Annotated in this window: 45 protein-coding genes (2 of these 45 cut by a window edge); 24 read left to right on the top strand and 21 right to left on the bottom strand. The window is 59.3% G+C overall.

The features are described from left to right. Window positions 1-655, top strand: the 3' portion of a protein-coding gene (locus EK23_RS14885; protein ID WP_045226164.1) for a bestrophin family protein. The gene continues 200 nt to the left of window position 1, outside the view; only the last 655 of its 855 coding nucleotides appear in the window; the start codon falls outside the window, past its left edge; its stop codon occupies window positions 653-655. Window positions 656-701: 46 nt separating this feature from the next. On the opposite strand, the gene EK23_RS14880 is transcribed toward EK23_RS14885, so the two are convergent. Further along, window positions 702-1355 carry a hypothetical protein gene (locus tag EK23_RS14880; protein WP_052808209.1) on the bottom strand — a complete coding sequence of 218 codons (654 nt, stop codon included), beginning with the start codon at window positions 1353-1355 and terminating at the stop codon, window positions 702-704. Window positions 1356-1621: 266 nt separating this feature from the next. Here EK23_RS14880 and EK23_RS23335 point away from each other — a divergent pair, with 266 nt between their 5' ends. Next, window positions 1622-1879, top strand: coding sequence for a hypothetical protein (locus EK23_RS23335; protein WP_145998678.1), 258 nt, complete (start codon window positions 1622-1624; stop codon window positions 1877-1879). 61 nt (window positions 1880-1940) lie between these two features. On the opposite strand, the gene EK23_RS21900 is transcribed toward EK23_RS23335, so the two are convergent. From EK23_RS21900 to surE, 14 genes are all read right to left on the bottom strand, one after another. Continuing rightward, the gene (locus tag EK23_RS21900) at window positions 1941-5252 is read right to left on the bottom strand and encodes a tetratricopeptide repeat protein (protein ID WP_052808208.1); all 3312 of its coding nucleotides are present in this window, start codon (window positions 5250-5252) and stop codon (window positions 1941-1943) included. A gap of 112 nt (window positions 5253-5364) precedes the next feature. Beyond that, window positions 5365-10914 carry a rhamnan synthesis F family protein gene (locus EK23_RS21895; protein WP_052808207.1) on the bottom strand — a complete coding sequence of 1850 codons (5550 nt, stop codon included), beginning with the start codon at window positions 10912-10914 and terminating at the stop codon, window positions 5365-5367. Then, window positions 10911-12164, bottom strand: coding sequence for a class I SAM-dependent methyltransferase (locus EK23_RS21890; RefSeq protein WP_052808206.1), 1254 nt, complete (start codon window positions 12162-12164; stop codon window positions 10911-10913). Before EK23_RS21890 ends, EK23_RS21895 begins: the two co-directional genes overlap by 4 nt. 19 nt (window positions 12165-12183) lie before the next feature. Further along, entirely contained in the window at window positions 12184-13173 is a 990-nt protein-coding gene (gene pseI / locus EK23_RS14860) for a pseudaminic acid synthase (protein WP_268748187.1), read from the bottom strand. Window positions 13174-13225: 52 nt separating this feature from the next. Then, window positions 13226-13822 (bottom strand): formyltransferase family protein, encoded by a 597-nt coding sequence (locus tag EK23_RS14855; protein ID WP_045226163.1) that lies wholly within the window; start codon window positions 13820-13822, stop codon window positions 13226-13228. Beyond that, on the bottom strand, window positions 13823-14851 hold the full coding sequence (gene pseG / locus EK23_RS14850; protein ID WP_045226162.1) for a UDP-2,4-diacetamido-2,4,6-trideoxy-beta-L-altropyranose hydrolase: 1029 nt from the start codon (window positions 14849-14851) through the stop codon (window positions 13823-13825). Further along, entirely contained in the window at window positions 14848-15549 is a 702-nt protein-coding gene (gene pseF, locus EK23_RS14845) for a pseudaminic acid cytidylyltransferase (protein ID WP_045226161.1), read from the bottom strand. The genes pseG and pseF overlap by 4 nt, the downstream gene beginning before the upstream one ends. Continuing rightward, window positions 15546-16688: a UDP-4-amino-4,6-dideoxy-N-acetyl-beta-L-altrosamine transaminase gene (pseC, locus tag EK23_RS14840; RefSeq protein ID WP_045226160.1), complete on the bottom strand. Its 1143-nt coding sequence runs from the start codon at window positions 16686-16688 to the stop codon at window positions 15546-15548. The genes pseF and pseC overlap by 4 nt, the downstream gene beginning before the upstream one ends. After that, window positions 16685-17728, bottom strand: a complete 1044-nt coding sequence (gene pseB, locus EK23_RS14835; protein WP_045226159.1) for a UDP-N-acetylglucosamine 4,6-dehydratase (inverting) — start codon at window positions 17726-17728, stop codon at window positions 16685-16687. Before pseB ends, pseC begins: the two co-directional genes overlap by 4 nt. Window positions 17729-18127: 399 nt before the next feature. After that, complete coding sequence (locus EK23_RS14830; protein ID WP_045226158.1) at window positions 18128-20806, bottom strand: bifunctional acetate--CoA ligase family protein/GNAT family N-acetyltransferase; 2679 nt, start codon at window positions 20804-20806, stop codon at window positions 18128-18130. 60 nt (window positions 20807-20866) lie between these two features. Further along, entirely contained in the window at window positions 20867-22063 is a 1197-nt protein-coding gene (locus tag EK23_RS14825) for an iron-containing alcohol dehydrogenase (protein WP_045226157.1), read from the bottom strand. A 13-nt stretch (window positions 22064-22076) separates the two neighbouring features. Beyond that, complete coding sequence (locus EK23_RS14820; RefSeq protein WP_200892167.1) at window positions 22077-22697, bottom strand: DedA family protein; 621 nt, start codon at window positions 22695-22697, stop codon at window positions 22077-22079. 131 nt (window positions 22698-22828) lie between these two features. Beyond that, a complete protein-coding gene (locus EK23_RS14815; RefSeq protein WP_045226156.1) occupies window positions 22829-23488 on the bottom strand; it encodes a protein-L-isoaspartate(D-aspartate) O-methyltransferase in 660 nt (219 codons plus the stop codon). Beyond that, on the bottom strand, window positions 23485-24240 hold the full coding sequence (gene surE / locus EK23_RS14810; RefSeq protein WP_045226155.1) for a 5'/3'-nucleotidase SurE: 756 nt from the start codon (window positions 24238-24240) through the stop codon (window positions 23485-23487). Before surE ends, EK23_RS14815 begins: the two co-directional genes overlap by 4 nt. Before the next feature lie 169 nt (window positions 24241-24409). Here surE and EK23_RS14805 point away from each other — a divergent pair, with 169 nt between their 5' ends. The 9 genes from EK23_RS14805 (at window position 24410) to EK23_RS14765 (ending at window position 33971) form a co-directional block, all read left to right on the top strand. Next, the gene (locus EK23_RS14805) at window positions 24410-25069 is read left to right on the top strand and encodes a hypothetical protein (RefSeq protein ID WP_145998676.1); all 660 of its coding nucleotides are present in this window, start codon (window positions 24410-24412) and stop codon (window positions 25067-25069) included. A gap of 91 nt (window positions 25070-25160) precedes the next feature. Continuing rightward, complete coding sequence (locus EK23_RS14800; RefSeq protein ID WP_235282083.1) at window positions 25161-26093, top strand: ZIP family metal transporter; 933 nt, start codon at window positions 25161-25163, stop codon at window positions 26091-26093. An 11-nt stretch (window positions 26094-26104) separates the two neighbouring features. Beyond that, window positions 26105-26788 (top strand): TMEM165/GDT1 family protein, encoded by a 684-nt coding sequence (locus EK23_RS14795; RefSeq protein ID WP_082054220.1) that lies wholly within the window; start codon window positions 26105-26107, stop codon window positions 26786-26788. 321 nt (window positions 26789-27109) lie between these two features. Continuing rightward, on the top strand, window positions 27110-28714 hold the full coding sequence (locus tag EK23_RS24235; RefSeq protein WP_045226153.1) for a flagellin N-terminal helical domain-containing protein: 1605 nt from the start codon (window positions 27110-27112) through the stop codon (window positions 28712-28714). Between the two features lie 257 nt (window positions 28715-28971). After that, window positions 28972-30585 (top strand): flagellin N-terminal helical domain-containing protein, encoded by a 1614-nt coding sequence (locus EK23_RS24230; RefSeq protein WP_045226152.1) that lies wholly within the window; start codon window positions 28972-28974, stop codon window positions 30583-30585. A 64-nt stretch (window positions 30586-30649) separates the two neighbouring features. Further along, the gene (locus EK23_RS22600) at window positions 30650-31084 is read left to right on the top strand and encodes a flagellar protein FlaG (RefSeq protein ID WP_082054219.1); all 435 of its coding nucleotides are present in this window, start codon (window positions 30650-30652) and stop codon (window positions 31082-31084) included. Window positions 31085-31124: 40 nt separating this feature from the next. Further along, window positions 31125-33152 carry a flagellar filament capping protein FliD gene (gene fliD / locus EK23_RS14775; protein ID WP_045226151.1) on the top strand — a complete coding sequence of 676 codons (2028 nt, stop codon included), beginning with the start codon at window positions 31125-31127 and terminating at the stop codon, window positions 33150-33152. Window positions 33153-33201: 49 nt separating this feature from the next. After that, window positions 33202-33636 (top strand): flagellar export chaperone FliS, encoded by a 435-nt coding sequence (gene fliS, locus EK23_RS14770; RefSeq protein WP_045226150.1) that lies wholly within the window; start codon window positions 33202-33204, stop codon window positions 33634-33636. A 2-nt stretch (window positions 33637-33638) separates the two neighbouring features. Continuing rightward, window positions 33639-33971: a flagellar protein FliT gene (locus tag EK23_RS14765; RefSeq protein WP_045226149.1), complete on the top strand. Its 333-nt coding sequence runs from the start codon at window positions 33639-33641 to the stop codon at window positions 33969-33971. Window positions 33972-34037: 66 nt separating this feature from the next. Here the strand turns inward: EK23_RS14765 and EK23_RS14760 are convergent, their stop codons facing one another. Then, the gene (locus EK23_RS14760; protein ID WP_045226148.1) at window positions 34038-34859 is read right to left on the bottom strand and encodes a cytochrome C assembly family protein; all 822 of its coding nucleotides are present in this window, start codon (window positions 34857-34859) and stop codon (window positions 34038-34040) included. A 155-nt stretch (window positions 34860-35014) separates the two neighbouring features. On the opposite strand from EK23_RS14760, the gene hslV reads away from it, so the two are divergent. The 6 genes from hslV to ubiB all read left to right on the top strand — a co-directional run bounded on the left by hslV (window position 35015) and on the right by ubiB (window position 40432). After that, entirely contained in the window at window positions 35015-35575 is a 561-nt protein-coding gene (gene hslV, locus EK23_RS14755; RefSeq protein ID WP_200892166.1) for an ATP-dependent protease subunit HslV, read from the top strand. Between the two features lie 2 nt (window positions 35576-35577). Then, entirely contained in the window at window positions 35578-36903 is a 1326-nt protein-coding gene (gene hslU, locus EK23_RS14750) for an ATP-dependent protease ATPase subunit HslU (protein WP_045226147.1), read from the top strand. After that, complete coding sequence (locus EK23_RS14745; protein WP_045226146.1) at window positions 36900-37268, top strand: gamma-butyrobetaine hydroxylase family protein; 369 nt, start codon at window positions 36900-36902, stop codon at window positions 37266-37268. The genes hslU and EK23_RS14745 overlap by 4 nt, the downstream gene beginning before the upstream one ends. A gap of 133 nt (window positions 37269-37401) precedes the next feature. Next, window positions 37402-38148, top strand: coding sequence for a bifunctional demethylmenaquinone methyltransferase/2-methoxy-6-polyprenyl-1,4-benzoquinol methylase UbiE (gene ubiE / locus EK23_RS14740; protein WP_045226145.1), 747 nt, complete (start codon window positions 37402-37404; stop codon window positions 38146-38148). Between the two features lie 2 nt (window positions 38149-38150). Further along, window positions 38151-38789, top strand: coding sequence for a ubiquinone biosynthesis accessory factor UbiJ (locus tag EK23_RS14735; protein ID WP_045226144.1), 639 nt, complete (start codon window positions 38151-38153; stop codon window positions 38787-38789). Beyond that, on the top strand, window positions 38786-40432 hold the full coding sequence (gene ubiB / locus EK23_RS14730) for a ubiquinone biosynthesis regulatory protein kinase UbiB (protein ID WP_045226143.1): 1647 nt from the start codon (window positions 38786-38788) through the stop codon (window positions 40430-40432). Before EK23_RS14735 ends, ubiB begins: the two co-directional genes overlap by 4 nt. Here ubiB and EK23_RS14725 read toward each other — a convergent pair. The 3 genes from EK23_RS14725 to EK23_RS21885 all read right to left on the bottom strand — a co-directional run bounded on the left by EK23_RS14725 (window position 40367) and on the right by EK23_RS21885 (window position 44765). Continuing rightward, window positions 40367-42001, bottom strand: coding sequence for a hypothetical protein (locus EK23_RS14725; protein WP_145998675.1), 1635 nt, complete (start codon window positions 41999-42001; stop codon window positions 40367-40369). The two genes, ubiB and EK23_RS14725, sit on opposite strands and share 66 nt — an antisense overlap. Window positions 42002-42144: 143 nt before the next feature. Continuing rightward, window positions 42145-42876 (bottom strand): hypothetical protein, encoded by a 732-nt coding sequence (locus EK23_RS14720; RefSeq protein ID WP_045226141.1) that lies wholly within the window; start codon window positions 42874-42876, stop codon window positions 42145-42147. Then, the gene (locus EK23_RS21885; RefSeq protein WP_052808204.1) at window positions 42873-44765 is read right to left on the bottom strand and encodes a vWA domain-containing protein; all 1893 of its coding nucleotides are present in this window, start codon (window positions 44763-44765) and stop codon (window positions 42873-42875) included. Before EK23_RS21885 ends, EK23_RS14720 begins: the two co-directional genes overlap by 4 nt. 113 nt (window positions 44766-44878) lie before the next feature. Between EK23_RS21885 and EK23_RS14710 the strand changes: the two genes are divergently transcribed. From EK23_RS14710 to recG, 6 genes are all read left to right on the top strand, one after another. Further along, window positions 44879-45436, top strand: coding sequence for a thioredoxin family protein (locus EK23_RS14710; RefSeq protein WP_045226140.1), 558 nt, complete (start codon window positions 44879-44881; stop codon window positions 45434-45436). A 69-nt stretch (window positions 45437-45505) separates the two neighbouring features. Beyond that, window positions 45506-46681, top strand: coding sequence for a phosphoglycerate kinase (locus EK23_RS14705; RefSeq protein ID WP_045226139.1), 1176 nt, complete (start codon window positions 45506-45508; stop codon window positions 46679-46681). 181 nt (window positions 46682-46862) lie between these two features. After that, window positions 46863-47147, top strand: a complete 285-nt coding sequence (gene rpoZ, locus EK23_RS14700) for a DNA-directed RNA polymerase subunit omega (RefSeq protein ID WP_045226138.1) — start codon at window positions 46863-46865, stop codon at window positions 47145-47147. A 154-nt stretch (window positions 47148-47301) separates the two neighbouring features. Continuing rightward, window positions 47302-49446, top strand: coding sequence for a RelA/SpoT family protein (locus EK23_RS14695; protein ID WP_045226196.1), 2145 nt, complete (start codon window positions 47302-47304; stop codon window positions 49444-49446). Then, entirely contained in the window at window positions 49443-49829 is a 387-nt protein-coding gene (locus EK23_RS14690) for a RidA family protein (RefSeq protein ID WP_045226137.1), read from the top strand. The genes EK23_RS14695 and EK23_RS14690 overlap by 4 nt, the downstream gene beginning before the upstream one ends. Before the next feature lie 18 nt (window positions 49830-49847). Further along, window positions 49848-51929 carry an ATP-dependent DNA helicase RecG gene (gene recG / locus EK23_RS14685; protein WP_045226136.1) on the top strand — a complete coding sequence of 694 codons (2082 nt, stop codon included), beginning with the start codon at window positions 49848-49850 and terminating at the stop codon, window positions 51927-51929. A gap of 429 nt (window positions 51930-52358) precedes the next feature. On the opposite strand, the gene EK23_RS23685 is transcribed toward recG, so the two are convergent. Beyond that, window positions 52359-52652 (bottom strand): hypothetical protein, encoded by a 294-nt coding sequence (locus EK23_RS23685; protein ID WP_158002518.1) that lies wholly within the window; start codon window positions 52650-52652, stop codon window positions 52359-52361. 112 nt (window positions 52653-52764) lie between these two features. On the opposite strand from EK23_RS23685, the gene EK23_RS14680 reads away from it, so the two are divergent. Next, on the top strand, window positions 52765-55389 hold the full coding sequence (locus EK23_RS14680) for a PKD domain-containing protein (RefSeq protein ID WP_158002517.1): 2625 nt from the start codon (window positions 52765-52767) through the stop codon (window positions 55387-55389). An 85-nt stretch (window positions 55390-55474) separates the two neighbouring features. Here the strand turns inward: EK23_RS14680 and EK23_RS14675 are convergent, their stop codons facing one another. Next, on the bottom strand, window positions 55475-57671 hold the 3' portion of the coding sequence (locus tag EK23_RS14675; RefSeq protein WP_045226134.1) for a serine/threonine protein kinase. 167 nt of this gene lie beyond the right edge of the window; the window shows 2197 of its 2364 coding nt (coding positions 168-2364); its start codon lies off the right edge, out of view; the stop codon is at window positions 55475-55477.

Genomic DNA, 57671 nt, shown 5'->3' with positions numbered 1-57671 from the left:
GCTGCTGGTTTTCCGGACCAACACCGCTTATGAGCGTTGGTGGGAGGGGCGACGTCACTGGGGCGCCCTAGTGAATGCCTCGCGCAACCTGGCGCTCAAGCTCGACGCGGCGCTTCCCGCTGAACATGCCTCTCGCAAGGTGTTTGCGGGCCTTATCAGTGATTATGCGGCGGTTCTGTGCGAGCATCTGCGGGACATTCCCATCAAGCGGCGCGACCCTCATATCAGCCACGCGCCCAACGCGGTGGCAGCCGCGTTGTTTCGGGAGTTCGACCGGCTGACGCACAGTGGCGATGTGTCCGCGCTGCAGGCGCTTACGATGAATCCGGAGCTGACCGCCTTTTCCGACATCTGCGGTGCGTGCGAACGGATACGCAAGACGCCGATTCCCTACGGCTACAGTCTTTTCATCAAGAAGTTCATCTTTGCCTATATCGTCACCATGCCGCTGTGCCTGGTGCATGATTTCGGCTATTGGGTCGTAGCCCTGACCACTTTCGAGTTTTATGTGCTGGTGAGCCTCGAAGTCATCGCGGAAGAGGTGGAGAACCCGTTTGGCCGTGACGCCAACGATCTGCCCACCAATGAGATTGCCGCCACCATAGCGGCCAATATGAGGGAAATTCTGGCTCCGGGAACGGACTTGGAGGCCTGAGCCGGGAGCAGGACGTCCTGGTGGACGCCCCGCTTCCGTCCACGAATTATTTCTTCTTCGGCGCAGTGACCTTGATGGACATGGCTTCCGTGTAGCGTGCCACCACGCTGTCGCCCTTGTGCACTTCGTTCAGGCGCTTAACCTCGGAGCCCGCCTTTACTTTGAATAGCTTGCCCTGTGGACCTTTCAGGGTGACTTCTCGGGTGTCGTAATTGATGTCTTCCACCGTAGCGACCAACTCCGTGGATTTTGCCGCGGTAATGCCGGGCTTGGCCCCTTTCGGCGCGCGCTCGGCGACGGTGGTGGTCTCCGCATCGGGGGCTACCCCGGGTCCGGTTACAAACAGTTCCATAGACTCGAGAAACTCGGCGGTCACGTCGTCTCCGACATGGATCTGCGGGAAGTTGCGCACTTCCGGTCCACACTTCACCTTTGCTGTGCGGCCGTCCTCGTATTTCAGGGTGACGATCCGTTTCTTCTTGTCGATATGCGTCACCTTGGCATTCAGCACTAGCAGTTCGGCTTCTGCGGCGCCAGGCTTTTCCTCCAACGCGGCGGGCATCGCTGGCGCTTCTGCCGGACTGGCCGCAGGCGCTGGCGCTTCCTCCTTGGCTTTGTCCTTCGCGCATCCGGCTAAGAGCAGGGTTGCGATGAGGGCTGCGACGGTCCGTCGTGCAAATTTCGGGGTGCCGAGATCCATTGTGTTCTCCTTTTTACTGTTATGATCGAGCGTCGAATCGGAAGATCTTAAGTGTCCGGGGTCAAGGGCCGGAGCTGCCTTGGACGGAGGTTTGTGAGGGTCCGTCACGGGAACCCGAGCCAGTTTGAACGCCCGGCCATCCAACCGGTCCAAGCTGGTGTCGCGATTCCAGGCCCAGTTTAGCGCGGCATGCTTCCAGGCACCACGCCGATCCGGGAAATATGCGTATAACCGAACCCTTGCTCGTGATTGGCCGGAGCCGTGCCATGACGAAGTACAGACAGATCGCGTTTATCCTGGCGCTAGCTGCGATTTTGGCCGGCTGCGCCGGTTCGCACTACTACGGGGGTGTCAGTTACAGTTATCCCTACGGGTATCGCGCGTACCCCTATTACAGCCCTTATCCGTATGCCTGGGGGCCGTACCCGCGCTACCGTCCCTATTATCGCCCGTGGCCGCGACCTTATTTCAGGCCCTACGGCGGCTGGCGCTATGGTGGCGGCTGGCACCGCGGTTGGCGTTGACGCCAACGTCCCGCCACTGTCCTTGGTCTTGCGGCGAATTGAGGCGCGCGTGGATGGTGCATCAAGGTGCTTGAATTCCCAGCGCGATCGCCAAGACTTTGCGAAGTTCATCGATCATGAGTCGGGTACGGGCTTTGTAGGCCATTACCGCCACCCGATCGACCGCAATGGCTTCGTTTTCCGCATAGCTTCGCCCGAGCACGTCGATCAGCAAAGCCCGAAAGCGGCCCGCCGCCTGGTTATGCTCGTCGTGAAACGAGAGTTCATCGCAGTAACAGAGGGCAGCGAGTAGCAGGTCGGGATGTCCAACGGCCGCGCGATGATGTCTCCGTAGCTGCGCGAGTATGTTCTCCGCTGCATCAAGTAACGCTGAATTGTCCAACTGCAGGGAGTTGCCGCCGGTACCGGATGCCATCGGGAATGCGTCAACCAGCCAGTCGCCGAAGTGCAGCACATTGCCGCGCCCGCGCCCATAAAGCAACACATCTTGCTCGTGCCGCGCGCCCCACAGGAAAAGCCTGTCAAGCAGGCATGCAATTTTGTCGTTTTGACTGTCGCGATCGCCGATTCCGAACAGGCCGATCGCCCGAGGCACATGATCCAAGAAGTTAAGAAGTCCCTCGGAGATCTGTGCGCTGTCCAAATCGCCCCCGGTTCCGACAATGGCAAGGTCGAAATTCGGGTCCGCTTGTTCGATCTTCCCGATATCAATGACGTTGAGTTCCGCGCCCGGCGGCAAGATGGAGTTGACCAGGCGCAGGCGCAGTGCAGCGGAGAAATGACTGGAACCCTCCGTCGCGATGAGTGCGATGCGCTTGCACGGCGGCGCGATTTGGCGGTCCGTGGACAGCAAGGCAATGGTACGTGAACCGACCGTTTCGGTGGAGCGGCAGTGCCAGCCCGTCTCTGTCAGGGTTTCGTTCAACTCCGAGGACGCGAGGCCGGTTACCAAGATCAGCGGTCGCCTGATTTCACGCAAGCGCTCCAGAAGCGCGATGAGACCCAGATGCGATGGTGAGTCATCGATTACCAGGACATGAGAGGCCACCTTGAGTGACTCGGCACCTGTCGCGAAACTTTCCTCTTCAAAGGAGATAAAGCTGCACTGAGGGGGAAGCCATGCTGCAAGTCCTTGACCGTCGCCGAACACGGCAATGGTGGCGCCCGCCGGGAAGTAGCGTGCCGCCCGTTCAAGCCAGCCCGTCGCAGGATTTTCATTTTTTCCACTTGTTGCGTTGTGCGCGCTTGCAAGGCCTTGTAATTCGCGAGCCACGTTGTCGATAACGGGTTCCCAGTCACCGGACTGGGTTTGACGAAACAAGCGCATGCTCGGATACCAGGGCGTATCTTCGCGTTCGGTGAGCCATCGCCAGTCCGCTGGAAGCGGCAGTAACGTCCAGACCGGCACGCCCAGTGCGCCGGCAAGATGAGCCACAGCGGTATCCACGCTGATCACCAGGTCAAGGCAGGAAATGAGGGCTGCCGTGTCGGCGAAATCGTCCAGTTGGTCGCTCAAATCAAGCAGTTCCATGCCTGGAGGTGGAGTCACAGCTTGTTCGGCTGCAGGCCCTTTTTGCAGACTGACGAAGTTGACGCCGGGAACGGTAGTGAGCGGGCCTAAGGCATCCAATCTCAGAGAACGGTTTCTATCGTTCTTGAACTCGGGGTTGCCAGACCAGACCAGTCCGACTTTGAGGCCAGTGAGTTGGTCCAGGCGTTGAGTCCAAGCACTTTGGTGCGAAGACTGTGCGGAGACGTAAGGAGTCTGAGACGGGATAGTGGATTCATCGTCTGTGAAGTACCGCGCCAGACTGAGAAGGGAGACATGGAGATCGGCATGTGGCAGGGGTTGGTCCGAGCCAATGAGTTGGTCAACCCCGGGCAGTGTCTCGAACAACTTAAAGAGAGGAGGATGGCAGCGTAGCAGTACTGTCCCGCCCAACGCTTTGACTTTGGGCAGATACCGCGCAAAGTGGATGGCATCGCCCAAGCCCTGTTCGGGATGGACGAGAAGCCGCCGCCCTCGAAACGACTGACCATCCCATTCCGGCTGTGGAAGCGGCAGCAGGCCATTCTCTGGCATCCGCCGTCGCCATTCGTATTCCCGGAAACCTTCGGAGAAGTGCCCTAAGTGCAGGAACATCAGACCGAGTTCATAGTGAGCAGTGGCTCTCTCAGGTTCAATGCGCAAGACGTCTTCCAGTAGCGCGGCAGCTTCTTCAAATCGCCCGAGTTCCCGCAGGGCAATGGCCCGGTTTTCCATGGCGGGCACGAAACCTGGGCGAAGTTGAAGGGCATGGTCATAGCTTGAAAGAGCCTGCTCAGGCTCGCCGGTCGCGCAGAGCGCAAGGCCCAGATTGTTGTGTGCCTCGGGCAGGTCGGATGCCAATTGAACGGCGCGGCGGCAATAGGGCAGGGCGTCTTCATGCCGTTTCAATTGCATCAGCTCGGACGCAAGATTGCAGTGCAGCGAACCATCTTCCGGGTATTTGGCGATCAGCTGACGCAGAATGGGTTCTGCCTCTCCATGACGCCGCTCGTTGATCAATCGCTCTGCCGTTGCGCGAAGTTCATCCCATTCGGCATTGACATCCGAAGCCGCATTTGAGTGGTCCGGAGGAGTCAAAAAAGTCCGCTGGCGCGGCTTGGCATCAGCCGATAGTTGCTCTCTGAGTCGCTGCAGTGCTGCGCCAAGGTCATTGGAAACCGCAGGCTGGGCGTGGCTATGCGTCGCCATAGTGTCGCGAGCCGGAACTTCCTTCAAGGACAAGCTCGGAACCTCGTTCCTTTGGCTTTCTAACTTCCCTGCGTTTGGCTGAGGAGCGGGGGAGGGTCGACTCGGTGGGCTTTGAAACTGACCGCTGAGCATCACAGAGCGGCGCGCCACGTTCAGGTTGTTCAAGGCGTCCCAGAAGTTTGGCTGAATTTTCAGCGCGGCTTCATAAGCCTCTACCGCTTCCTGCGGACGTCCAAGACTGAGCAGGGCGTTGCCCAGATTGCTGTAGGCGGACGCACTATTGGGATCAATCTTCAGTGCCTGACGGGAATAGCGGGCAGCCCCCTCAAAATTGCCCATCTCTCTGAGGACCATCCCCAGATTGATGTAGGCATTGAGGTAATCCGGCTTGATTCGTATGAGCTTCTCCATGAACTGCACGGCTTCGGTCCATCGTCCCAGTTTGATGGCGACGACGCCCAGCATGTTGATGGCATCGATATGGGTGGCGTTCTTCGCCACGATCTGCTTGCAGATAGCTTCGGCGGCGCGCCAGTTCGCAGACTCCGCATAATGGATTGCCTGCTGCATTTCCATGTAATGGTCCAAGACCACGGCAGGGGCTTTGGGCTTCTTACCAGATTTAGCTCTTTTCATGGCGTTCCTGTCCGTTGCGGATGCAGCGATTCGTCTCATCCAGCATAGACCGGATGCCGCCTTTCGTAATTTCCACGGGGGGCGTCTCGTGGGCGTAGGATTGGGAGCGCTGCTAGACCCCGAAGCTATAGGCCTTGGCCCATTCCTCCAAATGGTCTTCAAGCATCCAACCGTCAAGAACCCAGTGCTGTAACTCCTGGCCTTCCCGCTCGGCGGCATCAAGGTCGTTCACGCGCTCTCGAATCGCTTCGATCCAGGCAGACGGCTTGTTGCTGACACGCTTCACCGGTGCATCGCGGTAGGGCAGAACATCTGAGCAGACCACCGGCCACCCCAGAAAGCCGTATTCAAGCAGGCGCAGGTTGGACTTGCCTTCGTTGAACTTGTTGTTTTCGAGAGGCGCGATGGCTAAGTCGAGATTTAGACTGGCCAGTTTGGGCGGATAAGCATTGAAGGCACCGAAGGGATGGAATTCGCAGACTGAACCCAGCAGTTCGTCAGGACACATCCCGAAAAAAACCCAGTCGACTTCGGTCGCGGTCGCTTTCACCACTTCGGTGATCAGCGCCAGGTCTCCTCCATGTTGCATAGCTCCGGCCCAACCCACACGCGGCCTTTGTCCCTGGCGCGGACGGGAGGCCAAACCTTCCCATAGGAAGCGCGGAAGATAGTTCGGTAACAGCATGATATCGGCACACAGGTCCTTTGCCGACTGATAAATGGGCTGCGTCGAGGTCACTATACGGTCGGCCTGAGCCAAAATCTTCTTCAGGTTGCCCGGTGTGTGTCGCTTCTCGTATACCCCGCTGCCTTTCGGTACCGCTGTTACGAAGTCGTCCAAGTGCATAACCAGAGGGATTTCGGTGTATTTCTTCAACTGCCGCAGCATATCGAGATGATCTTCCAGCCCCAGGAAAACCGAGGTCGTGAAGATGTGTGGCGCGGCTCGAACGATCTCCGGCACCAAGAGGCTGCGGATCATGCCCATGCCTGGTGGGTAAACCAGGCTAGACTCCGTCGCCTGGGCCTGATTCAGGGCTTGCAGGGGAATTTTGACCCGGTATTCGCAGGGTGCGCCGTCAAGGGTCCAAGCGAGAATGCGGGTTTTTTGGGGTGGGATGCGTGGATCCCAGTTGACGACGAAGTCAGATTCGACCCGAAAGTCTCGGTGAATGAGGCTGAGGTGTCGGTTATAGGCGGGGTCTCGGGCCAGGTTGGGCAGCCACTTTTCAACCATCGCCTCGCGCTCGCGTTCAAACCGCTCTTGGGCCTTGAGCGCCTTGTGGGGCTGACGGGCCTCGGCCTGCTGGCTGGCGCTGCCATGATGTATCAGCATCACGTGCGGCGTCCAAAGCACTTTGTAACCCGCCTGGCCAACTTTCAGGCAAAGATCAATGTCATTATAGCAGACCTTGAATCGGTTTTCGTCGAGCCCTCCCACCTGCTCGTAGACACTGCGGCGGATTAGCAGACAGGCAGCCGTGACTGCTGACAAGTCCTGGTCAACCACCGCTCGTGCCATGTAACCTGGGTCATTTGGTCCGAGCAGACCCAGAAAGGGATGCTCCGCAATGCCGCCCAAGCCGAGCAATACGCCGGCATGCTGGACCTGCTTGCTCCCTGGAAACAGGAGCTTGGCCCCGACGATTCCAATCTCCGGGCGCTGGGCGTGATACATCATCAAGTCCAGCCAGGCGTCTTGTAGGACTTCAGTATCGTTGTTCAGGAGCAAAAAGTACTCGCCGGTGGCCTCCCTGGCCGCGAGATTGCAAATGGCAGAAAAGTTGAACGGCTTGGCGTATGTCAATACCCGGACCTCACCGGCATGGACCTTCAATGACTCGAAATACTTGCGGGTCTCCGCCTGCGTGCTTTGATTGTCGACAATTATGATCTCGTAGTCGGGATACTTGGTCATTGCCAGAATGCTGTCGACACAGGCACGCAGCAGATCGACTTGATCTTTTGTGGGAATAAGGATGGATACTTTAGGGTGGCCCTCAGGTAGGTATGTCACCCGCCAAGTACCCGGAATCATGCCGTCAGAGATGAAGCTCCTTATTTGATTACGTTCCAGATGTTGGAGCAGTGCTTGTCGGTGCGCTCCCGCTTCGGGTACGCGAAGGCAGTTTTCGGGCACATGGTAAAGTACGTCATCGATGTGCCCCAGCGCACTTTCTCCGAAACGGTCGAGAACGCGCAAAGCAAGGTCGTAAAGCATGGCGGCGTTCGAAACCGCGAGCCCGCCGACCTCCAAGAAAGATGTGCGGCGAATAGCCAGAAGTTCGCCAAGATAGTCGCAAGAGCGCAGCAGGTCCAAGTTAAAATCCGGACGCAGAAAGCCTTCCGCCACGCTGCGACCGGGAAATGTTACATCCGAATCGGTGTAATATAGGTGCGAATTTTTATTCAGCCGGCCGTACTGTGCCAGCATCCAGGGAAGGCGCATTTCGAACGCGACTCCGCAAGGGGCAATGATCAGCCATGTTTCATCGGCGCGGTCGGCCCGGGCCGTGATCGCGGCGTGAAGCTCGGCAGGGTCATCCACCTTTACCCACTCCAGGTTCTCCAATTCATCGAACATGGCATCGGGTGCAGCGCTGGTGCTGAAGATGCTCAGGCTCCAATCGGGCACAAAGAATGTTGCAAGAGAATCCAGCGTGTTGATCAGTAATGCCGGTGGCATCTCGCCCCCGAAAAGCATGAATCTGCAGCTGTCCAGGTCGTTGTCGGCGCTAGCACTATTCAGGGCTGCGTTATCGTGGCGCGTGCGCCATAGTTGGTAAGGCGAGCGCTCAACAGCTCTGCTTTCCCCATCACGTTCGAAGACCTTGCCCCCATCGCTCAGCAGCACATTCGAATTCGTTGTCAGTGTGGCGGCTAGGTAGAAAATGCGCTCGATTGCGTGTGCCGCGGTGCCGTCGAACTGCCCTTTCTCATCAGGAAAATCTGATGATTGGAGATTCAGATCGAGGAGGGGTTTCAATGCGTCGGTTCTTGCCCAGAACATCGAACCGGCCGGGAAGCGCTGATTAGTGAAGTCATACAGGGGTATTCCTAGCCTTGATGCAAGCTTGCTCACCAGGTCGATGTTTTTGGCCATCCGGAAGGCCAGCGGGCAGTCGAATGCCTCCCCAACGACAAATCCGTGCCCACTTGAAGCGTTGAGCCCCGCAATAATGTTATTGATCAGAACCGGATTACCGAGCAGACAGTTCAATTCGTCGTGGCGCCACTTGTCTCTCTCCAGAAAGATCGACGGGTCTATGCCGAGTTCGGAGCACTCCTGTTTGACACCGGGGGCATTCAATTGCTCGACGTGACCAGACCTTTTTGAGTGCAGCTTGCAGACGATTTCGAACCCGTCAGAAATAAGGCTTGGCAACAGGGAAAGAAAGGGCAGGATGTCACGTCCACGGTTTTCGTGTGGAAAGATCTGCGCATCCGGGAAGTCGAATGAGACCAATGCACTGGTACCTGAAAACTTTTCCGTAGGACACGTAACGAATAGGGTAAATGGCTGATCTATTTGTTTGATGGCATTCCGAAACTCCGGCCATAGGTCCTCGTAATACAGATGAAGGACCACGGCGATTTTGACGGGTGGGGCCACGGACAGGCCGGTGCGAGAATCGGTCGGCCTAGCGCGGACCAAGAACTGAAACGCCTGCAGTTCGAAAATGTCCTGCTCGCTCAGATCCTTAAGGACCAGCTTGCCGACGGTGAGGCTGCCCCCAGGCTTTACTTTGGGAAAATCCAATGTACGTGTAGCATCCACTTGCTCGATAACGTATCCGGTCTCCCTAAACAACTTCTCGATTTCGGCGAGCGTAAAAAAGCGGATGTGCGTGATGTCGAGCAGGCCTTCTTCCCGATAAGTCCAGTTGCCATGGGCCAGGTCTGCGAGCAGGCTCAGATGCCGGCTGTTGGGAATGCTGGCGATCACCTGCGCATCGACAGTCAGGTATGGCTTCAGTCGCTCCAAGACACCCCAAGGGTTATAAGTATGCTCGAGCACATCGGCGAGGATCACGGTGTCGATGGAACCTGGGTGTATGTCGTGATCGAGCAGATTGAGCTCTTCGATCCGCCCCGCGATGACCCGGTCCAGACGCTTACGTGCCAAGCCCAGGATGGACTCGTTCAATTCGATTCCAATGACGGTGGCCTCTGGAAATTGGCGCTTGATCGCTTCCCCAGTCACCCCGGCCGCGCAGCCGACGTCAAGAATCCGGTTGGGCGCGCGCTGAAACAGGGCGATGAGCTCGTGGCGGACGTGGTGGTGATATTCAGCTTGAATGTCTTCGACCGCTGAGCTGTGCGCATCCAGCGACTGCCAGACAAAGTGACGAGGGGCGGGCGGCATCGCGTCGGGGCCTTGACGGCAGGGCCTGGCCATTTCTAGCATCAGGCTAGCCACCCGCTCGCTCGCGGAACCGTCGAACCCGAGATTGTAGTAGCCGACCCGCGCATGGGCCTGCTGCAGTTGGTGCTCGCGAAACGCCGCGTCGGTGAGCAAACGCCGCAGGGCAGCGGCCAGTTGCGCGGGTTCGACCTCCAGGATGCCGGAGTCGGCATCGAACGAAGGGCCCAAGCGCAGACCATTAAGGTTCAGCAAGTTGATGGCCGGCACGCCGGCCATCATGGCCTCGACGCTAATGTTGGAGTCGCAGGCAATCAGAACATCGGCTGCGACCACCCATCTTGCGGTATCCGTGGTTTGATACCAGAAATCCTCCTCCTCCAGACCTTCGCGGCGGGCAAGCGCCAAGGCCTGCTCCCGACCGACCTGGACATAGTCGGCACCCGGCCGATCCTTGACGACAAGCTGCAGGGCCAGCCCCTCTGTATCAAGAAGAACCTTCACCGCGCGGAAAACCTGCCGCATCAACTCCGCTGGGATGCTCGTGTCGTGAATCACCGTCAGGTCGGCGGTCCATGTCGTCGCAAATACCACCACGGGTCGATCCGGAGACAATTCCGCCGAGGCCAGAAGTTCCTTGCGGACGTCCTCGCGCGCGGCGGCTAATTGGGGGTAGCCGTCCCAGGCAGGGTTGCCGGTGACGCGCAGGCGCTCATCCGGTATTCCCATGTCCTGGTATGGCTCCACACCGCGTTCGCCGAACACGGCCGTGATGTCGGCGTCGGCGTGACGGTGTACCGTGTATGGTGTGCTTAGGGCCAGTCCGTGGATCAGGTGCAGCGACGGAATGCCGCGCGCGCGTGCCCACGCCACGGCGCTTCTAGCGAACAGCATGTACTCTTCGTTTACGGCCAGCAGGTCGATTGCGTAGCAGGAAGATGCCTGTTCAAGAGCCTTGATCCATTGCAAGGCGGCGGGCAACTGCTCCTCCAGGGTTTCCAGGACCTTCTCCCTGGCTGCCAGCCCATTGAGCGGGTCCGTAACCGCCGACGGCTGCAAGGATTCCCGGCACTTCTGATAGCGTTGTTCAAATTCGCTGGCAAGACAGCCGTGATCCTCTGACGTGAGCAGGTCCTCCACCCGAACCAGCGCGGAACCGTGGCGATCGACCACGGACATCAATTCGGGGGTACAAAAGCCGTGGCCGGTTATCACGACGCGGCTGCAACGGGAAAGGTAACTGTCCAGCACGGACAGGTTTTTATCCCACAGGAAATAAAGAATGGCGGCAGGCTTCATAAGGCGTCAGCCTTTCGGACGTTGTAGCAAGCGACCAAGCGGTTCATCAACGCGTATTCGAAGCCGGGCGCCAGCGGGATGCCCGCGAAATCGAGCGCCGTTGCGGCCCCTGTCCCTGCCGGCCAGTTACGGCAGAAATCCATGAGCTGACGATCCGCCGCGTCCTGCCTACGCCAACTCTCCAGAGTGCTCAGCCATTCCCCGTCAATCAGGCCCTCCAGGTTCAGCGACGGCAATACTAGCCGCAAGGTCTCGAACGTCTGATATAGGAAAACGAGGTTCCGTGGGTGACGGAGGTGGCCGTTCAGCTCACGCCGCCAGTTTTCGTCTAGGGTCGGGATGCGGCTACGCAGAAAGGCCAGATCTATTTCACGGGTGGCGGCTTCGCGTTGAAAGTTGGACCATCGCTCAAACCACGCTTGGTTGCCATCCCTGTCTGGTTTGTTGTCGAAGGCGATCATAATACGCGGGGCTGCCAGTGGGGGCAGCAGGTTGACCAGGTTGGCGTCGATGAACGCGGCGAAGTTAAAGAGCGAGTCATCCGATTTGAGCAGGCCGAGGAAGCGCTTCCAGCTATGGGTCCTCTCCAAGGTTTTCTCCAGCCAGTAGTTTGGATAGCCCATGATGAAGAAACCGTAAGGGATGACGCTGACGATGGACAAGCCCAGGGAATCGGCCAGGTTGACGACGTCACGGCTAGAGAGGGCCATGTTGTAGCGGTCGAACTGGACGTTGTTCAGCTGCCTGTCTGCTTCCGGTTCGGAGATGCCATGTGCCGCGCAATAGTGGTCCTTGGAGAGGAGATCGAAAAAAAGTCGCCCACCGGGTTTGCAGACGCGCTGCCACTCGCGAAGGACTGAGTCCACGTGCGGGAAATGGACCAGTACGTTCAGTCCCATGACCGTATTGAAACGCCCAGCGCGAAAAGGTAGCGTGGCCACATCCGCCACTTTGAATTCCATCTTGAGGTCTCCAGCCAACAAGGCGCATTGCTTCAGCATGGCCTGAGAACTGTCAACGGCACTGACCTTGAAGCCCTGCCTGGCGAGGGGAATTGATGCCCGCCCAGTTCCGGTTCCTACATCCAGCAATTCTTCCCCCGCCGCCAAGGCAGAGCACAACCGGATTTCGATATGGTTCTTCAGCCGGTTGATCCCTGATTCGTCGCGCATGCGCTGGTCGTACCAGGCGACCATCTGCGGGTCCTTCCAGGCCTGCGTTTTCCACTGGATCAATTCATTCACTTGCATGTGACTGCCTCGTTGGAAACTAAATTAAATCCCAGCTTACGGGGGTACCCTTTGCGACATCGCTCCGGACCGGCCTCCCGATGATCACGTCGAGGTACTTGGTTGGCAACCCGAATCCTGGCCGTATCGCGCGGACATTCTCGGCAGACAAACGCTCGCCAGCAACCAAATCGCGGATGATGTAGAGGGAGCGGCGGAAAACCATGGATTGGCGTTCGGCATCGTGTGGGCCGTAATTGACTTCGCCTAGAGCTTTCCACGCCCGTTCGCTTTCGATCACCAGACTGGCCAATTCGCCTGGCTCCAGCGAAAACGCGGCGTCCACGCCACCGTCGGCGCGCGACAGCGTAAAGTGCTTTTCAATCACCGTGGCCCCGAGAGCCACAGCGGCCACGGCGGCACCGATGCCCATCGTGTGGTCGGACAACCCTACTTCGCAATTGAACATGTCGCGCATATGCGCAATGGTGCGCAGATGAGAGTTTTCCGGGCTGGCAGGGTAGGTGCTGGTGCATTTGAGTAGGATGAGTTCCCGGCATCCTGCGGCGCGAGCGGCCCTCACGGTCTCATCAAGCTCCGCCAGGTTGGCCATGCCGGTGGACAGGATGAGGGGTTTCCCGGTAGCCGCCGCCTTGCGGATAAGCGGCAGGTCAGTATTCTCGAACGAGGCAATCTTGTAAGCCGGTGCGCCGAGAGATTCCAGGAAATCGACGGCGCTCTCGTCGAATGGCGTGGAAAATGGAATGAGTCCCAGCGACCGTGCCCGGGCAAAGATCGGCGCGTGCCACTCCCAGGGAGTGTAGGCTTGGCGGTAAAGCTTATGCAGGGATTGGCCGCCCCATAGGGGATGCTCGATGTGGAACTCGCCTACATCTAAGTCCAGGGTCATCGTGTCGGCGGTATAGGTCTGAATTTTAAGGGCATGGGCACCCGCCCGGCTGGCTGCGTCGACGATGGCCAAAGCCCTTTCCAAGGACTGGTTGTGATTGCCGGACATTTCCGCAATCACCAGGGGCGGATTCGCGTACCCAAGCTCGCGACCGGACAATGAAATCGACGGTCTATGCAATTCCAGCCTCCTTCATGGCGCGATAGGCGGCTACCAATTCCGACACGGGCGTTTTCCATCCCTGTGTCAGCAGGTGGGCCACCGCTTCTCGGTCCTTGAGCCGGTGGCTGCTGCCTGCGCCGATTTGCTTCACGGGAACGGACTTGCCTGCGCGGATGACGGGCCAATGCTCACGAAACAATTCTTCCATCGCCTCGTTGAGGCACACATAACTGCTTGCCAGGGTCTCCTGAGCTTCCTGCATGGCGACCTCGCGCTGGGCGATAAGCGGGCCAGTGTCGAGCCCCGCATCGACGAAGTGAAGGCTGACACCCTTGGGGGTATCGTCCAGAAACGACCAGAGATTCGGGTCCGATCCCCGATTCCATGGCAAATAGGAAATGTGCAGATTGACAACTTGTTGCGGGAAGGCCGCGATCCAGTCCGGTCGGATCAGATGGCGGTAGCCATAACTGACGATAAAATCGTAATCAGGCCTGGACCGGGTGAGCGTCGGCAAGCGCTCCTCGGTCCGGCTAACTTCGTCGCCGAAGGTTTTCAAAAAACCCAGGAGGCTTAGACGCTCAGGGCCCAAGAGCAGAATACGCATTCAGATTTCCCCCATGGCTTGTACAACTCGTTTTGCCCCGAGGCCGTCGACCAGCGCCATGCCGGCCCGCGACATTGCGGTTCTTCCGGCGGAATCGTCGATCAGGTCGTGAACGGCGCGACTGAGCCCTTGCACGGTGAGGGTCTCAAGGCGCCCTAGGTGTCGGGCCACACCGATCCGATCCGCTTGTTCGGCGATGGCGTCCTGATTGTCGGCCAGGCTTACCGTCAGGGCGGGCAGTCCCATGCAGCAGCGTTCCCAGGTGCTGCTGCCCCCCGCGCCAATGGCCAGATCTGCCTGCGCCATCAGATGCGCCATGTCTTCCACGCCGTCGTGCAAAATGACGGAGGGCAGGCCCAGACATTCCTGTTCGAGAAGCGAGCGGTCGGATCGCGCCAGCACGACATCGATGGCGACCCCCGCTTTCCCGGGATAATGCAGCGCCGCCAGCGTCTTCTGCAGTGGCAAGGTGGTATCACCTCCGCCGAAGCAAACCAAGATCCGACGTACCCGAGAGTCGTCTGACCGGATATTGCGGGCGTCCACGAACTGTCGCCGCATTAAGGCGTACCGCGGTCCAAGCAGTTTCCGGCAGGTGGCCGGTGTGTGCTGGGCGTAAAGGTCGTGAATTCCGGATTTGAGATTCTGGTCGAGCAACAAATCGCATAAGTGTCGTCCGCCCAGATCGTCAATGGCGAGAACCCGTTTGGCATGTCGCCTCAGACAGTCTTCCCAGGCTGGGTCTAGTTCGTAATGGTCCACCACCAGCCAATCCCAATTGGTAGTTTCCAGTGCCGCCAGACAGGTGCGCGCATCAGCCGCTGCCGTCCAATCCGCATTGTTTGGTAACAGATACAGACGATGTCCGCCGGCGCGGATCGCCTTAGCGAGACTGCCGGGCAAGTCGCGGCAAATAAATGCCGTGTGGCTCGCGCCCTGGCGGTGCAGTTCCGCGGCGAGCGCCAGGCAACGCATCACATGGCCGCTGCCTATGGATGTCGAAGCATCGGCGCGGAATAGAACTCTCATTTCTGCCCAAGGCCCCTGGCTAGTATTTCGAATAGCACTTCGGCGCGCTGCCAGTCCTCCTCAGTGTCGATATCCTGGACCCGGTGCGAAGGTAACGCGAATCCCAGCGAAGCCGGGGAAAACAGCGCGGTATTATCGAGCCACGCTCCGGCGGTCCCCCAGTAGAATTGGCCGGCGTCGTGCCAAGCGGGCTCCAGGTCCTGGGAGCGGGTCTCCCGGAACTGAGGGTAAAGGGCATGGACGGCCCCGTCCCGGCTGAGGGATAGCGCCCGCTGGATCGGGAATTCGAACTGGGTTACCGAAAAAACGAACGACTTTCCAGATTCCACGAGCTTTCTGTAGGCTTCGGAAAGGTCCTGCGCGCGGACGAACGGCGCGGTAGCGTAGATGCAGCAGGCATGCTCGACCGGCTGACTGTGCTCCAAATGCCATTGGACGGCCTGTCTCACCACCGCGTGGGTACCGGTATGCGCATCGGCAAGACTGGGCGGCCTCATGAACGGTATCTCAGCCCCCCAGTGCTGGGCCACTTGCGCGATTTCCGTATCCTCGGTGGATACCATGACCCGATCGAAAAGGCCGGCGCTCAAGGCGGCCTCAATCGAATGTGCGATGATGGGGCGGCCGGCGAAAAGTCGGATATTCTTCCGCGGAATGCGTGCGCTGCCGCCACGTGCGGGAATCACGGCAAGCCTCATGACAAGGCATCCCGCAGCGCTTCCACCACTCGGATTTGGGCCGAATCAGCCAAATCCGGGTAAAGCGGCAGTGTAAGGGCTGCGGCATAGTAGGCCTCCGCGATTGGGAAGTCGCCGGGCTCGAATCCCAATTCCTGGTAATAGGGTTGCAGATGAACGGGGATATAGTGCACGTTGACGCCAATTCCGGCGGCCCGCATAGAATCATAAACAGCCCGGCGGCGGTAGGGTGTCTCAAGACGGATGACGTAGAGGTGCCAAGCTGATCGGTCATCGTAAATCGGAACCCGCACCGGCAAATCCGCAAGCAACTCGTTATAGCGCCGCACCAGCTGACGGCGAATCTCGAGAAAGCCGTCGAGCTTTCGCAATTGCGATGTGCCCAGCGCGGCCTGCATGTCCGTCATACGGTAGTTGTAGCCGAGCTCGGTCTGCTGATAGTACCAGTCGCCGTGGCTCTCACCATCCATTTCATTCGTTAAGCGGGTAATTCCGTGAGAGCGCAGACGCTCTATTCGGCGCATGAATTTGCCTTGGTTGCCCAAGACCATTCCACCCTCACCTGTTGTAATCATTTTCACAGGATGGAAACTGAATACGGTCAGATCCGAAAACGCGCAAGCGCCTACCGGCTGACTTTTGTACTGCGCGCCTAAGGCATGCGAGGCGTCCTCAATAATCTTGAACCCGTATCGCTCTGATAGTTCCCTAATGGAAGCCATATCACACGTTCTCCCGGCAAAGTGCACAGGCACCACGACTTTAGGAAGCCGCCCGCTATGCTTGGCCCGGTGCAATTTGGCCTCCAGCGCTTCCGCGCTCATGTTGAGCGTTTCGCCATCAATATCTACAAAATCTACTGCGGCGCCGCAGAAACGCGCACAGTTGGCCGAAGCGACGAAAGTGATGGGACTAGTCCAAAGAACATCTCCCGGCCCCAAATCCAGAGCGAGGCACGCCAAGTGCAAGGCCGCGGTTGCGCTGTTCACTGCCACGCCGGAGGCCGCTCCGCAGTAGTCGGCTACGGCCTGTTCGAAGCGGGGTATCGCAGGTCCCTGTGTCAGCCAGTCGGACCGCAACACATCGACCACTGCGGCGATATCTGAATCTCCGATATGCTGGCGGCCGTAAGGGATCATGCGCGTTTTCCGCGCCGGTCGGCGTGCCGGCGGTCGGGGTAGCAACCGCTTTTCGTGAGTAGGGAGCGAATCTCTTCAACCGAGAGAAACACCGGATTGCTGCCCGATGAATATTCGAAACCTTGTGGGACGGGGGAGCCGATCTCGTCGAGGGCATTATGGGCGTAGTCTGACTGAAGCCCGAAGAAGCGTATGGCGGGACGGATGACAAAATGGTCGGTGAATTCCACCGTGAGATGGCAATCATCCCGCGGGCACATCACTTCGTGAAGTTTTTCACCCGGACGGATGCCAATCACGGTTTGCGGGAGATGCGGCGCCATCGCTTTTGCCAGATCGGTAATTCGCGAGGATGGGAGCTTAGGTACGAAGATTTCCCCTCCCTGCATGCGCCGAAAGCTCTTAACCACGCACTGGATGCCTTCGTCCAAGCTGATCCAAAACCGTGTCATGGTAGGATCCGTGATAGGCAATTCTTTGGCTCCCTGGCCAATCAACTGCGCGAAGTAGGGCACGACCGAACCTCGTGAGCCTACGACATTGCCGTAGCGGACAACGGCAAATCGGGTCGATTGACTGCCCGCCACATTGTTGGCGGCCACAAACAGCTTGTCCGACGCCAATTTGGTTGCGCCGTATAGGTTGACGGGGTTGGCGGCTTTGTCGGTGGAGAGTGCGATTACTTTTTCGACGTTGTTGGCAAGCGCGGCGTGGATCACATTGTCTGCGCCATAGATATTGGTCTTGATGCACTCCATGGGGTTATATTCGGCGGCAGGCACCTGCTTCAAGGCTGCCGCGTGCACGACGTAATCCACACCTTTTGTGGCTTGTACCAATCGTTCACGATCGCGCACATCGCCTATGAAATAACGCATGCAGGGGCCGTCGAACACCTGTTGCATCTCGAACTGTTTGAGTTCGTCCCGGGAAAAGATCACTAATCGGGCAGGTTCGTAGTGTTCCAGAATCGTCCGGGCAAACCGCTGTCCAAAAGAGCCGGTTCCGCCTGTTACAAGAATTGACTTTCCGTTGAACATTACAGGCAGCGCTCCTTTTGTATTAGTAATTAAAATTTAGTGAAGGGCAAGTGGTTGGTCAAATGGAGCAGAAACTTCCAAGAGAGAAGGTGATTAAAAACTGTCATTTAACAGGGTGTTGAAAAACGACCCCCCACACACAATATGTAGGTCATATTTGTCATCGTGGCCTACTATTGACTGTAGGCGCATTGAGAATTTCAATACCCTGTTAAGTCGAAGACGCTGCTTGGCGGCAGTGGGAATTGAAAGTAGGTCCGGATCCGGTCGGGCCATGGGGTCAAGCGTTTCATTAACGTCAAAGCCTATCCGAACAGAGATTTTCGGTTATGGCTGGCTGGCCCTAGCCAGAGTGCGGTGCTCGGTAGGTTAAGTTGGAAGGTATGACTCCGCGAGGTATCATAAATGTTTGGTCACCAGCACGACGCCCGGTTCGTCGGGTTTGGAGCGGTGGGTAAAGCCTAATTTGGTCATCAGGTACAGCATCTTTACGTTGTTGGCCAATACTTCGCCGTGCAGCGAGTTGAAACCCTTCTCCCGCGCCGCGTCGATGACGCAACTCATGAGGCGGGTGCCGATGCCTTTGTTCTGCCACTCGTCCAACACTACCAGGGCTATTTCGCCACTTTCCCCGTCCGGGTTGGAGAAATAACGCGCCACGCCAAGTTCGACTTCTGAGGAGTCGCGCTTGATGGTGGCGATGAAGGCGAGTTCCCGGCTGTAGTCCAACTGGGTGAACCGGATCAGCATCTCCTGGCTGAGTTCCTGCAGGGATTCCATGAAGCGGAAATAGCGCGCCTCCGGCGACAGGTTGCGCACGAAGTCCTTTTCCATCTCAGCGTCCTCCGGGCGGATCGGTCGGATGGTGATGTCGGTGCCGTCGAAGAGTTGAAAGGAACTGACCAGATGGCTGGGGTAGGGGTGGATGGCCATGTGATCGTAAGGGCGCTGGCCGGGTGGTTTGTAATGGACCACGATGCGCGCATCGAGGGCCCAGGCGCCATCTTCGTCCACCATCAGCGGATTGATGTCCATCTCCTTGATCTGGGGCAGTTCGCATACCATTTCCGAAACGCGCAACAGCACGTGGGTGACGGCATCCAGGTTGGCCGGAGGCAGGTTGCGGAAGCGCTGCAGCATCCTTGAGACATGGGTCTGCCGGATCATGGAACGGGCGATGTGGTCGTTCAGGGGCGGGAGAGCTACCGCGCGGTCCTTGAGTATCTCCACGGCGGTGCCGCCGGCGCCGAAGGTGATGACGGGGCCAAAGGCCGGGTCGTCGATCACCCCCACCAGTACTTCGCGCCCGTGGGGACGGCGATACATCTTTTCGATGCTGACGCCCTCGACCCGCGCGTCGGGCTTGGCCTCGCGTACGTGGTCCAGCATCTCGGCAAAAATATGCCGCACCGCCTGGGCGCGGTTGATGTTGAGCCAGACGCCGCCCACGTCGGACTTATGGGTGATGTCGGGCGAGAGAATCTTCATGGCCACTGGGAAACCGAGGTATTCCGCCGCGGCCAGCGCTTCGTTGGGTGTGCGTGCGGTCATGGCCGGCAACATGGGCACGTTGAAAGCCCGCAGCAAGGCCTTGGTTTCCAGCGAACTGAGCAGAGTGCGGTCTTCCGCCAGGGCGCCTTCGATGATGAGTTGAGCGCCTTCCACATCCGGCGCATCGAGTTCCGCCAGAGGCCCTGGCGCTTGCATCAACAGTTCCTGGTTGCGACGGAATTCCGACAGATAGCCGAAAGCCTCCAGTGCGCTCTCGGGATTGATGAAGGTGGGGATGCGTTTGCGCGCGAAGGCTTCACGGCCTTTGCGTACCTGTTTTTCTCCCAGCCAGCAGCTGAGGATCGGCTTGCGCTGCGGATTGGCCGCCTTGATCACGGCATGAGCGGCATCGGTAGGTTCGGTCATGGCCTGCGGCGTCAACATCACCAGGACCCCATCCACCTGCTCGTCGGCCAGGCAGATCTCCGTCGCCGCGCGATAGCGCTCGGGCGTGGCGTCGCCCAAAATGTCCACGGGATTGTTGTGCGACCAGCTTTTGGGCAATGCCTGGTTCAGGCGGCCAATGGTGCTTTCGCTTAACTCTGCGAGCCGGATGCCCTGTTCCACGGCCCGGTCTGTGGCCATCACGCCGGGTCCACCCGCATTGGTGATGATGGCCAGGCGGTTTCCCGACACCCGTTGTGGTGTCGAGAGCAATTGCGCGGCGGCGAACAACTGCTCGATGGTGTTGGCGCGCACCACGCCGGCGCGCTCCAACGCGGCGTCGAAGACATCGTCCGAACCTACCAGGGAGCCGGTGTGGGACATGGCGGCGCGGGAGCCTTCCGCGTGCCGGCCTGCCTTGATCACGATCACCGGCTTGAGTCGCGCCGCGGCCCTGAGGCCGCTCATGAAGTTTCGTGCGTCCCGCACCCCCTCCACATACATGAGGATGCTGCGGGTTTGGGGGTCCATCGACAGATAATCGAGGATGTCGCCAAAGCCCACGTCCGCGGTGTCGCCTACCGAGACCATGGCGGAAAAGCCCACCTGATGGCCGCTGGCCCAGTCCAAGATGGCGGTGCACAGGGCGCCGGACTGTGAGATGAGCGCCAGGGAACCGCTCTGAGCCACGTTGTTGCTGAAGGTGGCATTGAGTCCGATGGCGGGCCGCATCAGCCCCAAACAGTTGGGGCCAAGAATTCGTATGTTGGCCCGACGTGCCTCGTCCAGTAGCGAACGCTCCAGTGCCTTCCCCGCCCCCGCCTGCTCTCCGAATCCGGCGGAAAGGATGATGGCGGCTTGCACGTGGTGCTCGCCGCAGGCATTGATGAGCCCCGGAACCGTGGCCGCAGGTGTTGCGACGACCGCCAGGTCCACGGTCTCGCCGATTTCATGGATCGAGTGATAACAAGGTTTGTCGCCGATCTGCTGGTATTTGGGGTTGACCGGATAGACTGGCCCTTTGAAGCCGGAAGCGATCAGATTGTGGTAGACGCGTCCACCCACCGATTCGGGCAGTTCGCTGGCGCCGAACACGGCGATGGACCTCGGGTTGAACAGGTGTTCCAGATAATGCCTACCCATTGTGGGTCTCCCTGGGCGAATTCGTATGTGAAGGCGAGCTTCAAGTATCGAGGTTGGGGGCTAGAGCCGGGCAGTCAGAATCTCGGCCAATTCCGCGTCGGTCAGTAGGAGTGGATTGGTCTGCATGCTGCTTCCCCTTGCGTTGGCAACAATGCGGTCGATGTCGCCTGCATGGATACCGAACTCGCCCAATCGCTTGAGACCGAGACGGCGGGTCCATTCCCTGAGCAGTTCGACCAGCGCCATTGCCGCGTGATGATCATCAGTATAGGCCTGGCTGTTCAGTAGCGCGCTGACCTGCGCATACTTCGCCAATGCCGGGCTGTCCTCGCCGCGCTCGCACAAGGCGCGCACATTGACCGCCGTCGCTTCCGCCAGCAATGTCCCGCAAGCAATGCCGTGGAGAATGGGAAAAAAGGCGCCCAGCGGTGCGGCGAGGCCGTGCACGCTGCCGAGCCCAGCTTGCGCCAGGGTAATGCCGGAAAGCAGCGACGCATAGGCGATGGCGGCCCTGCCTAAGCGAGCCGCATCGCCGTCACCGCCCGCCAGGGCGTCGAAGAAGCCGCGCCGGAACCACTCCATACCGCTCAGGGCGAGCGCATCGGTGAATGGGTTGGCCTTGGCGGAGACATAGGATTCCAGTAACTGGGTGAAGGCGTCCATGCCATCGGCCGCAATGAGGTCCGGCGGGCAGGTGGCCAGCAAATCCGGGTCGACGATGGCATATTCCGGCACTAGGGTGTCGTGGCGGAAGGATTTCTTGAAACCGGTCTCACCGTGGCGGCTCAGGACCGCGTTCTTAGTGGCTTCGCTGCCCGTTCCCGCGGTGGTAGGCACGGCGATGAAGGGCAGGGCGGGGCCCTGGTAGGGAATATCGCGGCCGACACCTTCCAGGTGATCCATCACCGAGTTTCCGAAAGGCAAAAGTCCCGCGATGGCCTTGCCAGCATCCAGCACGCTACCGCCGCCAATGGCCACCACCGAGGAGACGCCCGTGCCATGCCAGCGCGCTACAGCCTCGTCTACCAGGTCTGGGGACGGTTCGCCGCTTATCCGCATGTCTACCGTCGCGACGCCGAATCCGGTCAATTGGTCTTGCAGCCAGACCCAGTGGGTTGAATCACGGAAGGAGCGCGCGCCCGTGATCAGGAGGGTTCGGACACCAAACTGCCGGACCAGGGAGGGCAGGGCTTGCAACTGGCCCGCCCCGAACAGGATGCGAGGCAGACGGCCGATGGCAAAAGGCGAAAGGGTCATGCAGGAATCCGGGTTAGCCGGATACCTCCGAACGTGCAGCCTTGCGCCGATGCCACCAAATGTAACCGGCAACCAGGAGTGCGCTGAAGGCAATCACATCCAGAACCGCCTGATGAGAGTATTTCAGGATCAGTTCCTCGTTCTCACCGATGAAGTAGCCGATCCAGGCCAACACGGTGACCCAGATGGCAGACCCCAGCAGGGTGTATAGTGAGAAGCGCAGGTGATTCATGCCGGCCAGACCGGCGGGCAGTGAGATGAGGTGCCGCACCACCGGCAAAAGTCTGCCGATGAAGGTGGAGATTTCGCCGTGGCGTCGGAAATATGTCTCCACCTGTTCGAAGTGCTCCTCGGTGATCCAGACGTAGCGACCGTATTTGAGTAAGAGCGGTCGGCCCAGATAGCGGGCGGCAAAATAGTTGGCGTAGGCTCCCACCAGGCTGCCCAGGGTGCCGGACATTATCACCAGCCCCATGTGCATCTTGCCTTGCTGGGCCAGATAGCCCGCCGGCGGGATCACCACCTCGCTGGGTACGGGGATGACCGAGCTTTCCATGGCCATGAGCAGGAACACGCCCAGGTAGCCCATGGCGCCTATGGTGTTCACGAGCCAGTTGATGAGTTCATGCAGCACAGTAGTCTCCGGGAGTCTTGTGTCAGTTCAGAAAACGCGGAATAAATTCATCCTGGGTTGCTTCGGCAAAGGCAGTGATTTTGGCGGAGCGTGCCTGCACCGTGAGAACCGCGAATAGGCCCGCGGCTCCTTCAGGCCACGCCATCCAGCAGTGGGACGAAGATGACAGGCTCCAGGGTTTCCACCTCGTAGTCGTTCTCGCTGCGGGTGATGCGCTGCAGCACTTGAGCGCGCGCGTCACCGACCGGGAGCACCAGCACGCCGCCGGGTTTCAACTGTTCCAGCAGCGCCTTGGGCGGTTCTTCCGGAGCCGCAGTGACGATAATGCCGTCAAATGGCCCGTATTCCTCCCAGCCCCATGTGCCATCGGTGTGCTTCATGCGTACGTTGCGCAGGTGCAGGTCCTGCAGGCAGCGGCGTGCTCGTTGCTGCAGGGGATAGATGCGTTCCACGGAGTAGACCAGCTTGACCAGTTGGGCGAGGACGGCGGTCTGGTAGCCGGAACCGGTGCCCACCTCGAGGACCTTCTGCGGGGACCCATGCTCCAGCAGCAGTTCCGTCATGCGGGCGACAATGTATGGCTGGGAAATGGTCTGGTTGAAGCCGATGGGCAGGGGGGTGTCGTCATAGGCGCGGCTGGCGAAGGCTTCCTCCACGAAAATATGCCGTGGCGTTTCCAACATGGTGTCCAACACCAACTCATTGCGCACGCCCTGTTCGCGAATGCGGGCCACCATGCGCTCCCGGGTTCGCCGGGAGGTCATGCCGATTCCTTGGATGCGCTGATTCATGCGGCGATTCCGTCAGGCAGCCAGTCGGCCAGGCGCTCCAGGGTTTCGTAGCGGGTCAGATCGATCTGCAGCGGTGTGACCGAGACAAAATTGTGCCGCAGGGCGTGAAAATCTGTGCCGGGGCCGGCATCCTGCTCCGGGCCGGCTAAACCCACCCAGAAGATTTCGCGGCCGCGCGGGTCCGAGGAGCGGATGACGGGCTCCGCCTTGTGCCGTTGCCCAAGCCGGGTCGCCTGAAAACCCTTGATTTCCGCCATTGGTACATCCGGCACGTTGACGTTGAGGATTGTATCCGCCGGCAGGGGATGGCGCCGAATCTGCCCGAATAGCGTGACAGCCACCTGGGCGGCCGTGTCGAAATGGCAGGGCACCACGCCGGCGAGGGATATTGCGATGGCGGGAAGGCCCAGAAAGCGCCCTTCGGTGGCCGCAGCCACGGTGCCCGAATAGATGACATCGTCACCCATGTTGGCGCCGTGGTTGATTCCGGCGAAGACCATGTCGGGCTCCCGGTCCAGCAGGCCGGTTATCGCGAGGTGTACACAGTCCGTCGGGGTTCCGTCCACCTTGATGAATCCGGATTCCGTGGTCGTGGCGCGAAGTGGCCGGTCAAGGGTGAGGGAGTTGCTGGCTCCGCTGCGATTGCGCTCCGGTGCCACCACGGTGATGTCAGCCAGACCTTTGAGCGCATTAGCCAGGGCGATTAATCCCGGGGCGGAATAACCGTCATCGTTGCTCAGGAGTATGTGCATGTTCGCCTGAAAATCAGTCTGTGGCCGACATTCTAGCATTTCTGCACCCCGAAAAGAGGCCGTCCCAATGCAACAGTCAAGTGGCGCTTTCGGACTTTTTGCGAGGCTTCTTCGGTAATTGCATAATTCTTCGGGTGGGAAATTTGTACGCCTGCGTCAATGTGTCACAATGAAGTCGGATTCCCCATCGTCGACCTGCGGTCTTGATGCTGTGGCCGATTTGGTTGCGCGTATCGGGATGCGAAGGATAGCCTCGAGTCAATCAAAAAAGCAGGTGAAAGCCATGACTACTTGGGGTTTTGCAATCAAGGCCGCGTTGCGGCTATCCCTTCTACTTGCGTTGTCCACCGTTGCCCAGGCCGACTGGTCGACAGGCAGCTTGCACCGCTACAGTGATGGGCAGGAACTCTACTCCTATAGCTTGAATGTGACCGGTGAAAACCACACCTTTGAGTTTCAAAAGAACCCGGGGAACCAGGACGACAAATTGAAGGCCGCAGTGCATGTTTTGCAGACCGTTTATGACGACGGCTCGATCAACCCGAGGCACAGCAGCTTTTTTACCAAGGAAGGGGCGAAATGCTTTGTCTTTGACGGCAACTTCCACACGTACACTTCCTGCTTCCTGCCCAATGACTACTCTCCCGGAAACGAGGAAAGATTTTGGGGCTATGTCACCCGGGTTCCGAACGGGCTCTGGCTGCTGACATATAATCTGCTTCCGGCGTTGCTCATCCTTGGGGGCTCCGCATTTTTCATGCTACGCGAGAAGCCGGTGGCTTCGCCGGAAGGTCGAGGCGAGACCGATCATCCGGTCCTCCGAGGATAAGACAAACAACCTGAAAATCTGATCCGATTCGCCGTGTCATGTCCACAGACGGATCTGGCCAAGCCTTAAAACAATAAGACGGAGATCGTTGATGCACGTGAATGCGCTGGACACTCTGGAACTCATGGCGAAGAAGGTGCTGGCCTGGCCCTTCTATCACAAGTTCGAGAATCAAAGCCCTTTGATGCAACGCTTGATCGTGGTGGCGTCGCTGGCGATGTACACCACGGTCATCCTGGGCTTCCTCTACTACTTCGTCAATCCCATAGTCGCCTACGGTTCCCTTGCCAGCATCCTGGCGGGTTTGGCCACCGGTCTGGGATCCCTGCCTGCGCTCTTCTTCAATGAGGTCAAGCAACGGACGCTCTACATCATGCTGGGCGGCGCCGCCGGCGTCATGCTGGCGGCTACGGCCTTTTCCCTGGTAGTGCCGGGCATTCAGTATGGAAATGCCATCTGGCCGGGGAAAGGTATCTACATAGTGGCTTTGGGCATGCTGATCGGTGCCGTTTTTCTAGAAGTGGCGGACCGCATGCTGCCGCATCACGGCCCCTTTGAGGACCGTTCGGAATTGATCGGGTCGCTGCGCAAGATCTGGCTCTTCATCATCGCGATCACCGTGCATAACTTTCCGGAAGGCATGGCGGTGGGCGTCAGCTTCGGCTCTGGCGACTGGCATAATGGGGCTTCCTTAGCCATAGCCATCGCACTGCAGAACATCCCTGAAGGCTTGGCCGTCGCGTTGCCCCTTGTCGGCCTAGGATACAGCCGCAAGCAGGCGGTGCTGATAGGCACGCTCAGCGGTTTGGTTGAGCCCATCGGCGGATTCCTAGGGGTTGCCGCGGTGACGGTGTTCTCGTCCCTGTTGCCCTTTGGCATGGCCTTCGCCGCCGGCGCCATGCTTTTCGTGATCAGTGACGACATCATTCCGGAGACCCAGTCCAAGGGTAAGGAGCGTATGGCTACTTTCGCCGTGATGGTGGGTTTCGTCATTATGATGATACTGGACAACATGCTGAGTTGATCTAAGCCTCCATGAGTTGTCTGCTGCCGTCCCACTGGCAGGAGTGGGTCTCGGGCGCTGCCGGGGAAGACGCACTGCGTTGGTTGAGCGTTTCGGGCAGTTCCTTTGCCCTTATCGCCGCTGCCGAGATCGGTGACAAGAGCCAGTTGGTCTGCATGACTCTGGCAGGGCGCTACCGAGCGACGCCCATCGTGGCCGGCGCATCGGCCGCGTTTGCGCTTCTAAATCTATTGGCGGTTCTGTTTGGCGCGGCGCTCGCGCGCTGGATTCCTGCGGATGTCCTGGGCCTCTCGGTCATCATTCTGTTCACCGCTTTCGGACTCAAGGCGCTGCTTGCCAGTGACGATGAGGACGAAGGCGATGGCGTGGAGAAGAGTGGCCACGGCATTTTCGTGACGACGTTTCTGCTGATTTTTGCCGCCGAGTTCGGTGACAAGACGCAGCTTGCGGTCGCGGGTTTGGGGGCCACCTTACCGCCGCTGCCCATCTGGGTTGGCGCGACTTTGGCCCTCGTGGGTACTTCGGCGGCCGGTGTGTGGGCAGGAAAGGCGTTCCTGCGCCATCTGCCGGTACACTGGCTGCATCGGCTCAGCGGCCTATTTTTCCTTGGTTTTGCGGCCTTCGCCGCTTGGGAGTGGGTGCCCGAGCATATGGACACCTTGGTCGGCCGTATCCTGTCGATCTTCCAGCGCTAAGTCGCTTTTTCCTCCATTCTCAGCATTTCTGGCGCTTGCCGGCCGGCAAGGCCCGTCAAAATTCCATCGTAATCAGGCTTCAGATGCGGCGAAAATTTGCCGCTGCCGCCTATCTTCATCTCCCCGAAATCTGTTCAGGATTCCGTTGAAGCCCTGCAATTAAAGGCTCTCAGGCTTTTGGCACGGTAGTTGATTGACTAGTCCCGAAAATGCCGGGTTTGGAAGCATTTCCCATCATCACGGTTTTGAGACGAAGTGACCTCGATGGTGTACGTATCTCCGGCCAACTAGATATCTCAACAAATTGTTAGGAGATGTGTCATGGCACAAGTCATCAATACCAACATCGCGTCCCTCAACGCCCAGCGAAACCTGTCCAAATCCGGCGTTGCCATGAATACGGCCATGGAGCGCCTTTCCTCAGGACTACGCATCAATAGCGCCCGCGACGATGCGGCGGGTCTTGCGATTTCCGATCGCATGACCTCGCAAATTCGAGGCCTCAATCAAGCGGCACGCAACGCCAACGACGGCATTTCAGTGTCGCAGGTTGCTGAAGGAGCTTTGGGAGAAATCACGGGTGTTCTGCAGCGTATGCGCGAGTTGGCGGTGCAGGCGGCGAACGATACCAACACCGCTTCCGATCGGCTTTCTATCCAGAAAGAAGTCCAGCAGCTACAGCAGGAAGTCACTCGCATCGCTACCCAGACACAATTCAACGGCAAAAGTATTCTAAATGGCGATTTCGTGGCACAGAAATTCCAGATCGGCGCTTACGCTGACCAAACCATCAGCTTTTCCATAGGGAGTGCCCGGGCGATCGATATTGGCGCAAACTCTTTGGTTAGTACAGCCGCCGCAGTTTCTGGTTCCGCCGCAAGCGCCGTGACTGGGACGAGCGCGTTTGCCGCTAGTACGGCCTCGGGCGGCAGAATATCTAATCAAACACTAACAATCACGGGCTCAACTGGAACGCCGACAACGGTGACGCTGGCAAGTGGCACCGGGACGGGGGCCAAACAGTTGAGTGCCCGGGACGTGGCGGAAAAAGTCAATGCCGCGGCCGCTACTACCGCTGTTAATGCGTCAGCTGTGACTAAAGCCTATGTCAGCAACTTTACCGTGGCAGGCACGTTCCAGATGAGCCTGTATGGAGCGAACGAAGCTACCGCTACTTCCAGTGGCATACAGGTAACAGCGACCATAACGGACACCAATGATCTTTCCGCACTGGAGCAGGCGATCAACAATGTGAGTTCCGCGACTGGAATTACCGCGGAGTTGAGTGCAGACAAAGCCAGTCTTACCTTGACTCAGCAGGAAGGTTACAACATAGGAATCGAAGGGTTTAAGAACGCGAACGCCGTAACAGGTGCAGGTGGCGGCACCTTCAAGCTGCAAACTGTAGATGCCAGTTCTACAGCGACGGCTCCTGCGGGATTTCTGGTAGGTAGTCAAGCCACTCTCGCAGCTGGGTCTTCGGGTGCGGGTGTTGTGATAGGTACCGTTGAATTCAGCTCTTCGGCCGGATATTCCATCACGAGTACTGCTGATTCAGGGTTCCCCGCTAACACCTTGTTTGCATCGGCAACCCAGGCAAGTACTTTGTCGAACGTCGGCGAAGCGACGGTGGCGACTCAAGTCCAGGCCAACGATGCCATAAAGCGAATAGACGGCGCTCTGGCATTCATCGATGACATGAGGGCAACCTTGGGTGCGTTGCAGAACCGGTTTACTTCTGCCATCAGCAGCATGCAGTCCAGTGCGGAGAATGTGAGTGCGGCCCGGAGCCGAATCCAGGACGCCGATTTCGCGGCCGAGACTGCCGAATTGAGCCGGACGCAGATTCTACAGCAAGCGGGTACTGCGATGCTTTCCCAGGCGAATGCGTCTACGCAGAACGTTCTGCAACTCCTGCAGGGCTAGCCTGACAAGACCATCGGAATATTCGGCGGGCGTGGTGATCTCGCCATCCTTAAAAAGCCCCGCCCCTTGAAGGGCGGGGCTTTTAGTACACGGACAGAACCTATGCTAGCTCCTGCCTCTATTCCAGAGGATTTCTTCGGAGGTCCAGCAACATAAAGATTTTGAAGACTGCTCCGATACATGGAGCGAGAGCAAACGGATGAAATTGCATCCGAACATTCAAGAATCTCAAGTTCATAGAATCCAGGAGACGTGTCATGGCACAAGTCATCAACACAAACATTGCTTCAATTAACGCGCAGAGAAATCTGTACAAGTCGGGAATAGCCATGAACACGGCGATGGAACGACTGTCTTCAGGTCTGCGTATTAACAGCGCGAAAGACGATGCGGCAGGTCTCGCCATCGCCGACCGCATGTCATCGCAAATCAGGGGTTTGAATCAGGCGCAGCGCAACGCCAATGATGGCATTTCGGTCGCACAAGTTGCCGAAGGTGCGCTGGGCGAGGTGACCGGTGTTCTGCAACGTATGCGCGAACTGGCAGTACAGGCAGCTAACGATACGAACACGGCGTCCGACCGGTTGTCTATTCAGAAGGAAGTGTCGCAACTGCAGCAGGAAATTACCCGCATTGCGACTCAGACCCAATTCAATGGAAAAAATGTTCTGAACGGCGATTTCACCGCACAGAAATTTCAGATTGGCGCCTACTCCGAGCAGACAATCAGTTTCTCGATTGGAAGTGCGCGTGCTACTGATATTGGGGCAAACAGTCTTGTCTCCAATGGTTCTGCCACTGGTGTATCCGGAACTGCCGCCAACGCAGTCACAGGTACCAGCGTTTTCGCCGCAGGTACCGCGGCCTCGGGTGGGTTCATTCAAGCTCAAACGTTGACAATCACGGGTTCCACTGGTACGCCAACAGCAGTGGGCGTCTCGGGTTCAGCGACACATAACATCAGTGCCAAGTACGTTGCTGACGCAGTCAACGGTGCTGCCGCTACGACGAATGTTAACGCGACCGCTGTTACCAAGGCATATTTGTCTGGATTGACTGCTAGCGGTACATTCCAGATGGAGTTGTTTGGATCAAACGAAGCGACCAAGGCGGCGGATACAGGGGTTCTGATCACAACTAATATTACGAATGCAAATGATCTAAGCGACTTAGCCAACGCAATCAACAATGTTGCATCTGCAACTGGTATCACGGCTGAACTAAGCGCAGATAAAGCATCAATTACGATGACGCAGTCGCAAGGCTACAACATTGGGATTCAAAACTTCAAGAATGCCAACGGCGCGACGGGCTCATCCGCCGGCCAGCTGAATCTTCAGACCGTCAATGCAAGCTCTACTCAGACAGCCGCAGTGGCCGGCTCCGGTGGTTTCTTGATCGGTGCGAAGACCACCCTTACTTCCGTTGCCGCAGGCGCTGCTTCCGGTTCAGCGGTGGTTGTGGGAACCGTTGCTTTCAGTTCGTCACAAGGCTATTCAATAACCACGAGTACATCTGGAACGCTGTTTGGCCAGACGACGGTTGCCAGTCAGTTAGACAATGTCGGTAATGCGACGGTCGCGACTCAGAAGCAGGCCAATGACGCAATAAAGCGTATCGATGGTGCACTTTCGTTCGTTGATGACTTGAGAGCTACCTTGGGCGCGATCCAGAACCGCTTCAGCTCCGCAATTAGCAGCATGCAGGTGTCGGTCGAGAATGTGAGTGCAGCACGTAGCCGGGTTCAAGATGCGGACTTTGCATCGGAAACGGCGGAACTGAGCCGGACGCAGATTCTGCAACAGGCCGGTACGGCGATGCTCTCGCAAGCCAACGCCTCGAGCCAGAACGTACTGTCCCTCCTACGCTAGTTGTCTAGAGGTTGGCGGCGGCGCAGAGCGCCGCCGCTGTTTCGCTGAAAGTTAGGAGACGCAAATGGACACCATAAACCCAATCCAAGGCATGAAAGCCGTTCCACTTCCTGCCTGGCAACGGGGACAGGGGGGGCAGGGAAGTGAGGAAGCAGCCAGATCGGCGAGTGATCCTTCTTCAGAAGGTGTGGTTCGCTTAGCTTCACAAGGCCAAGTGGTTGCTCCAGCAACCAAAACTGAGGATGCTACGCTACCGGGTCGGGAAGCGCCGTCGGGGAAGCAGCAGGTAGAAGAAGCCGTAAAGAACGTCAACGATTTTCTTCAAGTGGTAAGACGCTCATTGCAGTTCAAATTGGATGACGATACCGGTCACATGATTGTGCAGATCAAGGATGAGGAAACAGGCGAAGTGATCAGGCAGATCCCTCGGGAGGAGGTAGTCAAGATCGCGAAAGAGCTGGATCGCTTGAAGGGACTGTTGTTCGAGGGCAAGGTCTGACGGGCTGAATGTCAAATAGGCATGTGGCGGGAGGCGTAAAATGGCCAGCATTGTATCTTCGACCGGATTGGGATCAGGCATTGACATCAACGGCCTGGTTACCCAGTTGGTGGAAGCCGAGCAAAAGCCCGTCACAGCCCGCCTAGATAAAAAGGAAGCGGGCATCCAGGCAAAGGTGACTGCGTTTGGCACGTTCAAATCAGCGCTTGCCGACTTCAGAAGCAGCCTTTCCGGGCTGACCAGTCTCAACCAATTCAAGCAGGTCAGCGCGACGTCCAGCAACGAAGACATGCTGACGGTTTCTGCTGCCAGTAATGCCGACCTCGGAAACTACAAGGTCGAGGTCAAGCAACTGGCGCAGTCTCATGCGTTGGCGAGTTCGGGAACGTACAAGACAGCCAATGACCCAGTCGGCACCGGTACGCTGACCATCAAGTTCGGAACCTACACGACCGCTTCGGGTGCATCCGGCACCACAACGACCTTCACCCAAAATGCGGAAAAAGGTAGTTTGACCCTGAATATTGATGGCACCAACAATACGCTGGCTGGGATTCGCGACGCCATCAACAAAGCTAATGCGGGTGTGTCCGCCGCCATACTTTTCAATGGCACGGGCTATCAGTTGGTACTGAATTCGGCGGACAGCGGCGCCAAGAATGCCATGCAAATAACAGGTATTGATGCTCTCCAGTACACCGGCGGGACTGTTGCGGGTGACGCTGCAATACAGACCCAAACTGCGGAGGATGCACTACTCAATATCAATGGACTACCGGTATCCAGCGCAAGCAACACGGTGAGCAATGTCCTGAAAGGGGTGACGTTCAAGTTGCTCAAGGCTGAGGATCCAAATTCAAAAACATTGATCGATGTCGGAATCACCAAGGGTAGCAGCGACGATACGAGCAAGGCGCTAGAGGCTTTTACGAAAGCTTACAATGACTTGTTGTCGACCATCAAGGAAGTGGCGAGTTACGACGCGGAGGCCAAGAAAGCCGGACCTCTGCTTGGAGACCCTGCGGTTCAGGGGGCAATGTCAATGGTGCGAAGCCTTCTGACCCAGCCAATTCCCGGTTTGACGGGATCGGTCAGAAGCTTGGTCGACATCGGTCTTAAAACCAGTGCCGATGGCACGGTAAGCCTGGACAGCAGCAAACTGAGCAAAGCCTTGGAAAGCAATAGGGATGAAGTCGCTGCGTTGTTTTCGGTTATTGGGCGGGCGAGTGATTCTGGCGTGCAGTACGTGGACGCAAACCCCGAGACCCAGCCTGGAAGCTATGGTGTCGAGGTGACGCGTGCAGCAACGCAGGGGACTTTGAAGGGGGGGGGGGCGCTTTCACTGAGCGTCGGCACCCCGCTAGTAATTTCTGCGGGTGTTAATGACAGCTTCAGTATTAACGTTGACGGTGCAGTATCCGGGACGATCAAGCTTACCGCCGGAAATTACACCGACAGTCAGTCGCTTCTGACTGAGATCCAGTCCCGCATCAACGGGGACGAATCGCTGCGCAAAGTGGGCTTGTCCGTGACCGCGTCCTTGGACGAAGGCAACCACTTACTGATCACATCCAAGAGCTTTGGCTCTGCGTCGAAAGTCAGCATGGGTAGTTCCAATGCCACGCTAGGGCTCGATTCGTCTGCCATGGCTACGGATGGAACCGACATTGCGGGAACCATTGGCGGTCTTGCGGCCGAGGGCAAGGGCCAGCAATTGAGTGCTATCGGTGGCGCGGCTACCGGTCTGAAGGTACTGATCGAGGACAACAGCGTAGGTCTCCGAGGGTCGGTCGTGTTCTCCAGGGGGTTGATGGAGCGGCTCAACAAGGCGCTGGGCAGCATTCTGGGTTCGACAGGTTCGGTTGCGGCGCGCAGCGCCGGTATGCAGAAGGACCTTGACCAGATTACCGAAGATCGCACGAAACTCGCTGACCGCATGGAAAAGTTTCAAGCGCGACTTTTGAAACAGTTTACCGCCATGGACTCGCTGGTAGGACAGCTTCAGTCCACGGGTAGCTATTTGAGCCAGCAATTGAAGAATTTGCCGTACAGCGGCAACTCGAATTAGGTGAATCCGGTTTAGCGGAATTCAGCCCACACAACTTTGGAGAATGGCCATGACCCCGGCGCGGCGCGCATTAAACGAATATAAACAGACGAACATTGATGCAGGCGCGGCCTATGCCGATCCGCACACGCTGATTACGATGCTGTTCGATGGAGTGCAAGAGCGGATTTCCATCGCCAAAGGTGCCATGGAGCGTAAGGACTTTGCGACCAAAGGTAAGGCGATCAGCAAGGCCATGGATATCATCGCTTACCTTCAGTCTTGCCTGGATAAAGAAAAAGGTGGGGACCTCGCCTCTAACCTGGATTCCCTCTACGACTATATGATTCGCCGCCTGCTCGATGCCAGCAGTGCAAACAAGCCGGAACTTCTGGACGAGGTCAGTTCGCTGCTGCAGGAAGTTGGTAGCGCCTGGTCGGCAATCCGGGTTGCGGCTAATAAGCAGGTCGAAGGAGAGGCTGCTGCCTCTGTTGGTGAGGTTTGATCATGACCACCATCGAGCGCGATGCTCTGGCCGAGGCCCTGATTGAAACGACCCTGCATCTGAGGCACGCCATCGAATCCGGCGAGCCTGATGCGTTAGAGTCCCTGCAAAGCAAGCGAGTCGTCATTTTGAAAGCTTTGTTTTCGGATCTCGACGACGCGGATTTTTCAGAAGGACGTTGGCTTGAACTGGTTCGGAAGGTTCAGGTATTGAACCGAGAATTAGTTGAACTGGCGCAACAGGCCCGCGATAAGGCGGGTCACGAACTCGCTAATCTCAGACGGATGCGCAAAGCGGAGTCCAACTACTCAAAGATTTACGAGGACACGATCTAAACGCAGGTACTGCGTCAGTCGCGTCCCCTAAGCGCGAAAGTCGCCCCCGTCGAGAAGGCCATCGGGTCAGCCCTTCTTCAATATCCACTCCAAAACCATCTTGCTTCCGAAGTAGGCAAGCATTAGCGCCAGGAAGCCACCCAGGGTCCAGCGGATCGCAATCTGCCCGCGCCAGCCACGGGTCGCTCGGGCTCCCAATAACACGGCAAAAACGAACCAGGCCAGAATCGACAGGATCGTCTTGTGGGCCAGGTGCTGCGCGAACAGGTTCTCGATGAAAAAGAACCCGCTAATCAGAGAGATACTTAACAGTACAAACCCCGCTCCGATCAGCTGAAACAAGAGCTTTTCCATGGTCTGCAACGGTGGCAGGGACCTTACCAGACCGCTACTCTGGTGCCGCCTCAGGTGCCGATCTTGAAATGCGACCAGCAAAGCCTGCAAGGCAGCGATATTCAAGAAACTGTAGGAAAGCATGGAAACCAGGATATGCACATTCATTTGCCATGAATGTGTCTTGAGCACATGCGCTTCTTCGGGAAATACGACGCGTGCCAGGACGATCATTGCAGCCAGAGGGAAAATGACGACCCCCAGCTTATCGATCGGTTTGGTGACAGCGGTCACCAGCAGGATGATGACAATGCTGAGCGCCGCCAGGGACGAGGTGCTGAGGAAACTGAAATTTACGTGCCCGGCGCGGTCGCACATGCCGTTCAGACTCACCGCGTGAAAAAGGGCGGCCAGCCAACCGAGTACGAGTGTGGTCAGCTTCTCACGCTTGGAAACGGGCGACAGGATATAGTCGGAGTTGAACGATTTGACCAGTGCGGCGGTGGCCGCGGCATAGGCGAGAATCGCTGCAATACCCGGCAGGGTAGGGTTCATGGGTCGTCTCCTCAGCGTCTTAGTCTGTCATAATCCTCGGTTGGCGTGAATATGCGTTTGCGCAAAGGCTAACCAAACGCCCGCTTCAGTCCGGAAACTGAAGCTGGGTCCGGCCAAATTGTGTAAAATCTTGATCCTTTAACTTGGATAAACCCATGGTGGAATCCTTTCACGGTACAACAATCGTTTCCGTACGCCGGGGCGACTCTGTGGTCTTGGGTGGTGACGGCCAGGTCACTCTGGGAAACACCGTCATGAAAGGCAACGCCCGCAAGGTTCGGCGGCTTTACCACGGACGAGTCCTTGCAGGCTTTGCCGGCGCTACCGCGGATGCCTTTACCCTGTTCGAGCGCTTTGAGGGCCAACTGGAAAAGCAGCGAGGCAACCTGACCAAGGCGGCGGTGGAACTGGTGAAGGATTGGCGCACCGACCGCGCTTTGCGCCGCCTGGAGGCATTGCTAGCCGTGGCCGATGCAAAGGCCTCCCTGATCATTTCCGGCACGGGCGACGTGATCGAGCCTGAAAACGGCCTCATCGCAATCGGCTCCGGTGGCCCATTCGCGCAGTCCGCCGCCCGAGCGCTGTGGGAAAACACGGAGCTGGGCGCGCGCGAGATCGTGGAAAAGGCTCTTCACATCGCCGCTGACATCTGCATTTATACCAATCACAATCTGACCATCGAAGAATTAGGTTCCACGAGCGAAGACGTTGCTTGAACATGACCCAAATGACGCCCAGAGAAATCGTCCACGAGCTTGACAAGCACATAGTCGGTCAAGCAGCAGCCAAGCGCGCGGTGGCCATCGCCTTACGCAACCGTTGGCGGCGCGCCCGCGTGGATCAGTCCTTGCGTGACGAGATCACACCCAAGAACATACTCATGATCGGGCCCACCGGTGTGGGCAAGACGGAGATTGCGAGACGGCTGGCGCGCCTGGCGCAGGCTCCCTTCATCAAGGTGGAAGCGACGAAGTTCACCGAAGTGGGCTACGTCGGACGCGACGTGGAATCCATCATCCGTGACCTGGTGGATGCCGCGGTGAAGATGACACGCCAGGCGGAAATGGGAAAGGTGCAAGCACGCGCAGAAAAGGCAGCGGAAGAGGCGGTGCTCGATGTCTTGCTACCGGGCGCCGAAACCTGGTCCGCCGCAGATGCTTCAGGCGAATCGCCCACCCGGCAGAAGTTCCGCCAGAAGCTGCGCAGTGGCGAACTGGACGACAAGGAAATCGAGATCGAAGTCCAGGCTTCGCCCATGGGCGTCGAGATCATGGCGCCGCCCGGCATGGAGGAAATGAGCAGCCAGTTGCAGAGCCTGTTCCAGAACATAGGGTCAAACCGCCGCCGCATGCGCAAGTTGCGGGTAAAAGATGCTCTTAAGGTGCTGAGGGAGGAAGAGGCGGCAAAGATGGTCAATGAGGAGGATGTCAAACTGCGTGCCGTGGAAGCGGTGGAGCAAAATGGCATTGTTTTCATCGACGAGATCGACAAGATCTGCAAGCGCTCCGATTACGGCGGTCCCGATGTTTCCCGCGAGGGCGTGCAGCGCGATCTGCTGCCCTTGGTGGAAGGCAGTACGGTGAGCACGAAATACGGGATGATTCGCACCGATCACATCCTGTTCATCGCGTCGGGGGCTTTTCACTTGTCCAAGCCCTCAGACCTGATACCGGAGATGCAGGGACGGTTTCCCATCCGTGTGGAGCTTGATGCCTTGGCAGCCGAGGATTTTGTCCGCATCCTGACTGAACCTGATGCGTCGCTGACCGAGCAGTATGCGGCCTTGTTGGGCACGGAAGGGGTCGATGTGAAGTTCACGGATGAGGGGATTGCCCGCGTCGCTCAGATCAGCTTTGAAGTCAACGAGCGAACTGAAAACATCGGCGCGCGCCGCCTTCACACGGTGCTGGAGCGGCTTCTGGAAAACGTGTCCTATTCTGCTGCCGACTTCGACGGGCAGACCGTGACTGTCGATGCCGGCTTCGTCGACCAACAACTGGGCGAGTTGGCCCAGGATGAAGACCTGAGCCGGTACATACTATGAGCGAGAATTCAGGGCCTTTGCCCACCGAAATTACGCTTCATCAGGTGTCGCGGGTATTGGAAGTGTGCTTCGAGGATGGGGCGCGCTTCGAATTGCCATGCGAATTCTTGCGGGTCTATTCGCCATCGGCAGAAGTCCGCGGCCACGGGCCGGGGCAGGAGACCCTGCAGGTCGGCAAGGAAGAGGTGAGCATCACAGATATCCGGCCCGTCGGAAATTATGCCATTTGCCCGAGCTTCAGCGATGGCCATGCCAGCGGCATCTTTACCTGGGAGTTGCTGTACAATCTGGGCACCCATCAAAAGGAGTTGTGGGGGGAGTACCTCCGACGCCTGCGGGAGTCCGGTTACGAACGTAAGCCATAAGCGGGTGCCCCTGCTCAGGCGTTTTCGGGCTGGCGCATGGGGTTGCTTTTTCGGGATCGCCAGGGCGTAGCCGTTACATATCGGTTTCCCTGAGCAGGCAATAATCGAAGTATCTAAGACCCATAAAATCGAGATGACGGAAGATAGAACCCATTTCGGCTTCAGACAGGTTCCCGTGGGCGAGAAGTCCAAGTTGGTGAGGGAGGTTTTCGACTCTGTCGCCAACAAGTACGACCTGATGAATGACCTAATGTCTCTGGGAATTCATCGTATCTGGAAGCGTATTGCCATCCAGTTGAGCCATGTCCGCCGGGGCGAGAAGGTGCTCGACCTCGCGGGCGGCACGGGTGATATGACCGCGCTGTTCCAGAAGCGGGTCGGTCCGGAGGGCCGCGTGGTGCTGTCCGACATCAACGCGGCGATGTTGCAGCGCGGGCGCGACCGCCTGATCGACGAAGGCGTCGCAGGCAATGTGGTCTATGCGCAGATCGATGCGGAGAAACTGCCATTCCGTGACAATCAGTTCGACTGCGTCTGCATTGCGTTCGGGCTTCGCAACGTCACACAGAAGGAGCAGGCCTTGCGCTCTATCCACAGGGTGCTCAAGCCCGGTGGACGGGCCATCATCCTTGAGTTCTCCCAAGTTCAGGGCGAGCTCATGAAGAAGACCTATGACATCTATTCCTTCAAGGTCTTGCCGCTCCTGGGCAAGCTCATCGCCAACGATGCCGAAAGCTACCGCTACCTCGCCGAGTCGATCCGCATGCACCCCGATCAGGAAAAACTGAAGTCGATGATGCAGGACGCGGGGCTTGAACGCTGCGAATACTTCAACCTGACCCACGGCGTGGTGGCGGTTCACCGCGGCTACAAGTTCTAGCCATGGCGGGTTCCAGCCTGGGCTTGGCGTTGCTGCGGGAGCGGCTGGAGGCGGCCCTTCAGCGCTTTCTCGCCTTGGACGCCGATTCAGGGCGTTTGCTGCAGCCCCTGTGCGGCAAACTGGTTGCTGTGCGCGTGTCGCCGCTCACCGAAAGCCTCTATTTCTACCACTCCGAAAGCGGTGTGCAAATTCATGAGCGCAGCGAGCGCGAGGCGGACGTCACGCTGTCTGGCTCGCCCTGGGGTTTCGCCCTGGCCGGACTTGAGGAATCGAAGGACGCCGCGATATTCGGCGGGCATGTGCGCATCGATGGCGATCTCGATACGGCGCGCCGATTTGCTGGCGTGCTCGAAGCGTTGCGGATCGATTGGGAGGGCTTCTTGGTTCGTGGCTTGGGTCATGACCTCGGCGATCGACTCGTCACCGGCCTGCAGACGTGGCACCGCTGGGCCCTGGCGTCGGCGGCAACCCTGCGCATGGATGTCACGGAGTACCTGCAGGAAGAGGCTCGCTCATTGCCAGCGGCCGCAGAGGTGGAGGGATTCCTTCGCGATGTGGACACTCTGCGTGCCGACAGCGATCGCCTCGCGGCTCGTATTGAGCGCTTGAGCCTGCTATCGGCGGGGCACCCTTCGTCGTGATCCGTCCGGATAGTATCCGTCGCCTGTTGCATATCCAATGGGTGCTGCTTCATCACGGGCTGGACGATCTTATCCTCGCGACCCACCTTTTTCGTCCGGTTCGTTTTCTTCACTCCCTCACTCCGGGTTCCTGGAGACGCGTAAGACACGAACCGCGTGGCGTGCGTATCCGGCAGGCCCTGGAAGATCTGGGCCCCATCTTCGTCAAGTTCGGCCAGACCCTTTCCACACGGCGCGACCTGCTGCCAGAGGATGTAGCCGAGGAGTTGGTCAAGCTCCAGGACCGGGTTCCAGCGTTTTCCGGGGTGGAAGCGCGAAAAATCGTCGAGAAGAGCCTGGGACGCCCCATCGGCGAGATCTTTCGGGAATTCGAAGAAAGCCCTTTGGCTTCCGCTTCCATTGCTCAGGTGCACTGCGCGGTTCTGTTCAGCGGAGAATCGGTGGTGGTCAAGGTGCTGAGGCCGGGCGTGGAGAAGCGAATCCGTTCGGACTTGGGGCTGCTGTTCGAACTCGCGCGTCTAGCCCAGCGCTTCTGGCCCGAGGCGCGGCGTCTTCGGCCGGTGGAGGTGGTGGCCGAATTTGAAAAGACCATCCTAGATGAACTGGATCTTGTACGCGAAGCCGCCAATGCCTCTGAGATCCGCCGGCGCTTCGAGGATTCGCCGATAATCTACATCCCGAAGGTGTACTGGGACTACACGCGCACCGAAGTCATGGTGATGGAGCGCATCAACGGCATTCCCGTGGGTGATGTGGCGCGCCTGAAGCGCGAAGGCATCGATCTCAAATTGCTGGCCGAACGGGGCGTCGAGATTTTTTTCACCCAAGTTTTCCGCGACAATTTCTTCCACGCCGACATGCACCCCGGCAACATCTTCGTGGCGCCGGGAGCGCGCTACATCGCGGTGGATTTCGGCATCGTCGGCAGCATCTCGAAGGCCGACCAGCACTACGTGGCGGAAAACTTCCTGGCGTTTTTTCGCCGGGACTACCGCCGCGTGGCGGAAATGCACATCGAATCCGGGTGGGTTCCCGCAACGACCCGGGCGGAGGAATTCGAGTCGGCCATACGCAGCGTTTGCGAACCGATCTTCGAAAAGCCGCTCAAGGACATTTCCTACGGCCATCTGCTGCTGCGCCTGTTCCAAGTGGCGCGCCGTTTCGACATGGAGGTGCAGCCGCAACTGGTCTTGCTGCAAAAGACCCTGCTCAACATCGAGGGACTGGGACGCGACCTGTATCCGGAATTGGATTTGTGGAAGACGGCCAAGCCTTTCCTGGAAACCTGGTACAAGAACCGGGTCGGGCCGCAGGCGGTCCTGCGCAAGGTGCGCGAGCAACTGCCCGAATGGGCCCAGCAGTGGCCCGAGGTGCCCGCCATGATTCATGACGTGTTGCAGCGTGCGGCGGATGGACGGTTGGAGATGCGCGTGGACTCACGGGAGTTCGACCGCATGCGTGAGGAAATGCGGCGCAATCAGCGGCGAACGGTGGGCGGCATAGGCGGGGCTGCCTTGGTGCTGAGTTCGGCGCTGGTGCTGGTCAATGGCGGGCAGTTGCTGGGCGATGCGCATGCACTAGTCTTTGCTGCCGGCACTGTCGGCGGGCTCGGGGCTTTTCTTCTTCTTGCCTCGTGGCTTTGACTTGCGGGTAGCGCGTTTTTTTTCAGGCACTGCGCTTTCCGCAGGGTCCGGGATCTGTTGGGCAGGCCTCAGCTCCGCGTCGATCCCCAAGAGCGGCTCCGGATCGATTTCGCTCTCTTCAACGGGCAAGCCGGGAGTGGGCGCTTCGGCGGAGCTGTTGGCGGGCTCATGTGGCGTCGCCTCCGAGGTTCTCAGGCCCTCGAAAAGTGCTTCATCGGCGGCGATGGCATCGCCAGGCGTAGCCAGTAAGTCAGAAATGTCATCTTCCAGCGCTTTCCCCGGACCGTCCGGATCTTCGCTCCAACTGTCGGTGATTTCGGCGAAAGTTCCCGCAGCATCTTCGGCCGATTCCGAATCATCGATACTGGCGATCTTCGCGATGCCCTCGCCGTCTTCGCCCCATAAATCGCCGAGTAGGGTATCAACGGATTCAGCCAGATAGACCGGCTCGTCTGTGGGCGTCGTCATAGCGAAGGTGTCCGATTGCAATGGTTCGGTCTCGTCGCTGGCAGCGAACTCGGGCGTTTCAAGCTGAGGATCGGTTTCGGACAGGTAAGAGGCAAGGTCGACCTCGGCCTCCGGCTGTCCCCAAGGCTCGCTGAGCAGGGCATCCAGTTCCTGGTCTCTGGATGGCAGGGCTTGGCGCTCCAGGGCTGCAGGTTCTGCCTGCAGGTCGACGATTTCCTCGTAGTCGGGAGTGGTGGTCGGTTCATCATCTGCCTCGCCAGGCAGCGCGTCGTCGAGCAGCTCAGCTTCGGAATCGTTCACGCTTTCTTCCGCCTGCTCCAGATCGTCAGCCACAGCGTCAAGGAGCGGTGTCGGCATTGTCAGGTCTAACTCGTACGCCTTGTCTTCTTCCTCAGTGGCGACCGACGTAGTGTGGGGAATCTCACCCATCGCTGCTTCCAATTCCCTCAGGCTGGCCGCGATATCCGCATCGATCTCCTCCTGGGTCCTAGGTGACGGTTTCTCCATAACCGGCTCTTGCTCTGTGTCCGCTTGGTCACGCTCAAAGCTTGCCTGCAGAACATCCTCGAACACATCCAGGGGCGTATCATTAGCTTCTGGGCTTTCTTGAACGAGGTCCTCCTCCTGAGAATCGGTCAGGGTGGATTCGGCAAAGGGCAAATCCGGAACGAGGTCCTGGCTGGGGGGCGCCTCATCGGAATTAGGCTCTCCCGCGTCCAGCAAGCCGTGTGGTTCATCGAAATGCGATACTTCGTCCGCGTAGCTGAAACCCTCGGCATCGATATCTTCAACGTCCGGGTTCAGCAGGTCGGAGTCGGGCCCGGCGAGATGAGGGGCCGATTGCGCCGTTGGCGCATGGGAGGACACGGCATTCAACCAGGCCTCGAACTGCGCGTCGGCATAGCGGTAAAGTAGTTGGTCCAGTTGTTCCGGAAAGTCGTCAGCGCCTTGCAATTGTGGCAACAGCAGGGACTTCATGAAACTGCGCTCTTCAGCGACGACCTGGTCGGCAGCGGCTTGGGCGGCAGCGAGGGGAACGCCTAGTGCCGTGTGCAACAATCCCGATTTTTGGGACACCCGTGCAGCCTGTTCCTGCTGCATGCGATTCAGCAACGCCTCAAGGGCCGCATAGCGCTGCTTGTGGCGCCTTCTCGCCCGCCAAAAAGCGACGATGGCCCAGATCAGGACGATGGCTGCGATTTCCGCGAGCAGGGCCCAGGCCAGATTTGGGGTGTGCAGCAGGTTCATGTGGAGTCGCTTTCGGTGGCGTCTGCCGAGTCGTCGAGGAGTCCCGCGGCCAGCCGGAAACGTTCCAGCATTTGCTGCCGGCTCGCTTCCAATTCACCTTCGCCCTTTTCATGGAAAACGCGCGCATATTCGCCGGATACTTCTTCCAACTCGGTCAGCGCCGCTTGCAGGTCCTGCCGCAGCCTTTCGCTGGTCGCCGACATCTCTCCAAGTTGTGCCCGCATCAGTTCGCATTCCTGGCTGAGTTTCTCGACTTGCTGGCGCAAGGTTTCGTTTTCGCCGGAAAGGTTATGGTTCGGCCCTGCCGGCGCCTGATCCAGGGCCGACTGCCCGGCCTCTTTCGCGCGTGCCAGCATGGTTTTCAGCGCCTGGCAGTAAGGCTCGGAAAGTCCATGGACGTGCTCATCGAGCTGATCCAGGATTTCCGCGTCGCGCTTGACGAAGGCTTCGATCACACAGTGATAGAGCGCCTGCTCCCGTTTCCCGACCGCTTCAGCCAGGGCCTGCGCTTCGGTTTCGCTCCAATTGGCGCAGGGCGCCTGGTTCTTTGCAAGGCCCGCGGCATGCGGGTCGCGGTCGTGCGTGAGGCGTTCGACCAGAACGCTGGCATGCTGGTCCTCGCGGCGGTTGCGTAACAGCGCTCGTAGCGCAAGCACGACCAGGATGGCGAACATGGCGGCCAGCGATTCGGCGGCCAGTAGAGCGATGATGGTGGAGATCTCTATCATGGCGGGGGTGCGGCGGAGAATTTATCCAGCAGGAGCGCGATGGCGGCGTCCCGACGCTTTTTCAGAAGTCGCGCGATCCCGTACCCGCTCAGAATTAGGCCCAAGTTGACGGCAACCGCGATGGCGGCGGCGACCCCCCACTCCGGAGCGGGTGCGGCGGGTGCCTGAGGTGGCGGTGGGATTGGTTCCGGCGCCATTGCCGGAGGTTCCGGCTGCCTGCCGGTCAGGGTGATGGGCTTGAGAGGCACCGTGACCGGCGCTCCCTCGGGGGTTTTGCCTGAGGCCTGGATATTGACGATCCATTGGTCACCCGGGCCCGGCGTCGGCAGCTTGAGTTGCCAGGCGTCGTCCGTGTGCTCGGCGGTCAGTTCGCGGGTCTGCTGTGCTTGGTCGGTGACTGTGGCGTGGATTGCGAGGGAGTCGCTTGCAAGGCTTTGCGGATTTGGCGTCAGCAAAATCGTGGTGCCGGCGTGCTCTTCGCCCTCATCTGCGTGCTCCTCCACTTTAAGTAGGTCGGACATGACGCGAAAGTTCTGCCGGGCCTCGCGCTGGAATGTCTTGCCGTCGGCTTGGATGGTCAGGTTGTAATCACCAGGCAGCAACGGGTGTTCTTCCGGGGCGGCGAAAGCCCCTGGCTGGTCCGGCACCTGGGCCAGGGAGAGATCCTGGGGACCCATGGGGCCTTGCAGAATGGCTTTGACGACCAGCAGGCCGAGAAAGTCTTCCCGGCTGATGGGTTGATCCTTATCCTTGAAGACCACGCCAATCCTGGGTTGGTCGCCCGCTTGCAGGTAGCTTTCGATGCGCATGGGTTCCATGGCGAGGTCGGAAACCACCATCACCTGGTTGGCGGGATCCTGTTTCGCCTCGAGTTTCCACAAGCCGGGTTTGGGATCGGTGATGGTCACCAGATCGAAGCTGCCCTGGTGCAGCCAGCGCAGCTGCGGGTCCGTGCTGTCTTGGGTCAAAACCTGTCCGTCGGGGGCAATCAGCCGCGTTGGCGCCGCTCCTTCCTGCAGCAGCACCAGAAGGGTAAATTCATGCACGCCTGCGTCGAGGGTGAATCCATTGTCGTGAATGGGAACGCTGTCATGGGGAACGGATTGGTTGAACAACTGCAGGAATGACCGCTGCAGTTGTTCGGCATCCATCGCCACCACATTCCAGCCACCGCTGGCTAGGGTCAATTGCTGCAACAGGGCTTCGTCCGCCTGACTTGAAAGCGCGATGGTATAGACCTCGATACCCGCCTGCTGCAGCGCGGGCGTCAGGCGGTTCAGCAAGGCTTCACGCGATGCGGCGTTTTCTCCGGGGTTCTTCGATACGTCGACCATGCCATCCGTCAGCAGGATGAGGCGGCGGCGCGGACCCGGCTCGGCCGGTGGCAGCCAGCCCGCGGCGGCCTCACTCAGGGCAGCTTCGATGTTGGTGAAAGCACCTTTGGAGTGAATCCTGTTGGCCGCCTGGGTCGCCTGCTTTTTCCATTCAGGGTTGACGGGACCTGCCGGCACCAGTTCCTCGGGTTTGCTGTCGAACAGCCATACGCCGGCTTCGCTTCCATCTGGCAGGAGATTGACCAACAACTTGAGAGCCGGGACCCGCAGATTCTTCGGGTCCGTCTGCTTCATGCTGCCCGAGGTGTCGATCACGATGCGCACCGCATATCCGGGGGCCTCATGAGCTGCTGGTTGCGGGACGGACGCGGGGGCGGCCGTGGCTCCGTCAGGCGCCCGGTTTTCAGCGGCTTGGGGATGTTCGTGGGTGGCCGGAGCGCTGTCGGCAGCCCGGCCCTCGGTGGCTGCAGGTTGCTCGTGGGCGGCTTCCTCGTTGGCCGCTACCGGGTCCATTCCCAGGAGCGCCGCACATATCAGCAGTGCCTTGAGTGGCATGTCTCCATTCCAATAAGATGCTCTCGATCAATATAGTGCAAGATCGTGTGGCGTCGAGACGGGTGTTGGAGAGTCTGGTATCATCGCGTAATAATCGTCCTACGGATCTTGCCATGGCCAGTACTGAAACACCGGTTTGCGAATTCGGAAAGCCAGCGGTCGATTTCGACCTGCCAGGAGTCGACGGTCAGCGCTGGAACCTGGCGAAATGCCGTGGCGAAAACGGCCTACTGGTGATGTTCATCTGCAACCACTGTCCTTTCGTCAAGGCCGTTCAGGACCGCATCGTGCGCGACGTGCGCGAGCTTGCCGATTTCGGCATCAAGGCGGTTGCCATCATGTCCAACGACCCAACGGATTACCCTGAGGATTCCTTCGATAACATGAAGCGGGTATCCGAGACCCATGCCTACCCCTTCCCGTATCTCTACGACGAGACCCAGGAAATCGCCAAAGCTTACGGCGCGGTCTGTACTCCGGATTTCTTCGGCTTCAATGGGCAGTTGGAACTGCAGTACCGCGGGCGCCTGGATGCCAGCCGCAAGGAGACGGCTCCGCCCGACGTTCGCCGCGATCTGTTCGAGGCCATGAAGCAAGTGGCCCTGACTGGTCAGGGGCCCGCCGAGCAGATCCCGAGCATGGGCTGTTCCATCAAATGGCGGGGAGAATGATCCCCATGGCCCAGCGCCATGTCGGGAGACCAAGCGATAAGCAAGAATAACGACGGAAGGAGAATCACGATGGCTTTCAAGCGCATGATCGATCAGGAACTCAAAGGCAAGCGGGTGTTGATCCGCGCCGATCTGAACGTGCCGGTGAAAGAGGGCAAGGTGACCTCTGACGCCCGCATCACGGCGTCCATGGCGACTATCGAGCACTGCCTCAAGGCCGGCGCGAGGGTCATGGTTACGTCGCACCTGGGGCGTCCCACCGAGGGTGAATACTCGGAGGAAAATTCCCTCAAACCGGTGGCCGACAACATTGCAGGTCGCCTGGGTAAGCCGGTACGGCTGATTCGGGACTGGGTGGATGGCGGATTCGATGTCGCCGAGGGCGAGTTGGTGGTGTTGGAGAACTGCCGTTTCAACAAGGGTGAGAAGAAGAATATTGATGAGACGGCGCAAAAATATGCCGCGCTTTGCGATGTTTTCGTCATGGATGCATTTGGCACGGCGCACCGGGCCGAGGCCTCCACCCATGGCGTCGCCAAGTACGCGCCGGTTGCCTGTGCCGGCATTTTGCTGACCGAGGAACTGGAAGCCCTGGGCAAGGCTCTGGCCAGTCCGGCGCGGCCTTTGGTGGCTATCGTCGGCGGCAGCAAGGTATCCACCAAGTTGACGGTGCTCGAGTCGCTTTCCGAGAAGGTCGACCAACTGGTGGTTGGGGGCGGCATCGCCAATACCTTCCTCAAAGCCGTGGGAAAAAACGTGGGCAAGTCCTTGTGCGAAGATGACCTGGTTCCCACCGCCAAAACGCTGATGGAGAAAATGTCGGCACGCGGCGCCACTATCCCGATCGCGCAGGATGTGGTCGTGGGCAAGCAGTTCGACGCCAATGAACCGGCGGTGCTGAAAGACGCGGGCGCCGTGGACGATGACGACATGATTTTCGACATCGGTCCTAAGTCGGCGCAGGAACTGGCGGATGTGATCATGAAGGCCGGCACCGTGGTCTGGAACGGCCCTGTGGGCGTGTTCGAGTTCGACCAGTTCGGGGCGGGAACCAAGACAGTAGCCAATGCCATCGCCAAGACCTCGGCCTTTACCCTGGCGGGCGGCGGCGACACCATTGCCGCCATCCAGAAGTACGGCATCTACGACAAGGTTTCGTACATATCCACAGCAGGCGGTGCGTTTCTGGAATACCTGGAAGGCAAAGTGCTGCCGGCCGTCGCGATTTTGGAAGAGCGCGCCTAGTCCGTTTCGTCGCAATTAGGAAAGGGGCGCGAGGGATGGCGAGAGCCGCCCCTCGCGCCCTGTTTTTTTCTCAGTTTCCTGGGCATAGCTGTACACGGCGAGGGGATTGGGATAAAAAGCAACTAATATTGGTCTTTTACAACAGCTTTACATTTTTCTTTATTTGATGAGGAATCGCCGCATGGCACGAGTTACCGTCGAAGATTGTCTGGACAAGGTGGATAACCGCTTTCAACTGGTTCTGTTGGGTGCAAAGCGCGCGCGCCAGTTGAGCCGCCACCCTGACGACGCCAAGCTGCCCTGGAGCAATGACAAGCCCACGGTGCTGGCATTGCGCGAGATCGCGGCGGGCGAGATTACGCGCGAATACCTGAAGGAGGCCCCGCGTCAGGAGCGTTATCAGGTGGAACGGCCCACCTTCAGGATGCACGACGACATCGCCGACATGGAAGACGACGACCTCTAAGAATCAGAGATCGGAGCGTACCGTGGCAGTCAGTACGGGGGCAGGAATCAGGGCCGAAAGCGCAGCGGGACTGGTTCCCCATGCGCCCGATCGCTCCGCCCCGACCTCGGACAGTCCCGCGCTTGAGACCGCCGAGCAGCCTCAGGAGAAGCTCATCCGCCGGCTGTGCGCCACTTTGTCCGAGTATTTGGATGAGGCACAGGTGGGCGATGTGCGCCGCGCCTACGAACTGGCCAACCGTGCGCATGAAGGGCAGTTCCGCATCAGCGGCGAACCCTACGTGTGCCATCCCATCTCCGTGGCCATGATCCTAGCCGATATGCACATGGATGCCCGCGGCGTGATGGCGGGTCTGTTGCACGACGTGATCGAGGACACCTTCGTATCGAAGGAAGACCTTGCCAAGCAGTTTGGCGAGGAAGTGGCCAATCTCGTGGACGGCGTCAGCAAGCTGACCCAGTTGGATTGCAAGTCCCGTGCGGAGGCCCAGGCGCAGAATGTGCGCAAGATGGTCATGGCGATGGTAAAGGACCTGCGGGTGATCATGGTAAAGCTCGCCGACCGGCTCCATAACATGCGCACCCTGGGGGTTATGAGCGCGGAGCGGCGTCGCCGCATAGCCCGCGAGACCCTGGACATTTACGCCCCCATCGCCAACCGCCTGGGTATGAATGAGATGCGGCTGGCCCTTGAGGACCTGGGCTTTCACGCGCTTTACCCCATGCGGTATCGGGTGCTCGAGCATTCGGTCAAGAAGGCGCGTGGCAACCGCAAGGAAGTGGTGGCCACCATCGAGAGTACTATCAACAAGCGACTCGTCGAAAGCGGCATGACCGGGTGCCAGGTGCTGGGGCGGGAGAAGCACTTGTACAGCATCTACCAGAAGATGCGCGGGAAACGCCTGTCGTTCTCGGAAGTGTTCGACGTGTATGCGTTTCGCATCGTCACCGACGGCGTGGACGACTGTTACCGTTCCCTGGGGGCATCGCACAATCTGTACAAGCCGGTGCCGGGGCGCTTCAAGGACTATATTGCGGTACCCAAGGCCAACGGCTACCAATCCCTGCACACCACGCTGGTAGGCCCTTACGGACTGCCGCTGGAAATCCAGATTCGTACCCGCGCCATGCACCACATGGCCGAATGCGGCATCGCCGCTCACTGGCTGTACAAGTCGGAGGCGGATCAGGTATCCAGCTCGCAGACGCGGGCCCACGAGTGGCTGCGCGATCTGCTGGAGATCCAAAAGAACGCCGGCGATTCCCTGGAGTTCCTGGACAACCTCAAGGTCGACCTGTTCCAGCACGAAGTCTACGTGCTGACCCCCAAGGGCAAGATCATCAAGCTACCGCGCGGGGCCACCATCGTTGATTTCGCCTACACCGTGCACACCGACATCGGCAACGCCTGCGTCTCCGCACGCATCGACCGTGTGCTGGCGCCCTTGCAGACGGTGCTCGAAAACGGCCAGACGGTGGAGATCATCACTGCCCCCTGGGCCAGGCCCAATCCGCTGTGGCTGAATTATGTGGTCACCGCAAAAGCCCGCTCCGCGATTCGCAGTTACCTGCGCAACTTCAAGAAGCAGGAGGCCATCGCGCTGGGGCGGCGCCTCTTGGAGAAAGAACTCAGCGAGCGCGGCATGCGCCTCGAGGACATTCCGGCGGAACGGCTGGGAGAGTTGTTGGACTCGCTGGACGCGCCATCCCTCGAGATTCTGCTGGAGGACATCGGCCTCGGCAACCGCCTGCCATTCCTCGTGGTGCGGCTGTTGATGCACGAGGAGATCCAGGCCGAAGCGAAGGCGGCTGAAGGCGAGAGGAAGCCGGCACGCGCGCCTCTCATCATCAAGGGCAGCGAGGGCATGGTGGTGAGCTTGGCGAAATGCTGCCGTCCCATTCCTGGCGATCCCATTGTCGGCTTCTTCAATCCCGGCAAGGGCATCGTGGTTCATTTGAACGAGTGCAAGAACGTCAACGAACTGCGCAAAAAGCAGGTGAACTGGCTGGAAGTGGAATGGCACAAGCAGGTGGCTGGCGAATTTCCGGTTGAAGTTCGCCTTGAGCTGCTCAATAAACTGGGCACCCTGGCCAAGGTCGCCTCGACCATTTCCCGCATGCGCGCCAACATCGAAAACGTGCAGATCACCAACCAGGACAGCGAGGTCTCCACGGACATCATCACCTTGATGGTCAAGGACCGCGTGCACCTCGCCAACGTGATGCGGGAATTGCGCCGGCTGTCGGTGGTGCTGAAGATTTCCCGACTCAAGACAGAACTTCGAAAAAGCAGATTATGAGCAAGAGCATCATCCACACCGACCGCGCACCCAAAGCCATAGGCACCTATTCCCAGGCGGTCAAGGTCGGCGACACCGTCTATCTATCCGGCCAGATTCCCCTGGACCCTGCCACCATGACCCTGGTCGAAGGCGGAATGGATGTCCAGATCCGCCGTGTCTTCGACAACTTGAGCGCAGTGGCGGAGGCGGCGGGCGGCAGTTTGCAGGACATCGTCAAGCTCAACATCTTTCTCACGGATCTCGCGCACTTCCCCCTGGTCAACGAGATCATGGCCGGCTATTTCGCCGAGCCTTACCCGGCGCGGGCGGCTATCGGCGTGGCGTCGCTGCCACGCGGCGCCGGCGTCGAAATGGACGGTGTGATGGTTCTGGCGGGCTAGTCCGATCGCCGTTTTTTCATGGTGTCCGCCCCGGCCCTGGACGGCCAGCCGCTGGCGTGCCTGCGCGGCGCCGGCGGCAAGACCCAGGAACGGCTGGCGAGGCTGGGGATATACAGCGTCCATGATCTGCTATTTCACCTTCCTCTCCGCTACGAAGACCGCACCTCGCTGACCCCGATTGGCGCTTTGCGCCACGGCGTTCAAGCCCAGATCGAGGGCATGGTCGAACTGACCGATCTGGCGGCCAAGGGACGCCGCGCCCTCGTCTGCCGCATCAGCGACGGCAGTGGCGGCATCAATCTGCGCTTCTTTCATTTCAGTGCCGAGCAGCGTACGCGCCTGAAGGTTGGCACGCGGCTGCGCTGCTTTGGTGAGGCGCGCGAGGGCTATTACGGCCTGGAGATGGTGCACCCTGAATACCAGGTGCTCGATTCGCCGGAGGCGGCGCCTCTCAGCGCGAGCCTGACGCCCGTCTATCCGCTTACCGAAGGCTTGCACCAGAAGACCCTGCGCGGCCTCATCGGGCAGGCGTTGAACCTGCTTCATCTGGCCCCCGGCACGCTACCGGAGATGCTGCCCGAGGCTGTGCGCCAGCGACATCGCTTTCCTGTCCTGGCGGAAGCGCTGCGTATGCTGCATCTGCCCGAGCCCGGCGCCTCGCCACAGACCTTGCGCATAGCGCAGCAGCGACTGGCCTTCGAGGAACTGCTGGCCCATCATCTGAGCCTGAGCCGCTTCCGGACACAAGTCCGCTGTCATAGCGCGCCGCGCTTGACCTTGTCAAAAGCCGCCACCCATCACTTCGAGCAGGCCCTGCCGTTCGGACTCACGGGGGCGCAGCGGCGGGTGATTGCCGAGATCGCCGCCGATCTCCAGGGGCCACAGCCCATGATGCGTCTGGTTCAGGGCGATGTCGGCTCCGGCAAGACCGTCGTGGCTGCTCGGGCGGCCCTTACCGCGTTGTCAGCCAATTTCCAGGTGGCGGTGATGGCGCCAACGGAGCTGCTGGCCGAGCAGCATGTCCGTAGTTTTCGCCAGTGGCTGGAGCCTCTCGGGGCGCAAGTGGTGTTCCTGGCCGGACGCCTCAAGGGAGCCGCCCGGCGCGAGACGCTGAGAGTCATCGCGGAAGGGGAAGCCGGGGTCGTCTTGGGGACGCATGCCTTGTTCCAGGACGAGGTCCGCTTCCAAAGGCTGGGTCTGGTCATCATCGACGAGCAGCACCGCTTTGGTGTGCATCAGCGCTTGGCCTTACGAGAAAAAGGCAGGCATGACGGTCTCACCCCGCATCAGCTGATCATGACGGCGACGCCCATACCCCGGACCCTTGCCATGCTGGGTTATGCGGATCTCGACATTTCCGTGATCGACGAACTGCCTCCCGGCCGCACCCCCGTCAAGACCGCCGTCATTCCCGCCACCCGCAGGCCCGAGGTGATCGCCCGTATCGTCGATTGGGTAGCGCAAGGACGGCAGGCCTATTGGGTCTGCACCCTGATCGAGGAATCGGAGACGCTGCAGTGCGAGGCGGCGGAGAAGACTGCCGCGTTGTTACGCGAAGCGCTGCCTGAGGTTCGCGTCGGCCTGATTCACGGGCGCATGAAGTCTGCGGAGAAGGATGTGGTCATGGCGGCTTTCAAGGCAGCCGAGGTTGACTTGCTGGTGGCGACGACGGTGATCGAGGTCGGTGTGGACGTGCCCAATGCCGGCCTGATGGTCATAGAGAACCCCGAGCGGCTGGGCCTGGCGCAGCTGCATCAGCTGCGCGGACGGGTAGGGCGCGGGCCTGGTGAAAGTCATTGCCTGCTAATGTATCAGCCGCCCCTGACAGACACGGCCAAGCAGCGCTTGGGCATTTTACGTGAGACCGCCGACGGCTTCCTGATCGCGGAAAGAGACCTGCAATTGCGAGGGCCTGGCGAACTGCTCGGGGTCCGACAAACAGGCCAGGTGCAATTCAAGGTGGCCGATCTCGCTCGCGATGAAGCGCTGCTCGATGCGGTAAAGGCTGCGGCTGATGCGCTGCTGCGAAACCACCCGGAGCGGGTTGGGCCGCTCTTGCGGCGCTGGCTCGGTGATGCCGGCCGCTACGCCGAAGTCTAAACACCTCCTTGTGTGCGCGTTCACTCAGGCAGTTGATTTCTACTGCACGTCTCCCTGATTTCCATCCGCGGGCGCTTTGTATCCACGTCCCCCCCTGAACCGCCCTCAAACACCTTATGCGGTGCTTGCCGCCTTCAACAGCAGGGCTTCTCGACGCGCCTGAATTCGAAGCCATGCTTTCCTGGCATTCCGCTCTCATCAAGCCACAAGTGGCCGACTGCACGGATTTGCCAGACTGAAATTATCTGATACTAAAGTTTCATATTAATTGCGAGTTTGTGCGGAAAAATAGCAGTTCTGAGACATAGTCTGATTGACCATTCAAGGTTTGCTGCTAATTTTACTGACTCATAGCGAAAGCGGTGTCTTTCCCTATGGGGTTACCCGGACGCCGGGTTGTTCTGAAAGGTGATGCAAGTACCGTCGCGGCTAGCTGCAGCCGCGCGCGGTAAAAGTGTTCAATAAAGAAAAATAATAATGGACCGAGATATCTCGCGACTGGCTTTCACGAAAAACCAGAAAGAAAGCAAGCAAGCCGGCCTCAGCAGCTTCGGTGCGTTCGTCATCCATTCGTCGTAAAGGCTTGGATGATCGGGCGGCCGGATTTTCAATTGGTTTCGAATCACTCCAAGGTCGTGCCGCCGCGGTGGGCCCCGAGGCTTGCTGCAGTTGTAGATCGATGATCAACGCGCCTTTTTGGCCGGAAAGGGTTCCGTTATTCAAGGACGGGGCCGGATCTCCGGCAATGGCCGTTCGGGCATTGCAGTTCAACCAGTCATGAGGAGACAATCCAATGATACGGGAACGAAAACTAAAGCGGCCTTGGTTGTTGCTGATGTTAACAGCCCTCGCTTTGTTCGACGCTTCGGCGCAGGCAGGCGGGCTGGATATCAAAAGCGCGAGTTGGAGCGCCACCTACAAGCGCTTGACCATTTCCGGTGAGGCAGATGATCGCGCCACGGTTACGCTATTTTCCGTGGCAACCGGGCGGCAAATTGCCAACGTGACTGCTAGCAGCGGAGGCGACTGGCGAGTAACCATCAATCAGCCGGCCACGGTTCCCTGCCGGGTACGTGCTGTTTCGAATGGCGATACGGACGAAAGCAGGGTATCCAATGCGCCGTCCAATTGTGATAGCGCGCCCGCCAACCAGTTACCGACAGCCAGTGCGGGTCCAGATCAGGTGCTGATGCTGGCCAACGAGATGGGAACGGTCTCGGTGAGCCTGGATGGATCGGGCTCCAGCGACCCGGATGGCAGCATTGCGACCTACACCTGGACCGGCACCCCGGACCCTGCCGACGTCGTAAATCCGACCTTGAACCTTTCGGCAGGGCAGTACGTTTTCTCGCTGGTCGTGACCGACGATAAAGGCGGCCGCAGTTCAGCGGACACGGTGCGAATCAGCGTCAACGCACCACCTCCGCCCAGTCCTTCACCGACTCCGACCCCAACGCCCTCGCCTACGGCTACGCCAGAGCCCACCGCGACCCCACTTCCGTCGAGTACTCCACAGCCCACGGCAAGTCCCAGCCCCAGTCCGTCACCGACAGCAAGCCCGAGCCCGAGTCCATCGCCGACACCTGCCGCGGTTTCCTGCAGTCCGGTGCCCACGGATGGCAAGACGGCCCATGCGGAATGCATCCAGAATTACACGGGGCCTGAAGTCTGCGTCACCTGTCACGAGAAGCAGGCGCGGGACATGCACGGTTCTGTGCATTATCAGCAGGGTGGAGCGTTCCCGAATGTGACCAACATACCGGCCAACTTTGCCAGGGCCGGAAAGCATCCAGCGAAAGCCGCGGGGGAACTGGTAGCTGACGGCCTCAACACCTATTGCGGCAGCCCAACCACATCGCCACGTTTTACCTGCGCCAACTGCCATGTGGGCAATGGTCGATTCCCGATGGCGCAGTCGGAATTCGAGAAATTGCCGCTGGGCTCCGAAGAGGCCCATAAGCAGCTGTCGAACGTGGATTGTATGACGTGTCACCAGGAGGTCTACAAGCGCTTCCCCAATCCGGCGGCCGGTTACTTCGAAAACATGGTCTTGGAGAACGTGGTCGAAGATCAGAACGGCATTCTTTCGGCTGCATTGACTGGGCAGGTTACCCGGGTCGGTCTGAAGGGAATCCCCGTGCTTGATCAGGTGACCAAGGACTTCCAGTTCGTTCCGGCAGACCCGACCAATCCGGAACTCGCCGGCATGCCCACGGCAAAGATGCCCATCACGGCCCTTGAGGCCGCTCGCACCGTGCATCCGACCACACGTAAGTCCTGTCTGAGCTGCCACGCTGGAGCAGCGGGAGCAAACGGCGCCAAGCGCGGCGATCTGTCTACCGCCCTCATCAGCCCTCCGGTCGAGATGGATGTGCACATGAGTCCAGCCGGCGCCAATCAGACCTGCTCCACCTGTCATAACGCGCCCGGGGACAAGGGCGAAGGGCATCGCGTCAGGGGCCGCGGCTTGGACTTGCGCGCCAACGACGTTAGCGCCCGTTTCACCTGCGACAGTGCGGGGTGTCACAGCAATCGCCCACATGGCGATTACAGCGCAACGACCGGTTCCAGCCGGGACAAGCATGCCATGAAGGTGGCCTGTCAAACCTGCCACATTCCCACCTATGCGAAGGTGGTCAACGGCGTTGGCATCGCGACGGAAATCCTGCGTGACTGGCAAACACCACAAGTTTCGCAGACGGCCTGCAATGGGCGTGGCGGATGGCTGCCCAAGGTGGAAGAGGGCAGCAATCTGGTGCCGACCTATGAATGGTTCGATGGCACCAGCCGCGTGTACTACATCGGTGAGGTCTTGCATGGAGGGCCGGCTGGCGATGTGCCGACCAAGGTTCTGCCCTCGGCGGTGGCGACCAGCCTCGGAACGACCAGTGCCGCCTACGTCCTGGGCGCGCCCAACGGCGGAGTTGCCAGTAGCGCGGCCAAGCTCTATCCGATGAAGGAGCATTGGGGCAAGCTTGCCCGCCACAAGGCGACCGATACCCTCGTTGCACACTCGACCTTCGAGTTCTTCCGAACGGGGGACTTCGATACGGCCGTCCGCAACGGTATGGCGAACACGCCCGGTATGGCGTCCACCGACGACTACGAGGTGGTGCCGGTGCATACCTACCAGACCATCAATCACGGTGTGGACAGTTCATCGAGCGCTCTGGCCTGTGGCGCCTGCCACTCGGCCTTGACCGGCGGTCCGGTGCGGATGGATCTTAAGGGTAAGCTGGGATATGGTCTGCGCACGGGAGCCAGCGCGGTGCAGGGGACTCGACAGGCAACCCTCGATGGCACATTCAACACGGTGTGCCGTCAATGCCACAGCGTGGAGAGCAGCGGGCGCACATTCACGTCCGTTCATAGCCGTCATGTGCAGGATAAGCGCAAGGACTGCGCCGCCTGCCATAACTTCAGCCGGCCGGAGCGCGGCTTGAGTCTATCGAGCGGCTAGCACGGGCCGCCGGTTCCGCGGGGTTCGGGCACGCTGTGTCGGACCCCGCTTCCGCAATACGGCGCGTTCCGCTGTGCCGCTGGCATTAAGGATGCGTCACTTGAAAGCTGGAGCGGGCAACGTCCTGACTGTTGCCCGCTCCAATCCGATGTTCCACCACATAGGTTCCGGCCTTCATGCTGGCAGGCAGTTCCAGTTCGGTACGGGTGGAATGGCTGCCCGACTTGAGCGGCATCGACGCCTCACCCTGCTTTCCTATCCGGCGCCCATTGTGGATCAGGGACCAGGTCGCTGTGACTTGGCGTTCCCGCTCGCCCTGCGGTAGTTCAAGCACGAAATCGGTTTCAAATTCGATGGTTTGGCCAGGCGAGGCAACGGGCAGGCTGACGCTGGCGCCACGGATGGCGACTTGCGCCGCAGCAGTCGGCGCGTTTTGCGGTGGGGGAACCGCCACCGGCTCCACCGGCGCGGGCGCCTCCCTGAGTGCGGCATTCAATTCGCCCTGAAGGGCGGAAACTTCTTCCGAATCCGGCGTCAGGGCGGCGGCCTTGCCAATGTAGTAATTCGCCTTGTCCCAATGATGCCGCTGCAGGGCGGTTCTTGCACGCTTGATGTATGTCTGAAGTTCGCGTTTGGCGCCCCGAGACAGTTCTCCGCTGGGAGGCGGGGGAACCTCCGCTGGCTGTCGTTGCAGCGCGTCGGCCAGTTCCTGCCGCAGGGCCGGGAGTTCCTCATACTGGGGCATGAAAGCGGCAATCTTGTTGATGTCTGCTCCGGCCTTCTGCCACTGCTTGCGCGCGATCGCTCGGCGCGCAACACTGGCCAGATGCTGGGCCTGTGCCGCTGCGCCAGTCGGTTTCGGTGACTCCTGCGGCTGGACCGGCGAGCTCTCCAGCATATGGGCATGCAGTTCCTTGCGCGCAGCAGCGAGTTTGTCCAGGCCCGGAAGTACCGAACCTGCCTGATCCAGGTAGCCCTGCGCCTTGCTCCAGTCGCGCCTTCGGGAGGCCTCCTGCGCTTTCGCGATCAGTTCGTTGGCGATCCGGTTCAGGCCTTCGCGAGCTTCCGCATGCCCTGGATTCAACGCCAGAACGGCCCTGAACTTGGCGAGGGCATTGTCGTCGGCAGGGCTCAGTTGACGTCCCGCATCCATGTCGTCGCGGGCCGCTGACAACAGGGCAAGCACCTTGTCCGCCAGCAAATCGTCCTGTGCCGCGCGCGGCGAGGGCGACGCAGTCGTGCGCTCGGGCTCCTTGCGGATGTCGGAACTTGGCGCGGGAGTGGCCGCCGCCGCAGCTACCGGAGGCAGGGATGGAATTGCGGCGGCTTCCGCTGGCGGTTTCTGTGCCGCCGATTCGACCGATGGGGCTTCATCCTCGCGGTTGAGCAAGGCGCGCCCGGCGAGCAGCAGCAAAACGACCGCCAGAAGTCCGCCCGCCACCAGAAGCGTACGTGATCCCTCTTCTTCACTCCGGCTGCGCCGGGGCCGCCGACCTGCGGCGGCGAATCCGGGGTCGGAATCGGCGCGCAGTCGCACACTCTCCATGCCGCCGATCGGCGATGAGCCGAATTCGCGGCGCCAGGCCGCGATGGTCTTGGGGCGTTCGTCACGGTCCAGCCTGAGGCCACTGTCGATGGTGCGCAGCAGGCTTTCGCTGTAACGCTGTCCGCCCATCTGCAGGCACGGCATCAGCGGGTCGCGTGATTCGCTGAGCATGCTGCGGCTTCGTTCCAGGGCATCGGGTGGGGTCACGCCGGTGACCGCACGGTAAAGCACGGCCGCAAGCCCATAAATATCCGCGGCGGGACCGATCTGATCCTTCTTGCCAAAGTAGATTTCAGGCGCCGAAAAACCGGGGGATGCATGCAGCGAGTGGGTGAGTTCCGAGACCATGCGTCGGGTGCCGCCAAAGTCCAGCATGACCGGGCTGCCATCCGGCCTTACCATGATGTGCGTCGGCGTCAGGTCGCCGTGTATATGCCCAATGTCATGCAGACGTTCCAGCGCGCTGAGCAAGGGCATCAGCAGATGCAGGAGTTCGCCTTCCTCCAGGGTGCGTCGACGCTGCAGTATGGACTCCAGCGTTTCGCCCTCCTCGAAGCTCATCACCATGTAGGCCGTGTTGTGCGCCACGAAAACGTTGATGATGCTGGGGACATTGGGGTGGTCCAATTTAGCCAGAACCCGCGCTTCGTCCAGGAAGGCCTCGACCCCGATGTGGTACGAGTCCTCATCGTGAGTGTCCGAGGGTTGCACGAAAACGCCACTCTCGCGGGCCGCC

Origin of the sequence: Methyloterricola oryzae, from assembly GCF_000934725.1 — a bacterium.
In the GTDB taxonomy this organism is placed as follows: domain Bacteria; phylum Pseudomonadota; class Gammaproteobacteria; order Methylococcales; family Methylococcaceae; genus Methyloterricola; species Methyloterricola oryzae.
This window is presented reverse-complemented; position numbering and strand designations above follow the sequence as displayed.

Excerpts from the sequence above, each read along its gene's own strand:
- EK23_RS14765 (WP_045226149.1), top strand. The coding sequence starts at position 33,639 with ATGACCACCATCGAGCGCGATGCTCTGGCCGAGGCCCTGATTGAAACG.
- EK23_RS14825 (WP_045226157.1), bottom strand. The coding sequence starts at position 22,063 with ATGACCCTTTCGCCTTTTGCCATCGGCCGTCTGCCTCGCATCCTGTTC.
- fliS (WP_045226150.1), top strand. The coding sequence starts at position 33,202 with ATGACCCCGGCGCGGCGCGCATTAAACGAATATAAACAGACGAACATT.
- surE (WP_045226155.1), bottom strand. The coding sequence starts at position 24,240 with ATGCACATACTCCTGAGCAACGATGACGGTTATTCCGCCCCGGGATTA.
- EK23_RS14800 (WP_235282083.1), top strand. The coding sequence starts at position 25,161 with ATGCACGTGAATGCGCTGGACACTCTGGAACTCATGGCGAAGAAGGTG.
- EK23_RS14745 (WP_045226146.1), top strand. The coding sequence starts at position 36,900 with ATGAGCGAGAATTCAGGGCCTTTGCCCACCGAAATTACGCTTCATCAG.
- pseF (WP_045226161.1), bottom strand. The coding sequence starts at position 15,549 with ATGAGGCTTGCCGTGATTCCCGCACGTGGCGGCAGCGCACGCATTCCG.
- hslV (WP_200892166.1), top strand. The coding sequence starts at position 35,015 with ATGGTGGAATCCTTTCACGGTACAACAATCGTTTCCGTACGCCGGGGC.
- rpoZ (WP_045226138.1), top strand. The coding sequence starts at position 46,863 with ATGGCACGAGTTACCGTCGAAGATTGTCTGGACAAGGTGGATAACCGC.
- EK23_RS21885 (WP_052808204.1), bottom strand. The coding sequence starts at position 44,765 with ATGCCACTCAAGGCACTGCTGATATGTGCGGCGCTCCTGGGAATGGAC.
- EK23_RS14690 (WP_045226137.1), top strand. The coding sequence starts at position 49,443 with ATGAGCAAGAGCATCATCCACACCGACCGCGCACCCAAAGCCATAGGC.
- fliD (WP_045226151.1), top strand. The coding sequence starts at position 31,125 with ATGGCCAGCATTGTATCTTCGACCGGATTGGGATCAGGCATTGACATC.
- EK23_RS14680 (WP_158002517.1), top strand. The coding sequence starts at position 52,765 with ATGTTAACAGCCCTCGCTTTGTTCGACGCTTCGGCGCAGGCAGGCGGG.
- EK23_RS24230 (WP_045226152.1), top strand. The coding sequence starts at position 28,972 with ATGGCACAAGTCATCAACACAAACATTGCTTCAATTAACGCGCAGAGA.
- EK23_RS14705 (WP_045226139.1), top strand. The coding sequence starts at position 45,506 with ATGGCTTTCAAGCGCATGATCGATCAGGAACTCAAAGGCAAGCGGGTG.
- EK23_RS24235 (WP_045226153.1), top strand. The coding sequence starts at position 27,110 with ATGGCACAAGTCATCAATACCAACATCGCGTCCCTCAACGCCCAGCGA.
- pseG (WP_045226162.1), bottom strand. The coding sequence starts at position 14,851 with ATGAGAGTTCTATTCCGCGCCGATGCTTCGACATCCATAGGCAGCGGC.
- pseC (WP_045226160.1), bottom strand. The coding sequence starts at position 16,688 with ATGATCCCTTACGGCCGCCAGCATATCGGAGATTCAGATATCGCCGCA.
- EK23_RS14725 (WP_145998675.1), bottom strand. The coding sequence starts at position 42,001 with ATGCAGCAGGAACAGGCTGCACGGGTGTCCCAAAAATCGGGATTGTTG.
- EK23_RS23335 (WP_145998678.1), top strand. The coding sequence starts at position 1,622 with ATGACGAAGTACAGACAGATCGCGTTTATCCTGGCGCTAGCTGCGATT.
- hslU (WP_045226147.1), top strand. The coding sequence starts at position 35,578 with ATGACCCAAATGACGCCCAGAGAAATCGTCCACGAGCTTGACAAGCAC.
- EK23_RS21895 (WP_052808207.1), bottom strand. The coding sequence starts at position 10,914 with ATGAAGCCTGCCGCCATTCTTTATTTCCTGTGGGATAAAAACCTGTCC.
- EK23_RS21900 (WP_052808208.1), bottom strand. The coding sequence starts at position 5,252 with ATGAAAAGAGCTAAATCTGGTAAGAAGCCCAAAGCCCCTGCCGTGGTC.
- recG (WP_045226136.1), top strand. The coding sequence starts at position 49,848 with ATGGTGTCCGCCCCGGCCCTGGACGGCCAGCCGCTGGCGTGCCTGCGC.
- EK23_RS14760 (WP_045226148.1), bottom strand. The coding sequence starts at position 34,859 with ATGAACCCTACCCTGCCGGGTATTGCAGCGATTCTCGCCTATGCCGCG.
- EK23_RS14855 (WP_045226163.1), bottom strand. The coding sequence starts at position 13,822 with ATGCGTATTCTGCTCTTGGGCCCTGAGCGTCTAAGCCTCCTGGGTTTT.
- EK23_RS22600 (WP_082054219.1), top strand. The coding sequence starts at position 30,650 with ATGGACACCATAAACCCAATCCAAGGCATGAAAGCCGTTCCACTTCCT.
- EK23_RS14830 (WP_045226158.1), bottom strand. The coding sequence starts at position 20,806 with ATGGGTAGGCATTATCTGGAACACCTGTTCAACCCGAGGTCCATCGCC.
- pseB (WP_045226159.1), bottom strand. The coding sequence starts at position 17,728 with ATGTTCAACGGAAAGTCAATTCTTGTAACAGGCGGAACCGGCTCTTTT.
- EK23_RS14735 (WP_045226144.1), top strand. The coding sequence starts at position 38,151 with ATGGCGGGTTCCAGCCTGGGCTTGGCGTTGCTGCGGGAGCGGCTGGAG.
- EK23_RS21890 (WP_052808206.1), bottom strand. The coding sequence starts at position 12,164 with ATGCAAGTGAATGAATTGATCCAGTGGAAAACGCAGGCCTGGAAGGAC.
- EK23_RS14805 (WP_145998676.1), top strand. The coding sequence starts at position 24,410 with ATGAAGTCGGATTCCCCATCGTCGACCTGCGGTCTTGATGCTGTGGCC.
- EK23_RS14815 (WP_045226156.1), bottom strand. The coding sequence starts at position 23,488 with ATGAATCAGCGCATCCAAGGAATCGGCATGACCTCCCGGCGAACCCGG.
- EK23_RS14710 (WP_045226140.1), top strand. The coding sequence starts at position 44,879 with ATGGCCAGTACTGAAACACCGGTTTGCGAATTCGGAAAGCCAGCGGTC.
- EK23_RS14720 (WP_045226141.1), bottom strand. The coding sequence starts at position 42,876 with ATGATAGAGATCTCCACCATCATCGCTCTACTGGCCGCCGAATCGCTG.
- ubiE (WP_045226145.1), top strand. The coding sequence starts at position 37,402 with ATGACGGAAGATAGAACCCATTTCGGCTTCAGACAGGTTCCCGTGGGC.
- EK23_RS14880 (WP_052808209.1), bottom strand. The coding sequence starts at position 1,355 with ATGGATCTCGGCACCCCGAAATTTGCACGACGGACCGTCGCAGCCCTC.
- EK23_RS14795 (WP_082054220.1), top strand. The coding sequence starts at position 26,105 with ATGAGTTGTCTGCTGCCGTCCCACTGGCAGGAGTGGGTCTCGGGCGCT.